Source organism: Shewanella nanhaiensis (genome assembly GCF_019457885.1).
GTDB classification, from domain to species: Bacteria; Pseudomonadota; Gammaproteobacteria; order Enterobacterales; family Shewanellaceae; genus Shewanella; species Shewanella nanhaiensis.
Genome location: NZ_JAHZST010000001.1, coordinates 403,701 through 461,371, shown reverse-complemented (window position 1 = coordinate 461,371; position 57,671 = coordinate 403,701). Strand labels below are relative to the sequence as shown.

The 57,671-nt window shown below is 44.2% G+C and carries 42 protein-coding genes (2 of these 42 cut by a window edge); 26 read left to right on the top strand and 16 right to left on the bottom strand.

Translation table 11 applies throughout. From position 1 onward, the window contains the following. Both K0625_RS01815 and K0625_RS01810 read left to right on the top strand, forming a co-directional pair. On the top strand, positions 1-432 hold the 3' portion of the coding sequence (locus K0625_RS01815; protein WP_220108089.1) for a heavy metal translocating P-type ATPase. 1,851 nt of this gene lie to the left of the window's left edge; only the last 432 of its 2,283 coding nucleotides appear in the window; its start codon lies beyond the left edge, outside the window; its stop codon occupies positions 430-432. 481 nt (positions 433-913) lie between these two features. Then, positions 914-2,509 carry an ABC-F family ATPase gene (locus K0625_RS01810; RefSeq protein ID WP_220108088.1) on the top strand — a complete coding sequence of 532 codons (1,596 nt, stop codon included), beginning with the start codon at positions 914-916 and terminating at the stop codon, positions 2,507-2,509. 72 nt (positions 2,510-2,581) lie between these two features. On the opposite strand, the gene K0625_RS01805 is transcribed toward K0625_RS01810, so the two are convergent. The 6 genes from K0625_RS01805 to K0625_RS01780 form a co-directional block, all read right to left on the bottom strand. Beyond that, the gene (locus K0625_RS01805) at positions 2,582-3,790 is read right to left on the bottom strand and encodes a NupC/NupG family nucleoside CNT transporter (protein ID WP_220108087.1); all 1,209 of its coding nucleotides are present in this window, start codon (positions 3,788-3,790) and stop codon (positions 2,582-2,584) included. Positions 3,791-4,233: 443 nt separating this feature from the next. Then, positions 4,234-5,595 carry a leucyl aminopeptidase family protein gene (locus tag K0625_RS01800; RefSeq protein ID WP_220108086.1) on the bottom strand — a complete coding sequence of 454 codons (1,362 nt, stop codon included), beginning with the start codon at positions 5,593-5,595 and terminating at the stop codon, positions 4,234-4,236. A 135-nt stretch (positions 5,596-5,730) separates the two neighbouring features. Further along, entirely contained in the window at positions 5,731-6,126 is a 396-nt protein-coding gene (locus K0625_RS01795) for a hypothetical protein (RefSeq protein WP_220108085.1), read from the bottom strand. 170 nt (positions 6,127-6,296) lie between these two features. Then, positions 6,297-7,052, bottom strand: coding sequence for a ribonuclease H family protein (locus K0625_RS01790; protein ID WP_220108084.1), 756 nt, complete (start codon positions 7,050-7,052; stop codon positions 6,297-6,299). A gap of 137 nt (positions 7,053-7,189) precedes the next feature. Continuing rightward, positions 7,190-8,626, bottom strand: coding sequence for a sensor domain-containing diguanylate cyclase (locus K0625_RS01785; RefSeq protein ID WP_220108083.1), 1,437 nt, complete (start codon positions 8,624-8,626; stop codon positions 7,190-7,192). 3 nt (positions 8,627-8,629) lie between these two features. Beyond that, a complete protein-coding gene (locus tag K0625_RS01780) occupies positions 8,630-9,763 on the bottom strand; it encodes an FIST signal transduction protein (RefSeq protein WP_220108082.1) in 1,134 nt (377 codons plus the stop codon). A gap of 375 nt (positions 9,764-10,138) precedes the next feature. On the opposite strand from K0625_RS01780, the gene K0625_RS01775 reads away from it, so the two are divergent. The 3 genes from K0625_RS01775 to K0625_RS01765 are packed head-to-tail and all read left to right on the top strand — an operon-like array spanning position 10,139 to position 14,083. Next, positions 10,139-12,310, top strand: a complete 2,172-nt coding sequence (locus K0625_RS01775) for an efflux RND transporter permease subunit (protein WP_220108081.1) — start codon at positions 10,139-10,141, stop codon at positions 12,308-12,310. Further along, positions 12,303-13,043 (top strand): hypothetical protein, encoded by a 741-nt coding sequence (locus K0625_RS01770; protein WP_220108080.1) that lies wholly within the window; start codon positions 12,303-12,305, stop codon positions 13,041-13,043. Before K0625_RS01775 ends, K0625_RS01770 begins: the two co-directional genes overlap by 8 nt. Continuing rightward, positions 13,034-14,083, top strand: coding sequence for a 3-oxoacyl-ACP synthase III family protein (locus K0625_RS01765; RefSeq protein ID WP_220108079.1), 1,050 nt, complete (start codon positions 13,034-13,036; stop codon positions 14,081-14,083). Before K0625_RS01770 ends, K0625_RS01765 begins: the two co-directional genes overlap by 10 nt. Positions 14,084-14,167: 84 nt before the next feature. Here K0625_RS01765 and K0625_RS01760 read toward each other — a convergent pair whose 3' ends face one another. Then, positions 14,168-14,743: a DUF1415 domain-containing protein gene (locus K0625_RS01760; protein ID WP_220108078.1), complete on the bottom strand. Its 576-nt coding sequence runs from the start codon at positions 14,741-14,743 to the stop codon at positions 14,168-14,170. Between the two features lie 186 nt (positions 14,744-14,929). Here K0625_RS01760 and K0625_RS01755 point away from each other — a divergent pair, with 186 nt between their 5' ends. Together K0625_RS01755 and K0625_RS01750 are read left to right on the top strand one after the other, a co-directional pair. Continuing rightward, complete coding sequence (locus K0625_RS01755; protein WP_220108077.1) at positions 14,930-15,493, top strand: DUF4136 domain-containing protein; 564 nt, start codon at positions 14,930-14,932, stop codon at positions 15,491-15,493. 17 nt (positions 15,494-15,510) lie between these two features. Beyond that, positions 15,511-15,939 carry a DUF2541 family protein gene (locus tag K0625_RS01750; protein WP_220108076.1) on the top strand — a complete coding sequence of 143 codons (429 nt, stop codon included), beginning with the start codon at positions 15,511-15,513 and terminating at the stop codon, positions 15,937-15,939. Between the two features lie 35 nt (positions 15,940-15,974). Here the strand turns inward: K0625_RS01750 and K0625_RS01745 are convergent, their stop codons facing one another. Next, complete coding sequence (locus K0625_RS01745; protein WP_220108075.1) at positions 15,975-16,943, bottom strand: lipase chaperone family protein; 969 nt, start codon at positions 16,941-16,943, stop codon at positions 15,975-15,977. 3 nt (positions 16,944-16,946) lie between these two features. Next, positions 16,947-17,864: a lipase family alpha/beta hydrolase gene (locus K0625_RS01740; RefSeq protein WP_220108074.1), complete on the bottom strand. Its 918-nt coding sequence runs from the start codon at positions 17,862-17,864 to the stop codon at positions 16,947-16,949. Positions 17,865-18,360: 496 nt separating this feature from the next. Here K0625_RS01740 and K0625_RS01735 point away from each other — a divergent pair, with 496 nt between their 5' ends. Continuing rightward, a complete protein-coding gene (locus K0625_RS01735; protein WP_220108073.1) occupies positions 18,361-18,768 on the top strand; it encodes a cupin domain-containing protein in 408 nt (135 codons plus the stop codon). A 54-nt stretch (positions 18,769-18,822) separates the two neighbouring features. Here the strand turns inward: K0625_RS01735 and K0625_RS01730 are convergent, their stop codons facing one another. Then, positions 18,823-26,961: an Ig-like domain-containing protein gene (locus K0625_RS01730; protein ID WP_220108072.1), complete on the bottom strand. Its 8,139-nt coding sequence runs from the start codon at positions 26,959-26,961 to the stop codon at positions 18,823-18,825. 66 nt (positions 26,962-27,027) lie between these two features. Beyond that, positions 27,028-27,636 carry a phage tail protein gene (locus K0625_RS01725; RefSeq protein WP_220108071.1) on the bottom strand — a complete coding sequence of 203 codons (609 nt, stop codon included), beginning with the start codon at positions 27,634-27,636 and terminating at the stop codon, positions 27,028-27,030. Between the two features lie 80 nt (positions 27,637-27,716). On the opposite strand from K0625_RS01725, the gene K0625_RS01720 reads away from it, so the two are divergent. Beyond that, positions 27,717-28,241, top strand: a complete 525-nt coding sequence (locus tag K0625_RS01720) for a GNAT family N-acetyltransferase (protein WP_220108070.1) — start codon at positions 27,717-27,719, stop codon at positions 28,239-28,241. Here the strand turns inward: K0625_RS01720 and K0625_RS01715 are convergent. From K0625_RS01715 to K0625_RS01705, 3 genes are all read right to left on the bottom strand, one after another. Beyond that, entirely contained in the window at positions 28,231-28,548 is a 318-nt protein-coding gene (locus tag K0625_RS01715) for a DUF6916 family protein (protein ID WP_220108069.1), read from the bottom strand. The genes K0625_RS01720 and K0625_RS01715 overlap by 11 nt on opposite strands. A gap of 218 nt (positions 28,549-28,766) precedes the next feature. Continuing rightward, entirely contained in the window at positions 28,767-29,582 is an 816-nt protein-coding gene (locus K0625_RS01710) for a DUF2797 domain-containing protein (RefSeq protein WP_220108068.1), read from the bottom strand. Between the two features lie 313 nt (positions 29,583-29,895). After that, a complete protein-coding gene (locus K0625_RS01705) occupies positions 29,896-30,390 on the bottom strand; it encodes a glycine cleavage system transcriptional repressor (protein ID WP_220108067.1) in 495 nt (164 codons plus the stop codon). Between the two features lie 167 nt (positions 30,391-30,557). Between K0625_RS01705 and K0625_RS01700 the strand changes: the two genes are divergently transcribed. The 6 genes from K0625_RS01700 (at position 30,558) to K0625_RS01675 (ending at position 39,213) form a co-directional block, all read left to right on the top strand. Beyond that, positions 30,558-32,816 carry an ABC transporter permease subunit gene (locus K0625_RS01700; protein ID WP_220108066.1) on the top strand — a complete coding sequence of 753 codons (2,259 nt, stop codon included), beginning with the start codon at positions 30,558-30,560 and terminating at the stop codon, positions 32,814-32,816. A gap of 74 nt (positions 32,817-32,890) precedes the next feature. Further along, a complete protein-coding gene (gene pstA / locus K0625_RS01695; RefSeq protein ID WP_220108065.1) occupies positions 32,891-34,543 on the top strand; it encodes a phosphate ABC transporter permease PstA in 1,653 nt (550 codons plus the stop codon). A gap of 73 nt (positions 34,544-34,616) precedes the next feature. After that, positions 34,617-35,435: a phosphate ABC transporter ATP-binding protein PstB gene (gene pstB, locus K0625_RS01690; protein WP_220108064.1), complete on the top strand. Its 819-nt coding sequence runs from the start codon at positions 34,617-34,619 to the stop codon at positions 35,433-35,435. Positions 35,436-35,487: 52 nt separating this feature from the next. After that, the gene (gene phoU, locus K0625_RS01685; RefSeq protein ID WP_220108063.1) at positions 35,488-36,198 is read left to right on the top strand and encodes a phosphate signaling complex protein PhoU; all 711 of its coding nucleotides are present in this window, start codon (positions 35,488-35,490) and stop codon (positions 36,196-36,198) included. Between the two features lie 509 nt (positions 36,199-36,707). Beyond that, the gene (locus K0625_RS01680) at positions 36,708-38,690 is read left to right on the top strand and encodes a BCCT family transporter (RefSeq protein ID WP_220108062.1); all 1,983 of its coding nucleotides are present in this window, start codon (positions 36,708-36,710) and stop codon (positions 38,688-38,690) included. A 160-nt stretch (positions 38,691-38,850) separates the two neighbouring features. Then, complete coding sequence (locus K0625_RS01675; protein ID WP_012325770.1) at positions 38,851-39,213, top strand: YajD family HNH nuclease; 363 nt, start codon at positions 38,851-38,853, stop codon at positions 39,211-39,213. 347 nt (positions 39,214-39,560) lie between these two features. Here K0625_RS01675 and K0625_RS01670 read toward each other — a convergent pair whose 3' ends face one another. Then, positions 39,561-39,806: a DUF1289 domain-containing protein gene (locus K0625_RS01670; protein ID WP_220108061.1), complete on the bottom strand. Its 246-nt coding sequence runs from the start codon at positions 39,804-39,806 to the stop codon at positions 39,561-39,563. Positions 39,807-40,053: 247 nt separating this feature from the next. Between K0625_RS01670 and K0625_RS01665 the strand changes: the two genes are divergently transcribed. The 8 genes from K0625_RS01665 to K0625_RS01630 all read left to right on the top strand — a co-directional run bounded on the left by K0625_RS01665 (position 40,054) and on the right by K0625_RS01630 (position 48,897). Beyond that, a complete protein-coding gene (locus K0625_RS01665) occupies positions 40,054-41,235 on the top strand; it encodes a chemotaxis protein (protein ID WP_220108060.1) in 1,182 nt (393 codons plus the stop codon). A gap of 156 nt (positions 41,236-41,391) precedes the next feature. Continuing rightward, positions 41,392-42,612, top strand: a complete 1,221-nt coding sequence (locus K0625_RS01660) for a methyltransferase (RefSeq protein ID WP_220108059.1) — start codon at positions 41,392-41,394, stop codon at positions 42,610-42,612. Positions 42,613-42,869: 257 nt separating this feature from the next. Then, a complete protein-coding gene (locus K0625_RS01655) occupies positions 42,870-43,919 on the top strand; it encodes a 3-oxoacyl-ACP synthase III (RefSeq protein ID WP_012325766.1) in 1,050 nt (349 codons plus the stop codon). Positions 43,920-44,031: 112 nt separating this feature from the next. Continuing rightward, positions 44,032-44,925 carry an alpha/beta fold hydrolase gene (locus K0625_RS01650; RefSeq protein ID WP_220108058.1) on the top strand — a complete coding sequence of 298 codons (894 nt, stop codon included), beginning with the start codon at positions 44,032-44,034 and terminating at the stop codon, positions 44,923-44,925. Positions 44,926-45,000: 75 nt separating this feature from the next. Further along, positions 45,001-46,725, top strand: coding sequence for an olefin beta-lactone synthetase (gene oleC, locus K0625_RS01645; protein ID WP_220108057.1), 1,725 nt, complete (start codon positions 45,001-45,003; stop codon positions 46,723-46,725). A 7-nt stretch (positions 46,726-46,732) separates the two neighbouring features. Further along, positions 46,733-47,818 (top strand): 2-alkyl-3-oxoalkanoate reductase, encoded by a 1,086-nt coding sequence (gene oleD / locus K0625_RS01640; protein WP_220108056.1) that lies wholly within the window; start codon positions 46,733-46,735, stop codon positions 47,816-47,818. A gap of 65 nt (positions 47,819-47,883) precedes the next feature. Continuing rightward, on the top strand, positions 47,884-48,441 hold the full coding sequence (locus K0625_RS01635; protein WP_232846870.1) for a hypothetical protein: 558 nt from the start codon (positions 47,884-47,886) through the stop codon (positions 48,439-48,441). Between the two features lie 93 nt (positions 48,442-48,534). Continuing rightward, entirely contained in the window at positions 48,535-48,897 is a 363-nt protein-coding gene (locus tag K0625_RS01630; RefSeq protein ID WP_220108055.1) for a nuclear transport factor 2 family protein, read from the top strand. Between the two features lie 25 nt (positions 48,898-48,922). Here the strand turns inward: K0625_RS01630 and K0625_RS01625 are convergent, their stop codons facing one another. Beyond that, positions 48,923-49,774: an RluA family pseudouridine synthase gene (locus K0625_RS01625; protein ID WP_220108054.1), complete on the bottom strand. Its 852-nt coding sequence runs from the start codon at positions 49,772-49,774 to the stop codon at positions 48,923-48,925. A 176-nt stretch (positions 49,775-49,950) separates the two neighbouring features. On the opposite strand from K0625_RS01625, the gene K0625_RS01620 reads away from it, so the two are divergent. The 3 genes from K0625_RS01620 to K0625_RS01610 all read left to right on the top strand — a co-directional run. Continuing rightward, positions 49,951-50,811: a transporter substrate-binding domain-containing protein gene (locus K0625_RS01620; protein WP_220108053.1), complete on the top strand. Its 861-nt coding sequence runs from the start codon at positions 49,951-49,953 to the stop codon at positions 50,809-50,811. Between the two features lie 162 nt (positions 50,812-50,973). After that, positions 50,974-52,707, top strand: a complete 1,734-nt coding sequence (locus K0625_RS01615) for a phospho-sugar mutase (protein WP_220108052.1) — start codon at positions 50,974-50,976, stop codon at positions 52,705-52,707. A gap of 156 nt (positions 52,708-52,863) precedes the next feature. Continuing rightward, positions 52,864-57,671 carry the 5' portion of a BspA family leucine-rich repeat surface protein gene (locus K0625_RS01610; protein WP_220108051.1) on the top strand. Its footprint extends 2,554 nt past the window's final position, so only the first 4,808 of its 7,362 coding nucleotides appear in the window; the start codon lies at positions 52,864-52,866; the stop codon falls past the right edge of the window.

Genomic DNA, 57,671 nt, shown 5'->3' with positions numbered 1-57,671 from the left:
TTACCTGAGCAGAAACAAGCGCATATTATTGCGCTGCAGGCTGAAGGGGAGGTGGTGGCCATGGTGGGAGATGGGATTAATGATGCCCCCGCTTTGGTGAGTGCTGATGTGGGCATTGCCATGGGTGATGGGACTCAAGTGGCCATTGAAAGCGCCGACCTTACCTTCTTATCGGGCCGTTTATCTGTACTCGCAGACACTTTTTCTCTTGCACGAGTGAGTATGCGTAATATTAAACAAAATCTATTTGGCGCGTTTATCTACAATAGTTTAGGGATCCCAATCGCTGCTGGCGTACTCTTTCCTTTTACAGGACTGTTACTCAGTCCTGTGATAGCGGGAGGAGCGATGGCGCTCTCTTCGTTAACTGTAGTGACCAATGCTAATCGTTTAAGGTATGTAAGGTTAAACTCAACTACTGCTAAAGTTTAATTGATCAAGGTAATTTTCATTTTTGCTTTGGGGTTTAAGAGGCCTAGGTTAGTTGATAATTTAGGCCTCTTCCTCTATAATTTCGCGCTTAATTTTGCCCACTTTCACGTAGGCGGCTCATATATACCCAAACTACTTCAAGGTGCAGGATTCAGCATGTCGAGAAGTGACAGAGTTCAAGGCATGAAATAGTAGGACTAGTTATTCTAATTCAATATTTCATAACACAGAAAAATGTTGCTTCTCGCCATGCCCTTCGGGAGTCCCCGTAGAACAGCTGCACTGCGTTAGTGATATCAACAAGGGAGTTACCATTATCCTCAATCACTGCCTTGTTCAGCTATCCTACGGGGGCTCTGAAACGAGCACCTTGAGGTAGCTTGGGTATAATTGTCATAGATATTATCTATGATGGCACTTAACTGAAAATGAGTACTAACGTACTGCCACGTATCGCATAACTAAATTCGGAATTTTATACTTGATTACTACAGCTAATATCACCATGCAGTTTGGCTCTAAGCCACTGTTTGAAAACATCTCAGTCAAATTTGGCGGCGGTAACCGTTACGGTCTTATCGGTGCAAACGGCTGTGGTAAGTCAACCTTTATGAAGATCCTCTCTGGCGATCTTGAGCCTACAGCGGGTAACGTTTCTCTGGATGTGAATGAGCGTCTGGGTAAACTGAGTCAGAACCAGTTTGGCTATGAAGAGTTCAACGTTGTAGACACTGTGATCATGGGTCATGCGGAGCTTTGGGAAGTTAAAAAGGAGCGTGACCGTATCTACTCTCTGCCAGAGATGACAGAGGAAGATGGGATTAAAGTTGCTGAGCTTGAGATGGAATTTGCAGAGATGGACGGTTATACCGCCGAGTCTCGTGCAGGTGAACTTCTGATGGGTGTAGGTATCGGTGTTGAAGAGCATTTCGGTCTAATGAGTGAAATCGCACCAGGCTTTAAGCTACGTGTTCTTCTTGCTCAGGCATTGTTCTCAGATCCTGACGTGCTACTTCTCGATGAGCCTACCAACAACTTGGACATCGATACTATTCGTTGGCTACAGGAGATGCTGAACCAGCGTAACAGCACCATGATCATCATCTCTCACGATAGATATTTCTTGAACTCAGTATGTACGCATATGGCTGACTTGGATTATGGTGAACTTCGCCTATTCCCTGGTAACTACGATGAGTACATGATGGCGGCGCAGCAAGCGCGTGAGCGTTTGATGTCTGATAATGCTAAGAAGAAGGCGCAGATCGCTGAACTTCAAGGCTTCGTTGCCCGTTTCTCTGCTAACGCATCGAAAGCTAAACAAGCAACATCACGTGCAAAACTTATCGATAAGATTAAGCTTGATGAAGTTAAGGCATCTAGCCGTGTGAACCCTTTCATCCGTTTCGAGCAAGAGAAGAAGTTGTTCCGTAACGCGTTAGTGGTTGAAGATTTGACTAAAGGCTTCGATGAAGGCCCACTATTCAAAGATATGAACATCATTGCTGAAGTGGGTGAGCGTATTGCGGTTTTAGGTGAGAACGGTGTGGGTAAGACAACTCTACTGCGCACGTTAGTTCATGACATTCCTCAAGACAGTGGCACGATTCAGTGGTCTGAAAACTCATCTATTGGTTACTACGCACAGGATCATGAGTCTGATTTTGCTAACGACATGACACTGTTTGAGTGGATGAGCCAGTGGCGTAAACCAGAAGACGATGACCAATCGGTACGTGGTTACTTAGGTCGTATGTTATTTGGCTCAGACGATATCAAGAAGTCTGTAAAAGTCCTGTCTGGTGGTGAGAAAGGTCGTATGCTGTTTGGTAAGCTGATTATGCAAAAGCCAAACATCTTACTACTCGATGAGCCAACCAACCACATGGATATGGAGTCGATTGAGTCTTTGAACAACGCGCTTGAGATGTATGAAGGTACCTTGATGTTTGTTAGTCATGACCGTGCATTCGTATCATCATTGGCCAACCGCATTATTGAGATCACTAAAGATGGTATTAATGATTTCAAAGGCACATATGATGAGTTTCTTGCCAGTAAAGGTGTTGAAGCTTAATCAGTGTTTTGATTAGTAACTAATACCAATCAGTATAAAAAGGCGAGCTTAATGCTCGCCTTTTTGTTGTGATTAGAGTGAGACGAATATCCCAGCAAGTACAGCGCTCATGAGGTTTGCTAAGGTCGCAGCCAATACCGCTTTAAAACCAAGGCTCGCCACATCACTGCGACGCTCAGGAGCCATGACTCCTATGCTGCCTAGCTGAATCGCGATAGAACCAATATTGGCAAAACCACACAGGGCAAAAGTGATGATCACTTGTGAATGAACCGATAGTTGCTCCTTGACCGAAGTGAAGTCCATAAATGCCACAAACTCATTGAGAATAAGCTTCTGGCCGATAAAGCCACCTGCTTGCATCATCTCGTTTGCTGGTATGCCGATCAGGAAAGCCACTGGCGCAAAGATATAACCTAGCAGGCTTTGCATGGTGACACCTTCAAAATTAAACCAAGTGCCAACCTGTTCAAGTCCCGCATTAAACATGGCGATGACACTGATAAAGGCAAGTAGCATAGTGCCGATAGCAACGGCAACGCGCATACCATTCATGGCGCCCGATGCCAGAGCATCGATGGCGTTACCGTGCTCACTCTTGCTCATATCTATCTCTTGTTGACACGCTTGTTGGCTGGTTTCTGGTACTAAAAGCTTGGCCATCATCAGGCTGCCAGGAGCGGCCATAAAGCTAGCTGCAATCAGATATTTAAGTTCAACACCTAAACCCGCATATCCACCTAATACGCTGCCAGCTACGGACGCCATTCCTCCTGTCATCACAGCGAAAAGTTCTGAGCGAGTCATCTTAGGTAGAAAGGGTTTAACCAGCAGTGGTGATTCACCTTGGCTTAGGAAGATGTTACCTGTGGTGACTAGAGACTCGGCTCGACTAATGCCTAGCAGTTTTTGAAGTGCACCACCGATGATCTTAATGACCCACTGCATAATGCCAAAATAGTAGAGCATTGAGATTATGGCGCTAATAAAGATAACCAGAGGCAGTACTCGGATAGCAAATACAAAGCTGTTGCTGGCAAGGTCGCCAAAGAGAAACTTAATCCCCTCATCGGCAAAGCCCAGTACAGAAGCGACACCTTGGCTTACAGAGCCTAGTATCTGTTGCCCCATAGGGACGTAGAGAACAAGTGCAGCTAAACCTGCTTGTAAGATCAAGGCACCTATGATGGTGCGCCATTTGATGGCGTGACGGTTTTCAGAGAATATCCAACCACAAAGAATAAGGAATGAGATCCCAGCCAAGCTAATCAACAACTGCATTATATTTCCCAAATAGAGTTACAAGAGTGCAAGTTGTAGGTGTTCTTAAACTGCATTATGGGATTGGGAAGATGCTTTGAATAAAGCGACATTTGACGACGGCTAAGTTTGTGAACTTAGTCGAGCGATTTGAGTTGCCCGGCCATGAATACAGGAGTGGAACCCCTAAAACTTAGTGTTGCCGGTCCAGCTCCGTGGGTCGATCACTTCTCCTTGTAACAGCCAGCATGGAACCTGAGGTTCGAGCCGGAAAAGGATTATACGAAAAATAGCTCAGATTAAAAGGGATTAATCTAATTTAACTACGGTTTGCACATTTATCGAACTGAAAGTGTAGTTAAATACAAAATAAACGGCGATTTGACTGTGTTTTGGTGTTTATTTACTACATTTTTAATGTGGAGTAAGGCTAAATATGCCTTACTCCAGTAATCATTGAGGGATTACTTTTCGAAGCGAGTTTCTAGATAATCGAAAACTGCGCGAATACCGAATGCTTCACCGCCGACAGGTCGACCTGGTAGCTTACGGTTATTCCAAGCCATGACGTCGAAATGTGCCCAGCTTATCTCCTTCTCGACAAAGGCTTCAAGATAAAGCGCCGCTGTAATAGCTCCTCCAAATGGGGTTTTGCCACAGTTTGCTAGATCCGCGATATCGCTGCCTGTGAGCTCCATGTATGGCTTGTGCAGTGGCATGCGCCAGATTGGGTCTTCAACCTTGAGCCCTGAGACTGTCATCTGGGCAGCTAAGGTATCATCGTTACTGAAAAAGCCGGGTAGTTCAGTGCCTAATGCGATACGCATAGCACCAGTTAAGGTGGCAAAATCGATAATCAGCTCAGGATTGTCATTGTTCGCTTCTGCAAGGGCGTCACACAGGACTAAACGACCTTCGGCATCAGTGTTATCAATCTCAACGGTGATCCCTTTACGAGTCGTGATCACATCGCCTGGACGGAAGGCATTAGCAGACACTGCGTTCTCAACGGCTGGTACAAGTACACGCAAACGGATTGGCAAGTTGCTGGCCATGATCTGATGCGCTAGACCTATCACATGGGCTGCTCCCCCCATATCTTTCTTCATCAAGCGCATACCAGCGCCAGGTTTTAGATCGAGTCCACCAGAGTCGAAACAGACTCCTTTACCTACTAGAGTCACTTGCGGCGCGGACTCATCACCCCAAGTTAGATCGATAAGGCGCGGTAGGTTTTCACTTGCTCGACCAACCATATGGATAGTGGGGTAGTTCTCTTTAAGAAGATCATCACCGACTATCTGGCTTACTTTGGCCCCAAACTCAGTGGCCAAGGCTTCCATGGTGTCACCTAAGTGTTGTGGCATCATATCGGCTGCCGGTGTATTGACGAGATCTCTAACGATAGACACTGAGCGAACTAATTTTTGCGCTTGCTCTACTATCTCTTGGTTATCAATCACAAGTGTTGGGTAAGTTTTTTCATTTTTCTTGTAACGGTCAAACTTATAAGCACCGAGGCCCCAACTGAATGCAGCTACTTTTAGCTGCTCTTCACTTGCTTTTAGCTGGTATTGGCCCGCGGGAAGTTGGTTGACTAGATCGCCACATACCCAGTAGGACTCAGGTTCGCTGCTGACAAAAATCACCTGCGTCAGTTCACCATTCGCATCGGGAATAAGGCTCATCCCTTTACCGTTAAATTGTGTTGTAGATAACCAGTTTTTAGTCTGCTGAGTTTGCTCTGTTAACCAGGCATCGAAAGAATCTGTGTGGAAAATAGAGAGTGGAGTGCCTGAAGCACCTGAAATCAATAAATCGGTCATGTGAGGCTGGTTCTCGCTGCTAGTTGTCATTATTAGAGAGGGTCACCTTAATTAAGGTCCCCTTTAGGGTAACAAGGATTGAATCTAGGTGAAAGCGGGGATGTAAAGTGTGGGGGCTTGTTTGCTTACTCTGGGTTACTGGTTTTCGTCATCATTGGCCGCTTTTCGTTGCCTCATCTTTTCCCCCATATTATTAAAGGAGCTGGGGAGCACATCTACACCAACGACTTTGCCCAATTTTACAACGAGGGGGATTGTGATTGGCGCAAAAGGCAACACGGCAAACATACCTAACCCTAATCCTTTTAGGAGGTCGCCAAACTGCTTATTTGCTTCACGTAGCTCTTCACTGCTTGCCTGTTTTTTGGTGTAGCGTTTATAGGTGACCAACATCTCTTTGGTCTCCTGTTTTTCCTGAGATAGAGCTTCTTTAAGAATAAGCAGATCACGTTTTAAACGCAGCCAAAAACGTCGCTTACTGATGCGAAAAACACGAATGGGCGCTTTATGGACGTGTGCATATACTTTCATAGCGCGGATTGTCTCATAGGCAGTTTCATAGGTATAGCCTGGATCAGGCTATTACTATCTTTATTAAGCCGTTGTTCAATTAAATTTAGAAGAGAATGCGATGAAATGGAGGAAATAAAGCACTAAAAGTTGTTTAGTGCTTAAGGGAATGTTTCTTATACTGGTTGGTATTAACCTGCTCTTAAGCTTAATATTGCAGATAGTTCGATAGGTTCTGGGTAGCGGCAAAACTTAGTATCTTGTTGATCTATAGCGTAGATTGACATTCTGTCAGCCAGTTCATTGCCCTCAATGCCTACGTGTGCGGCCACATGAGAGATTTTAAGTTGATCTTTTACCTCATCATACAGAGCGTGCGCGGCCTGAATGATATCTAAGTTTTTAATGTCACCAGCGACTTTTCGCTTCCAACCTTTCTGTTTCCAGCCGTAAGCCCAGTTGGTGATGCAGTTTATTGAGTATTGGGAGTCGCTGCGAATATGTACGGTTTTATTCTCAGTGAGTGCCTGTTTTGCAATAAGTAGCGCTTGATGCAGTGCATTTAACTCGGCGGAGTTATTGGTACCAAAGCTGTTATAGAGTCCATACCATAACTCTGCTAATACTCCTTCACGATATACGGCAACACCGGAGCCTGCTTCTCCTGGGTTAGGCTCACAGCCACCGTCGGTGAAGATTTCGACGTTATACAGAGTATCTTCTACAGGATTAGAGGGGGAGGCGGGAGCCTGAGCCGAACTAGTGGTCTTTTTGCTGTAAGACACCTGAGTCGAGCCTTTGGCATAAGCACTTTCAGCTTCAGCTTTACTCTTATATGATTTGTATTTGGCTTTAGGGTATTTATCGACCTGTTTCTTAGCTTCATCCCAACTGGTATAGATACCAGGGGCTCTTCCTGCCCAAACCACATAATATTTACTTGCCATTTTATCTCTTACCCGCTGCACTTACATAGATTCTCCATAGTTACCTAATGATATCGATTAGACAAACAGTTTGTGAGTAAAGTTAATTAACTGGTTAATCAGTGGGCTGGATTGCTTAATTGACTTAATGGCAGAGCTTACTTTTTCGAGTGATAAGCCTTGTGATCGACAACTTGGTTGCGGCCATTATCTTTGGCGTAATAGAGATAGGTATCTGCTTGGTTGATCTGTTTCTCAAGCTGGTGACTCCCACTTGTTGTTGCTAGGCCAATACTTGCGGTGAGTTTGATGTTGTATCCTTGGGTTTTGACCACCATATTCTCAATGTATAGGCGTATTCTGTTGGCGACCTCTCGGGCTTTACTATTATCTGTATTTGGCAGCGCAACCACAAACTCCTCCCCACCATATCGTCCCAAGATATCTGATTCGCGTATGCAGGTGTTGATCGCTTTTACTGTCTCTATTAAAACATCGTCACCAGCGGCGTGACCAAATTTATCATTGATACTTTTAAAAAAATCTAAATCAATCAAGAGTATTGTGAACTCTTGCTCTTGACGCTCGGAAGATGACATGGATTTTTGAGACATCTCATTGAAGCTACGTCGGTTGTATGCGCCCGTTAAGGGATCAGTTGATGCGAGAACCCTAAGTTGAGTCTCTAGGCGTTTGCGCTCAGTTATATCGGTAATGGCCGTAATGACCAGTTTTTTCTCTTCAAAAATCAGAGTACTAAAAGCCATTTCAACTTTTATTGTTTCATTACTGGGCAGGGTCATGGTGAGATCCATGCGTGAGTCTAATATTGTGTCGTCGTAGCTGATATGTTTCTGTATCTCATTGAGGTATTCCAGCCGGTATTTTTTTGCGATAAAAGTTAATGGATTTCTTCCTAATAACTCATCGGTAGTGAGGGAGAGTTTTTGGCAAATATACTCATTTACCATGACCAACTTTTTACTTTCATCTGTGATTAAAATCCCCGTTGGTGCAGCGTTTATAAGACCTTGAAGCTGTTTTTGGGTTCGCTTAATCTGGCCCATTCTTTCAGTTTGCATCTCAATCAGTTTACGTCTTAACGAGATATCTCTAATGACCAATAGCCAGCGTTGCTTACCGACAGAGGTGAGCCTTGCTTCTACATGATAGGTAAAACTGTCACAACTAAGCTCAAGTTCTCCACTCTTGCTACCGACCTGTTTATAGTCGATGAGGAAGTGCTGTAGAGGGATTGAGTTGTTGAAAAAATTTAGGCTGGAGATTGAGGAATGCTCATCCTCTTTACTTACCAGAGGCGGGTTAAATTCACCGACGCGTATATCGCGGATAACCCCCTCTTGATCTAGCCACATACTCATGTCTGGTAGGGCGTCGAGTATGCCGCTTAAAGTGTCATTACGCTGCTTTAGCTCTTCACAGCTTAAATCTAAGGAGCGCTCTATGATGCTAAGCTCCTCACTCATGGAAAAGTAAGCTTGATCGATAAGTTTTATAAATCGCTTGAACTCAATGTTATCAGGGGCTCCCTCTGGATAGGCTTTTTTAAGTTGCCGTTTAAGCATCCTATGCATAGATTAGATTTCCGCAAAGGCAGTAATGGTCATCGTTTGATTGTGGAGCTCAGCTAGACAACCTCTATCATAAGGGGCTATCTCTCCGTAGGAATAGAAACCGCAAAGTAATGCTTGTTCACCTAACTCTTCACTAATGACCTCTATCTCATCCTCTACAAGTTGTTTCAACACCAACTTTCTACCTACACAACTGATCAATATGGCCACTTGTGGACTGTTTGAGATGTTATGGCGACATATCTTTCCAGCTTCTAATGAGCCTTGGATTAAAGATTCGACATTAGAGCGCATCAGTTGCGCTGTGGCTCCGATGGGGATATTACCTGCAAAAGTGAGTGTGCCGGTTTCTTCATCGACGGCGAGTAGAGTTCTAACCACTTTGGTTATCTTATTGGGCTCACTGATCTCCAGTGGGAACCTCAAGCCACTTGCCGGTAGCTGCTCTGCGAGTTCTCCCAGATAGCTTTTATAGATAGAGAGTGCATTTTCATCGTCGAGCTCTACTAGCATGTTGTTTTCAGCTTGTGTGACTCGTCTTTCAATACCAAATGAGCACCAGCCCCCTCGAGTGCCACAGCTGACCTCAAGCTGATCACCATAGAACCCGATCGCGATAACCGCTGATGAGGTGACTTCGTCATTAAAAAGCAGGTGAGTTTTGATAAAGTTATGGCTATCACCTGCTAAGCCACCAGATACCTGTATATCTAACCCGAGTATATCTGTCATTCCCTCAATGAGGTGACTGGCATTGAATCCGAGACCGTCACTTAAAACTAATACATGGCAGAGGTCATCAGTCTCATTCAGTTGATTTGCTAGAGTTATCCCGAGCTCTTTTGAGTTGATGTCAGGCTTATCTATTCCCCGAATCATGGCGATATTGGTTTTTTCAAAAGCAATGATTGTGGCGATTAGGCTGTCATCATTAACCTGTTTTCCTTGGATCTCTCCCGCTGTGGAGCAACCTGTGATAGAGGCATTGGGAGATAAACTTTTCATCTTTGCGATGGCATCAGGCTGGAGGTGTATCTCTCCAAAAATAAGAATCAGTGTCTGCTTGCTGTCGAGATCTTCTATCTTATCGCTTTGAGCCCAGTGATTATCATGCCATTGAGTTTGAAAAGTTTTCATGGTTAGCCCATTAAGTAAATACTCTCCATTAAAATTAGTGTTAAAAGCGGGTTTATTCAAGCTAGGCCAGATAAACACTTCACTGGCTTTTTTATGAAGGCGAAAAGTTATTGGTCTGATTTTAAATGGATTTTAATTCTCATTGCGCTTCAAAGTAGGCTTGAATATGGATAGAGGGAGTAAAATAAGAGGGAGGCTTAAATTCTAGTCGCTTTAACCTGATGGTTGTCATCTCTTCGTTATGCTTAAGCTATTTGTTGTTGATGTTATGGCCGTTTGACGTTGAATTGATACCAATTTGAATATTAATTGAGATTAGGGAGGTCTAATACTCTTTATATCCATCTAATTTTTAATTTAGGGAGAGGAGTTCGCTTGCTGGCTTCGATATTAATGGCGCGAAAAACTGAGTATGTGAGTGTGGCATTTTGGATCGCCTTATGTTTACTCGCCTCAATAGGGGTCAGCAGGTTAGCCTTAGATGCTGACTATAGCGCTTATTTTGCAAAAGACGATCCCCTTTACACCGAATTTAAAGATTTTCAGCATAAGTTCTCAAGGCAAGATGAACTTATTTTGTTGTTAGAGACAGGGCCTGAAAATACGTTTCCTTTAAAAGATGACTCGATTTCTCGATTTAAGGCCGGATTGAGTGAGCTACCAGCCGTTAATAGGGTAGATGGGTACAATCCTAACGAGTTTGAATCGGCGACGTCATTGGCTCTCTCCCATAAAGCGAAATCGGTTAATATCGGTTTCATTTCACCTGATGCCAATGCAGTTATTCTCTCTGTGTCGTTTAACGTCGAAGCGGTAAAAGGTACCAAAGCACTCTTAGAGAGTGTTTCATCTGTTAATCGATATATCGAACAGTTTGATATTGATTTCGCTCCCCCATTTCAAGTGTATTACTCCGGAGCATTAGCCCTAAATTGGCAATATATCTCTGTGTTAAAACACGATTTATTCTGGTTTATTCCCGGCTTAGCAATCATGTTTAGTTTGATGTTGCTACTTGTCGTGAGGGAAAAGATGTGGCTCTTAGGGATTGCCACTTCATCTTTGATAACGATGTTTCTGACGTTAGGTTTAGCTGGGTGGGGAGGATTCATCTTAGCGGCAATTAGTGGATTTATACCTGTGGTCATAGTGAGTTTATGCGTGGCATATGCTGTTCACCTCTTTTTTGGTTGGCGTAATGCACTAGATGAAGGAGTCGATGAGCAGAAGGCGTTACAGCAATCATTAAGTATCAATATTAAGCCACTATTTTGGGGAGCATTAACCACTGCGATGGGGTTTACTCTGCTGGTATTTAGTCCATCCCCGCCGATCCAAGATTTTGGCAAGTTGGTTGCTTTTGCTGTGATGGTCAATTTTTTAGTGAATCTAACTATACTCATTCCCATAGCAAAAAGAGCTATACCCATGGCCTGTTCACAAAAAGTGAACAGAGGTTTTTTCGCGCGTATTCAGGTCGTTAGTTGGCATTATAGAACTCTTTTTTTAGGCTCTGGATTACTGCTCTCTTTACTGGCTATTTATAGTGTCTCATCCCTTAAGTTTGACGATGATGCTATGAACTATTTTCCCGATTCTAACCTATTTAGTCAGTCAAAATTAAAGATGGAGCAACACTTTAATGGCGTGAACCAGCTCTATTATGTGGTTGCGAGTCAAGAGAAAGAAACACATAAACCCTTTGATGGCGTTGGGATTGCCCAGCAGGATTATGTGAGCCGGATTAACCAATTTAGCCGATTTCTAAGAAAGCAGGAGGAGGTGTTGCAGGTTCACTCCATTGTTGATTGGATCCGGTTTTATGGTCTTGGGTCTAATCGTTTAAATCAGGTGCTCAGCGCACCTGTGCAGATCAATGCTCAAGCGAGTCGGTTGATTAATGCTGATGCCAGTGCCTCTGTGGTGACAGTGGATTTGATCCCCATGACTGCCGCTGAGCTTATCTCATTTGAGGAAAAGGTAGCTGAATGGGAGCTTCAAAATGACAGTGAAATATCGATCGGACAGGGATTAAGTCAGAGTATTATTTTTGCCCACCTTAGTCTTTCAAATGCTAAAACCATGCTCTACTCCTTTGGCTGTGCTCTGCTTTTTCTACTTTTGATTGTCACTTTGCTTAAAGGCTCCTTTAAATTAGGCGGGTTAGCACTTGCAATGAACTTACTGCCGCTTATTTGGGTTTTCGGACTATGGCAGTGGTTGGGAGGCGGCTTGAGTTTGGGCAGTGCTGTCGTGATGGGGATGATGCTGGGCATTATTATTGATGATTCACTTCACCTACTGTTAAAGGTGGATGAGAGAGAGTGTGGCAAAGGTCTCTCTAAAACATTTACTTCAGTCATGCCTGCGGTGGCGTTTACTAGCCTATTACTGTTGCTTGGTTTTGCATTGGGACTGAGTTCAGACTTTTTCCCTATCGTTGAGCTGAGTTTTCTCTCCATGCTTATTGTGGCCTTTGCTTTCTTGTTTGATCTGATCATGCTGCCAATGTTGATGATCCTTATCGCTGGAGGGGAGCATGATTGAACTTATGCATCATCGATGCTTTCCATCGCCAGCTAATCCAAGTGTAAAGGAGCTAGATGAGTGCGATTTAGCTAACAGTAAACGCATAAAACAGTGGATGGGTAATCGATACAATAGCGCCAATTACTACACAGAGGTGGAGCGAGGCGCATTAGCCCATCTACTGCCGTTATTACTTTGTGGTGAGCAGTCAGCTCAGCTTGTGTTTAATAATGAGATAAACAGGTTGTATTACTCAGAAGTGGAGGATATTCAGACTACGATTAAGATTTTAAGAGAGGTTGAAGCTGAAGAGTTTATCCATGATAACGCCCTGCAATTAGTGCAATCTGAGCTGCCTCTTGTAGCCGGTATTAGCGATATTCAGCGACAGGCTAAGCGTTTTTACCTTAAGTTGGGAAGAGTAGATACCTACTGCGAGCATTTTATTCGTATCGCTATTCTTGATACCTGTGTGACGCAAATTATGCATGAATTTGAACATTGTAAACTCGGTTCTGGTCACCCCTTTGCTAGACTTTGTGGCTTGATAAAAAAAGATGAAGCTAAGCATGTGTACGTGGCAAAGCATCATGCCGAAAGGCTTGGGGCGACGAAAGTGATGTTTATTGACGAACATAAAATGGTTGTAAATCGGCTTTATGATCTTCTTATCGGTCAAGAGGTTCACTTTACTCAGTTAGGTGTTCATCTGGATAAATTATTTGAGCGTTTGGAGGACAGATGGGCGTAAAGTTTGCCAAAAATGGATTAACTCTATTGTCATCAGCCTATGTTTTGCCCAATGAAGTTGTCTCAAATCAGGAGCTACTTGAGGCCTTAGGTCAACTTTGTGGTCCATTGGCTAAGCGTAAAGCTAAAAGCATTGCCAAGCGGTTAGGAGTTGAGAGTCGTCATCTGGTTCGGGATCTAACAAGCGCTAAAAGTCAGCCCTCGCCAAATAGCATTGCCCTTGGAGTGGATGTGTTAAATCAAGCGCTACTGCAAGCAGGCCTTGATATTAATGAGTTAGAGTATCTGCTTAGCCATACGTGTACTCCCCATACGCAAGTGCCTCCTAATGCGGCCTGGCTTGCTGATGAACTGCGTTTTCAGGGGCCTTACCTGGAGTTAAGACAAGCCTGTACTGGATTTGCCAATGCATTGCAGATAGCCTCGACATTTTGTACTACTGATGATGCGCCTGTTGCGATTGTGGGCACTGAAACAGGCTCGGTTTACTTTGAGATTGCTAAGGCATTTTTGACCACTGAGCAGTTAGTCAACTATGTCCAGATGGGAGATGGTGCTGGTGCGGTGATATTAGGTCCTGCAAAGGAGGGAGAGGGGCAGTTAACCGATATCTACTTTGGTCAGATTGGAGAGGGGAAAGCGCCTGGTTTTTACCTTGATTCAGGTTCAATGGATGTTGGCAAAGGTGAGATGACTCGTTTTCATCACAATATAGAAGCTGTACGCGCTAATGGCAGTCAGTTATTTGAACTGGGTCTGCAAGCCGTTTTGTCACGGGGCTATCAGCTAGATGACTTTCGTTATATTTTACCTCATCAAGCCAATGGTTATATTGATGTCATGTTGGCCGAGGCGTTGGGAATTGAGCCTGAACGTATTATCAATGACGCTAAGGGTTTAGGTAATTTAGGCTCTGCTGCCATCTGGGTTAGCTTTGCCAAACTGGTCAACAGTGGAAAACTCAGGAGAGGAGATAAGGTATTAATACTGGGTGCAGAGGCGACCAAGTATCTCTATGGAGGTTTTGTTTATCATCATTAACACAGCCAGTAAAGAACACTGCCCGTAAAGGTTATTGGGGCGGGCCGTGTATTTAACTTAATGTATTTAAATTGATTTAGTCTCTTAGTGAGATGTTTTTCCCATACAGCCTGCTAATATTTTCTCAAAAAAATCACTGCCTTTTTTCTGCGCAAATGCAATGTTCCGCTCAGGGATCGACTCTGGATCATTGTAGTTTGCTAACGCTAGCTCCATGCTGACTTCGCGAATAATGTGCAAAGTCGGGTAGGGAGAGCGGTTGGTATAGTTAGATGGTTCATCCATAGGCTCACCCTCGAAGCAGTAGTCTGGGTGGAAGCTAGCTAGCTGATATACACCTTCATAATCTTGATCTATTAATAGATCGTTGGCGATATCGACCAGATCTAGATAGGGATAAAACCCTTCAAATCCGCGGGGAATGATAAAGAGTGTGGTCTCGGTCTCAGGATGTTCATCCAAATACTGGCACTCTTTAATTAAGGCTTCGAGGACATTGTGCATTTTGGATTCATCGATAACGGCGTAGCGAATACTGCGACGTTCAACTTCACGTCGTGCAAAGGGGCAGATGTTGTACTTCATTATCATACGCTCGACCCAATTTTGTGTGTGTGTTGCGATCAATTGAAGTTCTGTGTCTTGCGTTTGCTGTGTCATGCTGCTTCGCCTGTTTTATATAGCCATATCAATAGGGCTGATTTTCAACCTCGGGGCGATCATAGGGGGGATAAGAGGAACAAGCAAGCCTGCTTTATCGGTTAAGAGTGTGAATGACTATTGAGTCAGCTTAGGTTAATCTGATTTGAATTAGTATGGAGTCGACTACGAAATGGAACTTTTATTATGATAAGACTAATTTGCTGCTTACTGCTGCTTTCCACGTTAACTGCCTGTACTGCCTCTGAGGTCGCCGAACCCAGCCCCCTACGTACAACGACGGTGGCCACTGGCGATCTTGACTTCTTATCTGCTCAAACTCGATATTTTGCCTGGCACCCAACATTGGCCAAAGTGGTGGCTGATGAAAGAGTGCAAAGCGATCAAGTCATCAGCAATATGCAGCATGCGTTAAAGAAAGTGTTGGAAGCTAAGGGGTACCAGCTTGTTTCAAGCCAGCAATCCCCTGATTTGCTGGTGGGATTTGGCCTGACATTGAGCTCAGACATGAGTGATAGCGAGATATTACAGAAAACGGGGCTAGTACCTGGATTATCTACTTTTGGTGTCGATATGAATAAATATGAGAAGGGGTCAGTATTAGTGGCTTTGTTTGAACCTCAATCTCAAGAGCCTGTTTGGAGAGCGTTAGGGCAAGGTTTTACCGACTTTGAGAGAGATGGTGCTAAGCGTCAGCAGGGGTTTAATGAATTTATTTCTGTGATGCTGATGGCAGTACCAGTGATTTAGTAAAAAGGAGAGAGAGTTTGAAAAACACGATATTAGGTCTATGCGCAGTTTTATTGATGGCACTCTCGTTCCAAGGAGTGGCATCGGCAGAGTGGATAAAGATTGCTGACAAGACAGTTAATTACAAAACTGAAACCGATACAGTGACGCCGAGTGGCAGTGAGAAAAATGTGACTCACATTAAGCTTAAATGCACTCAAGGAACTGTGAATCTGCATAAAATTGTCATTAACATGAGTGACGGTACGAGTAAAACGCTAGATAACCTTGGGGTATTAACCAAAGGGTTATCGAGCCGCAGTATCTCAATTCCCAAAGGCGAACTGAAAATAAAGTCTATCGATTTGACCTACGACAGCGTTGGTAGTCAAACTTTGGCGATTGCAGGTGTCTCTAAAAAAGCTAAGTTAGATATTATGGGGAAGACACCGACAAGCAAAGAGTAGTAGAGTTAGTTTATGGCTAGCCTAACTTGGTTAGGTTAGCCTGCATTTAACAGTTCAGGGTTATCGATATATACCTTAAGTCGCTTTATCTCATTTGGAGTGAAATGTTTACCTTGGTAGTGATTTAGCGCCTCTTCAATCTCTTGTTGGTTGGTTAATTCACCTCTACTTTTTATTTCAAAGGATTGGAACTCTTTAACTTTTAATTTCCAAGCCTGCTCATCCGCTTTCAATTGCTCAATTCTCTCCATCACTTGTGGTGTAAATTCATTGAGTTGATCACTATTGCCATCTAAATTATCGACGATGTTGAAAACCTGCAGCGTAGGCTCATACACCTCTCTCTCCTTCTCCTCCATCTGGCTTATTTGATGGGTGATTAACATCTGCTTCTGCTCATTGGAAAGTGAGCTGTCTTGTAAGATAGCCATTCTCTCTATTGCTTGGTTGTCGTAGCGATTTTCATGAGAGAAAAAGGCTTCTATTTCAACTGGGGTAAAATAATCAAATTGGCTTTGATGGGCGCGCTCTATAAAGCTCATTGTGTCATCAATGTTGAGTTCACTGAGCATGTTAGGTCCCGTTTGCTTTATCTCTACTAAGGCGATTTTATAATCGCGGTAGCGACTAAAAAGATCCAGCAGATATATATGAGCCTCAGGGGTTAAATCCAGTTGGGTGGAGAGCTGGTTTAATAGGTGCGTTATGGTTTGACTTGTTTCTTGATGGGTGAGAATTAACTCATCAAATTTCCATCTGAGCTCTTCGTTTAACTCAAGCTCTGATTGCCCTGTATTTTGGGAGGTGATTTTATCCTCTTTAATGAGTACTGGTTGTGTCTTGAGTTCCTCTATTTTGATGTCGTTATTGGTGATTGTTGAGGAGTAATGTTGCACATTAAAATAGATTAGCCCCCCCACGACAAAGATAAGAATTAAGCTTAAAAGCATAATACTTTTTGCCGAGAGGGGGCTGTCAGCGCTTTGCTTTACTTGCTGAGGCATAGATTAAAATCCACTGCTAGCAAGACGGTTAATATGTGCTTTATATAGGGTTTTAGGGTTTGTTTCGAACCAGCTCACTAAGCCAAACATCTGGTTAACTTCATCTAGGTGGTTCATATTATAGTTATCACGGATCACTTGACCTAAATGTGAGCTACATCTTGAGACTAAACCGTCGTTAGCTTCATTAAATACCCAGCTGGTGACACTTAAAGCGGCATCACTGGCATCCCAAAAGTTGGTGCTCTGGCTCGTGCCTGACCAAGAGTAGTAGTTAACACCGTTGCTGGCTCTGGCGGAACCATAACCACAGTAGCTGCTAGGGACACCTTCAGGATATCTCTGGTTAAACCTGATTGAACCTTGTGTAGTGAGGGATTCTGTAGACGCTAAGGTGTCAGCCGGAAAGCTGCCGCCACCGGATACGCCTGTGACGATTTGAGAGAGTGTATTAAATGCGACATTGACTGACCACTCTACCCAAGAGTTAACTGGAATCGCGCCTCGAAGGAAATCTGCAAAGCTGCTGCCCCAGTTTACTCCACCTACAGAGGTTACTGATGCGACCATCTCAGGGCTCACACTGGCAACATAACGTGCAGTGGGGCCACCATGGCTATGACCAATTAAGTTCACTTTCTGCGCGCCAGTGTAGGCCAGTACAGATTGTACGTAGAGCCTAAGCTGTTCTCCTCTGACTTCAGATGAGTTAATTGGCGATACTCTGGCAACAAAGACCTGCGAACCTTGGTTTCTTAGGGCTCTGGGAATACCGTAAAAATAGTCTATCCCAAGTGCGTCATCGAAGCCCATAAACCCATGGACAAGTACGACGGGATATTTCGTTGATGCTGCGTGAGATTGTGCCGGGTAAAGTAAGCAAAGGAAAAGGAGTGCTGTAACAGTTAGCCATGTTTTCATAGGGTTCCCCAGAGTTGTTTTATTTGTCTTGTTGGTGGTTATCTCATCTGTTGACTTGTATCAATCTTGTATAAAAAATAACCGTGTAACATTATTGTTAACTGATTAAACTGTAGGCCGCAATAGTTATTTTCTTTACAAAGCCAGTCACAATGCGTCTTTCAGACTTTTTTCAAACAAGCGTTTATAGAAAAGGTAAATGATATCTACCACTTTGCTCAATGTTTAAGACAGCAGAGGTAGGATCAGTGGATTGAGAAATGCAGCTAAAATAATTTTATTTTTATGCGATTTAATGGGGATTTACCTGTTTAACTAGCTATTTTTAGCTATAACCCTGAAACCTTGTTAGTAGACTGGAACTTTATATCGTCCATATCAATCTGTGGGGATGAAGTAACTATTTGTGATTAAGGTTAGTGTCCTTGTTGGCGATGACGCACTCCCTGTTTGCTGTACACTGTCTCCTTAATTTTAATAGTAAGGACACTTTTTAATGCTCAAACCGCTATGTTTACTGTTCTTGATAGGGGCATTTTCTGCTAATGCAGCTACCTCTAAAGATCTTATCAAGTCTACAGAGACTTGGGATGGACAAACACTACCGCAATATTCACTAACTCAACCTGAGGTGACGATTAAAGAGATAGTGATTGCGCCAGGTGAGCAGCTGCCTTGGCATCAGCACCCGGCGATAAACGCAGGCATATTGCTTAGTGGTGAGTTAATTGTGTATACGCGCGATGGTAGAGAGAAAAACCTGAAAGCTGGCGAACCGCTTATTGAGCTGTTCAACACCTCTCACTATGGTAAAAATATCAGCAGTGAGCCAGCTAAAATAGTGGTGTTTTATCTTGCAGAAAAAGATGCGCCAGTCACAGTACTGGATAAAGAGGCTGAATAATCCTTATTGAACAGAAAAGGGGCGAATGCCCCTATTTAGTTAAGATTTTTTAGGCTAAAACTGGTAGCTTAACCGCACAAAACCATTGTCTATTTTATCGTCCTCAATGACAAAGTGTTGCCAGCCAAGCGCGAGTTGCCATTGCGGGTTGATATGCCAATAAAGTGATATGTCACTGAATAAATCGGTACCGTTTTCATTACTCTCTACCAGTTCTTGATTGATTAGGCTAGTAAAGTCACTTTGCCAAAACCACACCCCTCCACCCAATTTTAATCCAACGGGTTCACTAAATTGCCACAGATAGCTTATCCCTAAATCGATACCTGTCGCTGAGCGTGGGCCTAGGCTCTCAGCTAACTTGATTGAGGGAGCAGGATCTAATGCGATACCTTTTGCTGTGAACTGATAATCGCCTAAGTGTTGATAACCCAAGTTAATGTGCCAATTAGGGTTGAATTGGTAACCAAATCCTAAGCCCCAACTCCAATCACTATTGTCACTGGAAAATTGCGATACCTGCATTCCAGCTGCTTCAAGTTTGTTGATATCGACTTCGGCAGATGTTCGGCTGTAACCTGTTTGAATATCTGCGGTCCATGATGCTTGTGCTGTGCCGCACATTAATAAGCTGGCGAGCAGTATCTGCGCAGTTTGTTTACCTCTTCTGATTAACCCAAGCAGAAGCAAGAGAGCTGCGCTTAATACACTGATTGAACCACCACTACTTTCGTTGTTTATTTTTATTTCTTGGTATGCATCTACAGTCACTGTGAGAACTCCTTCCATTTCAGCGCCTAACTGATCTTCTATACCATAGAGCACTCGGTCCTCTCCTTCAAATCCAAGCTGCGGTATATATTGGATTTTATTGTCAGAAGTGATACTGACTTGGCCAACTTTTGCAGTGACAGAGCTAAGAGTTATCTCTTGGTCATCGATGTCGTTAGCAAGTACATCCACGATTATACTGGTTTTGTCGTCGGTGGATGCGTGATCGTCATTGGTTACCGGTGCCTCATTGGCCTTTACTGTAATAAGCACCCTAGCCGTTGCACTACTACCTTGAGAGTCAACTACAGTATAGAGTACTTCGTCATCGCCTAAGTAACCGAGAGGTGCTTGATATTGCAAAAGGCCAGTATGATTAATACTTGCTGCTCCTAATCTTCCCTGTACGCTCTGCAACTCGATGGGATCGCCTTCGGGATCGCTGTCATTCAGGGTCGGATCGAGTAGAAGCAAACTGGTTTCTATAAGCTCTATGGCATCATCTTCTGCATTTGGCGATAAATTATTTGTTAAAAGTGTCGCCACTCCTCCTGGATCGCTAATGTGGAAGTTGGCTTCGCCATCGTCATCATTTGGTCCACCATCCACTATGGTGAGCTGGATACACCATGCACCCTCTATCAGACCTGCTTGCCAACTGTTTGCGCCGGGAGAGGGGCAGAATCCTGGTTCACCACTGGTACTGTGGATATGGTTGGAGTCATCTTCAACAAACTCGTACCAACCTTGAGACTCATTATATTTTCTATAGACAGCGTCTGAGGGGATAGCCTTAGTTAAAGGCAGAACTATGCGGTATTGATTGCCCTGTATTGGGAGTCCGCTGGCGATAAAGTCAAACACACCGCTGGTGAAACTAAATTCACTGTCTTGCGGCAGAGGATCCTCTTTATCAAGCAGCAGAGTGTTTCGCTCTCCTCCAACAGCCAGGCTACCTAGCTTGATACAAACACCAGCTTCTCCCTCGATAAGGTATTGAACTTGCTCATCCTCATTTTCTGGTTGAACATTACAGCTGGGCAGGGCGTCTTGGAAGTTGGCTATACCATCTAAGTCATCATCGCCAAACCCTTCAACATTATCAGGGATCATATCTCCGTCACTATCGGTATTGTCGAGTAAAGGTAAGCTGGCAACGAGTGTCAATCTACGGGTAACCTGTGTCCTTTTTTGACCATCAGAGACTTGAGCTTTTACCTTGTAGTCGCCTGGCTCAACATTACTTGGGTCGAAACGTATGATCTCCGCTGATGTGTCTAAGTCCTCTAGCTCAAGGTGAGATAATTCCCAGTTGATGGTGAGCTGGTCATTGGGGTTGCTATCTGAGTAGTTGGCTGTGATAGTAACCTCTCCGCCATCTTGCGAGAGTAGCAATCTTGGCTCTGCATCTTGGGTTATATTAAGGGATATCTCTGGGGCGATATTACGGTTGACGATATGCAGAGTGTGGCTGGGTTTATAGCCGCTATTCACCGAGTCATCAAGCACGAGTATCAACTTCTCATCTTGCTCACCTATTTCATCTTCAAGGATCTCAAGCTCCAGTGTTACATCTCGTCCTGATGTGATGACAGCTTGCTGACTGTTCAAGGAGTAATCTTCATTGAGCTTAGCATCACCAGTGACGCTAAAATCGATCACAACAGGATATTGTGGTGCGTCGCCATTAAGGGAAAGGGTAACGGATGCCGCTCCTCCCTCTACGACAAATTGATCTTTATGGAAGTTAACCAAGGGATATACGTCCACCTGTTGGCTTGCGACCTTCGTGTTTCCATTGCTGTCGGTGGTTTCCCAGTAGACAAGGTGACGGCCTGGTTGGAATAGAGGCTGACCATATTTAAGGCTGACAGGTAGAGGCTCTCCCTCACTGTCAAATGCCGTTGCAACACCTAGATCGACGCGTGTGAATAACCCTTGAGCTTGGACACTTACAGCTTCAGGAACCGTTAGTGTGGGCAGAGCCTCATTGTTAGGGGTGACTTGCAGGCTCACTTCTGCTTGGCTGCTTTCACCCTCGGGATCAACAATTAAGTAGCTTAAGTTAATATCACCAGTCATACCTGAACTTAAGGTCAGTAGTAACTGTTCATCTTCTATCTCTACCTTGCCTAAGCTCGATTCTGCACTGACGAGGGAGAGTATATCTTCATCGATATCTTTATCATTAGCTAATACAGATAAGCGGTACTCTCCGCTTGGTGTATAGTCCAGCTCAAAGGTGTCATCTTGTGCTTTGGGGGCATCGTTTACGGGAAGTATTTTGATGCTCACTTCAATGGGATTTGAACTGGATTGTTGATCGCTCACGGTGACAGTGAAGCTGTCATCGCCGTGAAAGTTTTCATCGGCTTGGTAAGTCCATCTTGTGCCACTCGTGTCAAGGGAGCCTTGTTGAGGCTGATTAACTAAGCTAATGGTTAACTCGTCGCCTTCATCATCTTTGGCGTCCAGATTAAACACCAGTTCAGTGTCCTCTAGTGCTTCAAACTGAGTACTGCTGAGAGTAGGGGCATCGTTGATATTGAGGACTTCGATACTAAATGCTGGCAAGCTTGCCGATGCGGCTGTGCTGTCGATGACACTGATAATGATATTACTGTTTATGCCCACATCGTTATTGGTAGGTGTACCAGACAAACTGCCATTGGCGCTGTTAAAACTTGCCCAGCTTGGTTTATTACTGATCGTAAAGTTGTGTGTGTCACCATTGTCGGTATCAAGCAGAGTAGGAGTGAAACTGTAAAGACTATCTTCATCGACAGAGCTGGCTGGAATACCTGTGATGACCGGAGTGAAGTTATATGCTTTATGCACACTATCTGTGGCTTCAGCACCTTGGTTTCCTGCTTCATCCGTTAACGAGAGAGTCAGAGTGAGCGTGCCTTCATTTAAGCTACTGACATTAATATCGCTCACGGTTTGAGGATCGCTGCTAATGATACCGCTGCCAGTGATTGAGTTGCTACCATCACTTATCTGATAGACATAGTTTTCTCCACTAACGCCTCCCGTGATGATAAAGCTAAGTGCAGACTCATTTTTAGCATCAATATACTCTTGTTTTATCTCTATCTCGTAGCCAACGGGGGCTGACGTATCTATGGTCACTGCGTTGGAAATGGTGATAACTTGGGTGTTACCCGCAAGATCGACTGGTGAGAGGTGGGCGTCATAATCACCTTCTGTTAAGGTGTCTGCCAGCTCATTGTCTAGCCAGTTACCGCTGTTGATATCACTGAAACTGTCGGCATCGAAAGGCCCAAGTATGGTGTTGTCTTCAGCCTCCAAAGTGAAAGATAAGCTAGCTATTCCTCCGGCATCGGTCACTGTACCTGTAAGCGATGGCGTGGTATCGACACTTGTGATCGATGTGATATCTGCACTTGGTGCAATATTGTCATGGGTTAATGTGACAAGATTGACAGCTTGAGCGCTGTTACCTGCTCTATCTTTAGCGATAACTACATAGTTAGTCTCCGTGTTATCGGCTAACGAGAGGCTGATATTCCAGCTATTTGCCGTAACAATACTCGATGTAACTGCTGTATTATTGTCGGCGATACCATTGTTATCTGCATCTAGATAGAGACCGACCAATACGCCATTTTCACTCTGACTCCCTTCAATGGTGATGGCTGTTGTGGACTGATGGAGTGGGGATGTTGGACTTAAGATGACAGCATTATCTGGCGCGATAGAATCCTCAAGAAAACTGTCAATGGCCACATCTGAAATATTGCCTGCAGTATCTTGGCTACGTAACACAAAGTGATTATCGGAATCTTGGTTAAGGTTGAGTGTCAGTGACCATGATCCTGAATTGGTGCTACTGCTGGCTAAAGGTGTATTACTGTCGGCAATGCCATTAGCATCACTATCGGATAGTGCAACAATGGTGATCCCATCTTCAGGGTAATCGGTTTGAGATAAGCTGATGTGATCGGCATTAAGTGTTTGGGATGATTGAAGTGGTGTTGCCGATGCAGGAGCTTGGGTATCGATTAACAAATTTGCTTCTGTTAATGCTGTAAAGCTAAAGTCTGCTAAGTTGCCGTTTGCATCTTGAGCTGTATCAGCATTACTTTGGACTGATGTCAGCGTGACGCCATCGTCATCGTTATCGCCACTGATCACATTATAACTAAAGGTTAAGTTGGGTGAGTTATCTCCACTGGTATAAACCGCCGTTCGACTTGTTCCACCAATTAAGAGTGTGGCGGTGGAGTTCGTACCAGACAAGATAACGCTATCATCAAGTTGCACTGAGACTGTAATGGTTTCACCCGCTTTAAAGTGGCCTGTGTTTAAGGTTACAGATTGAACGACTGGACCTATGGCGTCTTTATTGACAGTGTCTGTGACGGCAGCTGCTGCGTTGCCGTTTGTATCTGAGACAACAACAGAAAGGGTTAATGTGCCATCACTGAGTGAGGTGACATCGATATTTGAGATTGTGTCGCTGACAGATGCAATCGTGCCTGAACCATTAATACTGCCCCCACCTGATGAGATCGTGTAGCTGAAATTAGCACCGACTTCAGCCCCTGCAAACGTGAAGCTTAGTGCATTATCATTTGATTCTAAGATGATGCCTTGATCAATACTGACACTGTGGCCAGTTGGCGCAGTACTGTCCTTGATGCTGCTGTCATTAACCGCACTCGCACTGTTACCGGCAATATCGGTTAGTACCAAGCTAAGGCTGAGTGTGCCATCTTCAAGGCTGCTTACATCAATATTGTCTATGGTGTCTGTAGCCGTGGCTAAACTGCCATTGCCGGTAATTGGTGTGCCGCCACCTGAGCTACTGAGGTTATAAGCATACAGGCTAGCAACCTCACCAGCTGTGAAAGTGAAGCTGACAGCATCTTCATTGCTGCTGTTGACCGGATTTTGGGTGATTGCCACGCTATGACCTGAAGGCGCGCTGGTATCCACTTCAATACTCAAAGCTGTGCTTACCGTAGAGTTATTACCTGCGGCATCGGTTTGAAAGGCTTTAATCGAATGACTTATACTGGACAGAGTGGGCATAGATGTAGACCAGCTTCCACTGCTGACACTTGTGGTTGTTGATACTTCTCCACCATCTAAAATTCCATCGTTATCAGTGTCACTAAAGAGGGTAAGGGTTGCACCTGTTTCACCATTACCTGAAATCTCAGGGGTTTGATCTGATGTAATATCATCACTGTCACTGCTACCTGTATCTGAGCTGGTGCTCATATCTAAGGCTGTGGAGGTTGCTGGTGCACTGATATCGTACTCTATGGTGTTATCTGTACTGGTGCTGGCTTGGTTGGATGCGCCAAAAGCATCTGTTACGCCTCCTGCTAACACCTGAGCAATAATGTCACCTTCGTTGGCACTGATATTGGTTGTAACCGTAAAGCTAGTGCCTGAGCTTGCTGAAACAGAGGTGACACTGGCAGTGACATCACCGCTCAGGTTGATATCTGTTACATCAAAGCCAGAAATAGACTCATTAAAGAGCACATCGAATACCACAGTGGCATTGTTGGTTGGATCGTTTTGACCACTGCCTTGGTTAATGGTCACTGTGGGCTGGGCATTGACCGTAAGGCTGATGGTATAACTCGAAATGGAATCTGAGGCACCATCATTGACACTAAAGGTGAAGCTAGAGCTAGCGTCATCATTAGGGATGTACTTGAGCTGATTGGCATCTAGGTTAGCTTTAGTCACGGTGGCACTGTTTGTTAGTGCGGATTCTGCATTGTTGATGCTACCGCTGGCATCAATATCTAACCAGAGTGAGCCATTCACTGGGGCGGTAATGATGGTGATATGGTTAAGAGTGTCGCCTTCAGGGTCGCTAAAAGCAAAGTCACTGGTGGCAATTGTTGACACACCGCCTTCATTTGGTGTGAGTGTGTTATTGCTGCTAACGGGGAGATCATTCACTTGACTCACTACAAGGCTAGTATCAATATTACCACTGCTACCACCGTCGCCATCAGTGAGTACTGTTCTGACTGTACGAGTATTTTCTGTGGGGAATAAATTGTCACTGTTTTCATAGGTGATAGCACGAACGAGCGACTGCACAAGCGCTGGCGTGGCATTGCTATTGAAGGTAACGATAAGGTCATTACCCTCTGATATAGCGTTGGTCAGTGCCCCTATATTGGTCGCGCTAATGGTGATACTGGCACTCGCTAACCCTGTTGTGGTGACAGTGTTGTCAAAACCAAGAATATCTTCGCTAGCATCTTTATTGGTGGGGATTGTAACCGTAAGTGTTCCACTGTTGAGGTTCACTGAATCTACATCGGTAAACGTCGCATTGGCGGATATGTCGATATTTTGCTTACCATCACCTTCACTGTAATTAAGGTTATCACCAGCGAGATTGCTCAGGCTTGGACTATCATTAACAGCTGCTACTGTCACTGTGATATCTGCATTAGCTGATGTGCCGCCATCACCATCACTGATGGTCAGTCTCACATTTCTCGCCCCAGTTGTTGGGTTATCGTTATCACTGTTTTGGTAAGTTAATGCTTGAACTAAGGTTTGGGCATGAGCTGGGGTTGCTGAACCATTGAAGTTAATGACAAAGTCGTTACCCGCAGCAATATTATTACCAAGTGTTCCAATGACTCCTGGTCCTGTAATGGATACATTACTGCCAGCGGTTGTTCCTGAAAGAGACATAGTCCCGCTCGTATCGATTAAGAGAATATCTTCGGCTGCATCTTCACCTGAGGTAATGGTGAGGGTTAGGTTACCACCATCGAGATCTGTGCTATCACTATCGGTAACAGTGGCTACTGTGCCTTGATCGAGAGTTTGACTTCCGTCACCTTCACTATAGGTAAAGCTGTCACCGTTGAGGTTAGCCGTTGTAGGGGCGCTATTGGGGGTTATTGCAGGCTCAAAATCAATATCATCGAGACCAATAAGCATGTTTGGATCATCATTTGGGGTAATACGAATTTCATCAGTATTGTTAAACGCAGCATCGGTAAGAGTTATTGGGTGGTACGTGTTTACTGAAATAGCTGTTAAATCAAAGACCTCACTACCCATGAGAACACTATCTTTATAGGCTTTTACGGTATATATACTTGCCCATGCAGCAGCTCTCATTTTAAAAGAGACTAGACGAAATTCACTACCATCATCAGTTTTAAAAGTGACCATAGTTGAGTCAACACTCCCAACTTGGTCATTGATTATTTTCCCTCCGCCTAGATCGCCATGGAAAGCTTCAGTTCCTCCAGCCGTAAAAGTAATTTCACCACTATCATATGGTTCCCCCAGTACCTGAAGGGCTGCAATTGCATCAAAGTTGAGATCTGTCGCTGAGTGACTAGCGCTCGATAATAATGCCAAGCTTGTAATAGCTACTTTTATCCAGATGAACCTTTCCATGGTGAGTTCCTATTGAGACATAGATGGGCAGGCCAACTGCCCATGAGTTTTGTATTTAATATTGGCCTAGCTTCGTGAAGGAAATAGGCCTTGGAGCGCGATGATAAAGTTCACTACTTGATAAGGTGGTAAATTGTTGATTGGGGTATTACCTCCAGCATTTTGCGTATTGGCATTTAGCATTGCAGTTGTATTTAATGGCGTATCAAATGCCTTCATTACTCCATTTGCTTCTGCTGAATATAAAGCGGTAGCTCTTGTTCCTGAGATGGCCACTGCTGGTACGTTGTCCACAGGGGAGGTTTCCGTGGCATTTTCGTTAGAAGCAGGGACTTTAATACTTAATGTATCTGTAATTTTTGCTTCTACATTTGTCATTGGATGATAGTGACTGGGCATTTGGTTCATTTGCAGTGTATTGTTCTCAGAGCCTTGCTTTTGCCCCATAGACTTAGGGTTTAGCCCTGGACCATGACCTTGGTGCATTGGAGTGCGACCGCGGAGCTCGGGTAAACCAAACGTAGTACGGCCATCGCCACCAAATTGGGTGCCAAGCAGAGAAAACATGGCTTGGTTTTGTGAGATAGCGATTAATGCACCGTCGCATTTTGCATAGCCACGAGGCGCAAAGTTAAATCCCACCATCTTGATCTCGCCGATAAAAGGTTCTGACATTGTTACTCTCCTAATCTTGTTATTTTCAGATTTTTTAGTATGTTGGGTACAATCCACCGACAACATTTAGGTGACCTAACATGGATTGTTTACAACTCGCTTCACTGGAACTCAAAGCTCATAGTGAGGCTGACTTGCCCTTTTTATTGCAGCTCTATACCTCTGTTCGCCGCGATGAGTTTGCCCCGGCAAGCTGGCCTGAGCCGCAATTAAACTCTTTTTTATCTGAGCAGTTTGCCGCTCAATATCGTTACTATTGTCAGCATTACAACACTGACAAATTTGATATTATCTATTACCAGAACCAAGCTATTGGACGACTGTTTGTCGACTACTGGCTCGATGAACGTCAAGAGATCCGTATTGTCGATATCTCTTTGATGCCTGAGCATCGAGGTGTTGGAGTTGCCAGTTGTTTGCTTGAGAATTTGTTTATTGAAGCTGAAAATTTAGGCTTAACCGTGAGCATACATGTAGAGCGAAATAATCCTGCCAGAGCGCTATATGAGCGTTTAGGTTTTAAGTTAAAAACGCAGACGGACGAAGTGTATCTACTCATGGAGTGGCGAGCGGAAAATAGAGTCGTTGAGCAACTCATGCCTTAAGCTCCACTTCTCTGTTGATCACGATCTCATATTGAGTCGCTGAGATTGCTGAGCAAAATAGCCACTGTTTACCAATGATTGGGTGACTGAAGGTGTAAGATCCTTGGGGCACACGATTTGGTAAGGAGTCTTTCAGGCGTGTGGTAAAGCTTTCATAGTCTTGGCAGTGGGCAGAGCCAGTAACGATTTCATCTATGATGAGTTCAAGACGATTACCTTGGTGATCTTCAACATTGACCGTTTTACCAATAAGCTGCTTGAAGGTTTGATAAGAGGGGATAGATGAATTATTGGCTTGATCAATCACGCTACACTTCCTTGTATTTCCTATGCCAGCGCTGATAAATCAATATTTTGATCCACGCTAACATATACTTGAACATCCTTGTTGCTTAAATGTTAATTTAATGCTGATGGTTTGTCCATGGTTAAAATAGGGGAATTTGGTTAGATTGGATGTAGAAAGAATATTGATACAGAGGGAAAAGGGCCTATGGCAAGCCCTTATTGAACTGATTTTTGACGTTAACTTAGGCTTATCTCATAGGAGGTGAATTTTCTAAGGTTAATGACGCCAGTATCGAAGATTAAGTATTGCCCTTTAATGCCAAGCAATATGCCACTGACGACTGGGTTTTTATCGAAGTTGTGTGAACTGATCTTGGTTGGAAACTCAGTGACTGGAAAGTGAATCTTCTGAATATCTTCATCGAGCTTTTCAATGGCATATTCACCGTTTGCCATGCAGATTTCATGTATCTTGTTTTCAACTTCAGGCAGAAGCTCTGCGGCCTTAGCCTTGAGATCTATATCTTCGGAATTGCCTTTGAGCATAGCACGCCAATTAGTCTTGTCGGCTATCATCTTAGCCAATTCAACTTCCACAAGACCTGAGATCTGTCTCGTTGATACTTTCAAAATAGGCAAGCCTTGAGTCGCGCCTTGATCTATCCAGCGCGTAGGAAGTTGGGTATGGCGAGTGATCCCCACTTTAAGACCTGATGTGTTTGAAAGATAGACATAATGCGGCACAAAGCAGTTAACTTCCCCCCACTCAGGCTCACGGCAGGTTCCCTCGGCAAAGTGGCACGTCTCAGGTTTCATTATGCACATGTCACAGCTAGCTAACTTCTTCATACAAACGAAGCAGTGCCCTTGAGAGTAGCTTTTCTTGGTTTTCTTACCGCAGTTACTGCAGCTTATTTTGCCTGTGTGAGTTAAAGTCACACTTGTGCCAATCAGCGGGTTCATCTCTACTAATTGATCACCGATTGGCAATTGATACTGTACCTGCTGGTTATCATCCAGCGTGGCACGCATTTTTTTTATTAATCCTAGCATTAAGGGTTCCTAGCATAAATGTACTTAGGTACATGTGTAGCAGACATTGGTTTGACTTAAGTTCAAAATCTAATGTTTCGATACTGATAGCCAATCTGTATTTTTGCTAGTCTATCAGATTGTTGTTGCGATATTTGATTGATTTTTTCGATTGCAATAGAGAAGGTAAATAGATGTCTAAAAGGAGAGAGGGATTGGATAAAAAGGGAGCGTAACCTCCCTTATATCAGAGCTGTACTATTTTAAATATGCATGAACCCACTAAATGCTGTATCACACTTGGTTAAGTGATCATGTTTTTTATATTCTGGTATTACACCTTATCCAGCACAACATCATCCCCTATGGTGTAGAGCGCATCGCAGAGCTGATCCTCTTGTTCATCATTTTTCATTGCAACGTCAAAGTTTGCTCTAAAGAGGGCTACACCAGTGTGGCCAGCGCTCTCATAACGAGTGCTGAGATGTTCGATATTCATCCCCATTGAACTGATTTTATTTGAAATATCGTGGACTAAGCCAGGCCTATCATAGGCAACTAAAGAGTAGCTTTTGTGGGTAGGTAGGGACTGTTCTTTACTCGTTTTTGCATAGGTTAAGCTTAAGCCTTCGATGCACTCTAAATTTTCTACTAAAGTATCCCAATTTGAAGCGGGAACTTCTAACAGGAGTATGGCTGCAAATATGCCATCTATGTGGCGAAGCTCTGAATCTAACCAGTTTCCTCCATGACGACTCACTGCATGTGCTATCTGCTCAACTAAGCCATTTTTATCTGGGACTTGAAGGGTCACTAAGTATCGTAACATATTGATATAGCTCCTATGATTAATAATTCTCTCTCGCTTGTTGCACTGTAACACTAGTGTCATCTTTGCGTCATATAATGCTACGAAAAATAAAACACTATTGTTAGCATAGCCAATGTAACAATCCCAGTGAAAAGTCTACCGATTATTTAATAAACGAGGTTTTAATGGAAACTCAGGCGATAAAACCTGATCCTAAGGCTAACGCTCTACTGATGGGCAAAGGTTCGAGTCGCAGGTCGATCACGGACAAGATGACTCAGGTTGGTGTGACCATAGGCGGCACCATGGTTTTTGTGGCGCTTTTATTGATCTTCTTTTATCTCTTATATGTTGTTAAACCTATTTTTGATGGGGCTGACGTTACGCCTGTCGTGAGTGTTGAACTGTCGGATGATGCAAGCCCAGCTTTGATGGTGGGTAGCGACGAGCAAAATGAGCTTATCTACCGAGTTTCAAATACAGGCCAGGTAGATTTCTATAAAGCGAAAACAGGTCAGCTTCTTGAAAGGGAGCAGCTGATTTTACCTAACGGCACTCAAGTTAGCAGCAGCGCTGTTTCAGCGCCGAGCGAGCAAAGATTTGCTCTCGGACTCGATAATGGTCAGCTTTTACTCGCTGGCATTAACTTTGGGGTGACTTACCCAGATAATGAACGTCTTATTACACCCGATATCAGATTCCCTGCTGGTAAACAGGCATTAACTGTTGATGAAAACGGCTCGGCACTTCATCACCTGACTTTTGGTTATAGCAGTGAAGTGATGAGTTTTGCCTACCAAGATGATGCTAAGGTGTGGCGTTTAGCCCGTCAAGAAGGTGAAGAGAACATGATGACCGAAGAGGTTGAATGGATCTCTTCAACGGGGGTTATTCAAGAAGCTCCTTCCAATGTACAGCAAGCGCTAATGACACCCGACCAACGCCAGTTGATATTAAGAAGCAGTGATAAGCTGTTTATCTACGATATTCGTGATGTCGAAGATATTCAGTTGATGCAGGTATTAGCGCTTGATTTGGCAAATACACAAGTTAAAAGTGTCAGTTTACTCGCTGGTGCCAGCTCGCTTTTGGTGAGTTATGACTCCGGTGTTGTGTTGCAATACTTTCAGGTAAATGGCGAAAGGGGTCGTCAATATCAGGAGATTCGAGGCTTCGACAAACTCGGTGATGTTGCCAGTATTGCCAGCGAATTTTACCGTAAGAGCTTTGTGACGGTCAGTGATAAAGGCGAGCTCTCTCTACTCTATACCACTAGTCAACGTAAGCTGTTTTCTGAGAATTTTGATCTGGAGAATCCGGTTAAAATAGGGTTTAGCCCAAGATCGAATGCGCTGGTTGTTGAAGCTGGAAATAAGCTACATCTTTTCAATGTTGAGAATGAGCATCCTGAGGTCTCGTGGAGCGCCATGTGGAGCAAGGTCTGGTATGAGGGTTATCCTGAGCCTAAATATGTGTGGCAGTCGACCTCTGGCTCTGATGACTTTGAGGCAAAATTAAGCTTAATGCCTTTGGCGTTTGGTACTATGAAAGCGGCACTATATGCCATGTTGTTTGCAACGCCTTTAGCGATTGCAGGTGCGGTATACACGGCTTACTTCATGTCTCCTAAAGTCCGCTCTATTGTTAAACCAACCATTGAGATTATGGAAGCTCTGCCAACGGTTATTTTAGGCTTCTTAGCTGGTCTTTGGCTTGCTCCCTTGATTGAGGATAATCTGCCTGGGATCTTGGTTTTGCTCATCTTACTTCCGCTGTCGATCCTCTCCAGTGCATTTGCCTGGTATCACCTGCCGGGCAAGTGGAAACAGAGGTTACCTGACACTTATCAAGAGCTGATGTTAATTCCTGTCATCCTGTTTATCGGTTGGTTCTCATTTGCCATCAGCCCCGCGATTGAGATCCTCCTGTTTGATGGTGATTCACGCATGTTTATCACCAATGAGTTAGGGATCACGTTCGATCAACGAAATGCTCTTGTGGTCGGTATTGCTATGGGCTTTGCGGTTATTCCGACCATCTTCTCTATCGCTGAAGACGCGGTTTTCTCGGTTCCTCGCCACCTCTCAAATGGTAGCTTGGCTCTGGGGGCTACCAACTGGCAAACCTTGACTCGTGTGGTGTTGTTAACTGCAAGTCCTGGGATATTCTCTGCGGTAATGATGGGCCTTGGCCGCGCTGTTGGTGAGACCATGATCGTACTGATGGCTACGGGTAATACGGCCATCATGGAGTGGAGCGTATTTGAAGGTATGAGAACCCTAGCAGCCAATATCGCCGTGGAGATGCCAGAGTCGGCGATAGGGAGTTCGCACTATCGAGTGCTCTTCTTGGCCGCTTTTGTACTGTTTATCTTTACATTCTTCTTTAACACTATCGCAGAAGTCGTTAGACAACGTCTTCGTGAACGTTACAGCTCACTTTAAATATAAGAACATGATGATTAAGTATATGAAGTCGAATATGTGTGTTTTGGCGTTGAACCTAGGGAGTATTTCTCATGGGTAAGTGGTTTAAATCCGGCTCTCCTTGGATCTGGATGACTGGTGGTGCTGTTAGCATCAGCTTAATTGCTGTTCTCGGTCTACTCTTGATGATTGCATGGCGTGGCCTGAGCTACTTTTGGCCTGCTGAGATCTATCAGTGGGAGCTTAATGATCAAGATGGGCAACAATACACCTTGATTGGTGAGATCTATGACAGCGAAGAGGTGCCGACAGAGCGTTTAGTGGCTGCCGGACATCAATTTGATCAAGCGCCAGGTGATACCGTTAAGCGTTACCTTATTAAAACGGGTAACCGTGAGTTTGTCGGTCTGGATTTTCGCTGGATATTAGCAACAGATATTATCTCACGCAGTAAACCCGATGATATTGCTGTGATTGAGCGGAGTAAGAACGGTGACTTTTATGGTTATCCGGTTGCTGTGATAGAAAATGGGCAACGTCTTGAGCTTAAGGATGTTGAGTCCTCGTTGATGTCTCACATTGAGCGTGCGGTTGAACTCAATGATGAAGCGGTTAAGCTTCAGAAGAGTGAGATAGGCTCAATCAACTATGCTCTAGAGAAGTTGAGGTTAAAGGAGCGTGGTTATGAGCTGGATAACAAGTTAACCGATGCGCGTAAACTTGAGCTGGAGACAGCACGCAGCACGCTTCAGGCCGATTACTTAGTATTAGAGAAACAGTTTTTTGCACTTAGAGAGGAAGCTGGACGCGATTCTGTCATCATTAAAGATATGCGAGGGCTAGAAGTTACTTTAAAACTAGACTCAATTCTTGATGTGACCTACGCCAACCGAATGGGGCTGCTTAGCAAAGTTGGACACTGGTTTGTTGGTATGGGTCGCTTTATCAGTGACGACCCACGCGAAGCCAATACTGAAGGCGGTGTCTTCCCTGCTATTTTCGGTACTGTGTTTATGGTGATGTTGATGGCCGTTATTGTGACACCATTTGGTGTGATTGCGGCTATCTACCTTCATGAATACGCTAAAAAAGGGCCTGTGACTAAGATGATACGCATTGCGGTAATCAACTTAGCGGGTGTTCCCTCCATTGTTTATGGTGTATTTGGATTAGGTTTCTTTGTTTATATGTTTGGTGGCACACTGGATCAGCTCTTCTATCCTGAAGCTTTGCCTGCGCCAACCTTTGGCTCACCAGGGGTTATCTGGTCAGCATTGACCTTGGCAATATTAACTCTGCCTGTGGTTATTGTATCAACCGAAGAGGGACTTAGCCGTATACCCAGTGCTGTTCGTCAAGGCAGCTTAGCCTTGGGGGCAACTAAGGCTGAAACCTTATGGCGTATTGTCATTCCTATGGCAAGCCCAGCGATTATGACTGGACTTATTCTCGCGGTAGCTAGAGCGGCGGGTGAAGTTGCCCCTTTAATGCTAGTGGGGGTTGTAAAACTCGCGCCGACTCTGCCAATAGATATGAACTTTCCCTTTGTGCATCTGGAACGTAAATTTATGCACTTAGGCTTCCATATTTATGATGTTGGTTTTCAAAGCCCCAATGTTGAAGCTGCAAGACCTTTAGTATATGCGACCTCTTTCTTGCTGGTCTCCGTCATTGTGTCACTCAACCTGACGGCTATTGGCGTACGAAACCACTTACGTGAAAAGTATCGCTCACTAGAACATTAATTAACTGAATACCGCCACAAAAAGTGGCATAAATAGAGGTGCGAAGCAGCTCTATTAAGTGATAGGACATAACATGATTTCGATAGATAAGTCTGCCATGAGCACAAATGAAATAGACCTCAACAATTTGAGTCAAGAAGAAACTGCCTTGGAGATCCGTAACTTAGACCTTAAGTATGGAGACAAGCAGGCTCTATTTGATGTGTCAATGAAGATTCCTGAGAAGCAGGTTACTGCCTTTATTGGACCAAGTGGTTGTGGTAAATCGACTTTACTACGTTGTATTAATCGTATGAATGATCTGGTGGATAACTGCCACATCGGCGGCGAGATCTTACTTAATGGTCAAAATATCTATGACAAAAAAGTGGATGTAGCCGCGTTGAGGCGTAATGTGGGTATGGTATTTCAGCGTCCAAACCCGTTCCCTAAATCTATCTATGAGAATGTGGTCTATGGCCTACGTCTGCAAGGGGTAAACAACCGTCGAGCTCTTGATGAGGCGGCCGAGCGTTCACTGCGCGGCGCGGCTATCTGGGACGAGGTAAAAGACAGACTGCATGATAACGCTTTCGGTCTTTCAGGCGGACAGCAGCAGCGTTTAGTTATCGCTCGTGCGATTGCCATTGAGCCTGAAGTGTTACTGCTTGATGAGCCAACCTCTGCATTGGATCCTATCTCCACCTTGACCATTGAGGAGTTGATCACTGATCTAAAATCTAAATACACTGTAGTAATTGTTACTCACAATATGCAGCAGGCTGCAAGGGTGTCGGATCAAACCGCCTTTATGTATATGGGTGAGTTAGTTGAATATGCGGATACTAATACCATATTCACCACTCCTAAAACCCGTAAAACAGAAGATTATATTACTGGACGTTACGGTTAACGAGTGTGGCCTAAAACTCCCTTTGGTAAAGAATTAAAAGGTTTAAATCGCAATGGAAAATATGAACTTAAGTAAACATATTTCGGGCCAGTTTAATGCTGAACTTGATGATATCCGTAACCGAGTCTTGGCGATGGGGGGATTGGTTGAGCGTCAACTTGAGCAATCACTTGATGCACTGAGTGCCTTGGATGCCGATCTTGCCCAAAAGGTGATAGAGGGGGATCATAAGGTCAATGGCATGGAAGTGGCTATCGATGAGGAGTGCACGCGGATCATTGCGAAGCGTCAACCAGCGGCGAGCGATCTACGTCTTGTATTAGCTATCTCAAAAACCATTACCGATCTGGAGCGCATTGGTGATGCGTGTGTAAAAATAGCTAAGGCGGCGATGGATAAGCGTTCGAAAAATCAGCAGCCTTTACTAGTTAGTATCGAAAATATGGGTCGTCATGCGACGCGCTTGTTACATGCAACGTTAGATGCGTTAGCACGTATGGATGCAGAGGTTGCGTTAGAGCTCCATAAGGAAGATTTTAAGATAGATAAAGAGTATGAAGGGATCATTCGTCAATTGATGACCTACATGATGGCCGACCCTCGCTCTATTCCTGAAGTTCTTGATGTGCTTTGGGCGGCTCGAGCAGTTGAGCGTGTTGGAGATCGTTGTCAAAATATCTGTGAGTACATCATCTATTATGTCAAAGGGAAAGATGTTCGTCATGTCTCCTACGAAGAGATGGAGAAAGATCTCAACTTGTAAATTGATACTCACTGTTTAAGTGATCTATATCACTAATTTTTCACCTAAAAAAGCAGCATTACGCTGCTTTTTTTCTAATATGGGATATAAAGTAGTCGTTTGTTCAGAATTAACGATAATTTTCCTGTATAGTGTGTAAATCTTTGTGTATAGGCAGATTGTATTCAATAGCGCCAGCCTAGTGTTTTAGGCATATTTTTGGTCGTTATTGAATGGGATTTGCTGTTTCTAAAAGTTAACTTATTCATTTAAAATAAAAATATAGTTTAGCTTCTAGTGTAAAGCCTCAGTGAAATACTGAGTATATAGCCATAACTGGCGTTCACAAATTGTACTTCCCGGCGCAGATACAAGCATTGAGAGTTAATGCCACTTGTATGATGCCTCACCGTCCAATGTTGACCGGGATATTTGTAGTTGCGTGAGCCATACTGAATGGGTTGTAGATGTTTAGTTCATCTATCTCTCTATTTTGGTATATCAACTATTGATTAATTTGCGAGAGTGGTATGTCGATCAAATCCAGTATAAATCCTCCTGTTTTTTTCTCCTCAGTTTTTTTAATCGCGTTAATGGTGTTTGTTGGGGCTGTATGGCCTACACAGGCACAAACCATATTTAAGTCAGCTCAATCTTGGTTCGAATTGAAAGCCGGTTGGTTGTACATTCTAGGCGTTGCTGTATTTCTAATTTTTATTATCTTTGTCATGATGAGCCGATTTGGAGATATTAAGTTAGGTCCAGATCACGCTGAGCCCGATTACAGCTATAAAAGCTGGATTGCCATGCTGTTTTCAGCAGGAATGGGAATTGGTTTGATGTTCTTCGGTGTGGCAGAGCCTGTAATGCATTATCTGGCGCCACCTGATGCGACACCCGCGTCGATTCAAGCGGCAAAAGATGCCATGAAGATCACCTTCTTCCATTGGGGAGTCCATGCTTGGGCCATCTATGCTGTTGTGGCGCTCAGTTTGGCTTATTTTTCCTACCGTCATAAGCTTCCATTGCTTCCACGTAGTGCACTTTACCCATTAATTGGTGAGCGTATCTACGGCCCAATAGGCCATGCTGTCGATACTTTTGCGGTATTAGGCACCATGTTTGGTGTTGCGACCTCTTTAGGTTTTGGCGTATTGCAGGTTAACTCTGGACTTAACTATTTACTGGATGTGCCAGTGAATACCTATATTCAGGTTGGACTGATTATTGCCATCTCTTTGATCGCGACGGTTTCGGTTTTCTCCGGTTTAGATAAAGGGGTGAAGAGGCTCAGCGAGTTGAACCTTGGTTTAGCGGTTTTACTGCTTATTTTTGTGCTGATATTTGGCCCTACGGTCGAGTTACTGCAAGCCTTTGTTCAAAATACTGGTAGCTATTTAAGCGATATCGTCGGCAAGACGTTTAACTTATATGCTTACGAGCAGAAAAATGATTGGATTGGCGGGTGGACGCTACTCTATTGGGGCTGGTGGATCTCATGGTCCCCATTTGTAGGGACGTTTATTGCTCGCGTATCACGTGGACGTACAATCAGGGAGTTTCTTGTTGGGGTGCTATTTGTGCCGACTGCATTTACCTTCCTTTGGATGACGGTATTTGGTAACACGGCTATCGATGCGATTATGAATCATGGCGCGACCTATCTTTCTGATGCGGTATCTTCGGATGTGTCTGTAGCGCTGTTTGTCTTCTTTGAACATATGCCATTGTCTAGCGTGTTATCAACCATTGCGCTGTGTTTGGTGGTGACCTTCTTTGTGACATCGTCAGACTCTGGCTCACTTGTGATAGATAACCTGACATCGGGTGGCGATCATAACGCCCCAGTTTGGCAACGTGTATTTTGGGCATTACTGCAAGGTGTTGTTGCATCTGTGCTGCTGCTTGCGGGTGGGTTACAAGCATTGCAAACTGTTGCGATCGCCAGTGCATTACCTTTCCTGCTTGTGATGCTCTTAATGTGTTTTGGTCTGTATAAAGCCCTAAAAGATGATTGGCTTAAGATCAATAGTGTGCAGTCTCACAATACCAGTGTTCAGTTCACTAAAACCGATGTGAACTGGGAAGATCATATTGATGTCCTGGTCTCTCATCCGAGCCAAAAAGATGCACAAGATTTTCTTGATAATGTGGCAACTCCAGCACTAACTAAGGTGTGTGAGAGCTTTATTAGCAAAGAGATCCCAGCAGAAGTGTTGAATTTTGAGAATCGAATTCGCTTCGTTATCGCCAATGAAGAGTATGATGATTTTGCCTATGGTCTACGTATTCGTGCATTTACTATTATCAATCCTATCGAGAGTGAGCTTGATGGTGGTGAGACTGAATACTACCGTGTTGAGGTGTTCCTCGAGCATGGCGGTCAACATTACGATGTGATGGGCTTTAATCAAGATCAGATCTTAGCCGATGTCGTCACTCAGTATGAGAAGTATCTGCATTATCTGCATCTAACTAATTCTGAGTATGTGGGTGACGAGATTAACGCTTAGTTATTTCTCGGTAGACTCAGTTAATGTTAAACAGCCCTAACTAGGGCTGTTTTTTTATCTACTATTTGGGATTGTTTTTATCTATTGAGCTAATTTTGGGGTAAAATCTCAATTTGATAGTTTCCAGTAGTTTTCGTTATTTTAAGTAGAGATGATCTTTATGTCAGCAAATCAAGGGCAAAGTAAATTAGATAGAGTGTTGGCCGAAGCTAGAGAGTATAAGGCTAAACGTGAAACTGGCTATCGTGAGCAAGCGTTAAAACTCTATCCTTGGGTGTGTGGACGCTGTACCCGTGAGTTCAATAATGCGAATTTACGCGAACTTACCGTACACCATAGAGATCACAATCACGATAACAATCCATCAGATGGTTCTAACTGGGAGCTGTTGTGCCTCTACTGTCATGATAATGAGCACTCCAAATTTGAAGAGTTAATCCAATATGGTGCGACTAAAGAAGCGGTAGTAGAGTCTGCAACTTACAACCCTTTTGCAAACCTTAAAGGTATGATGAAAAAATAATTTTCAAGGCACTTTGCGATAGGTTTTATCTACGACAGTTTTAAATGGAAGAGATAGGCACTTTGCCTATCACATATACCCAAGCTACCTCACGATGCTCGTTTCAGAGCTCCCGTAGGATAGCTGAACAAGGCAGTGATTGAAGATAATGGTTATTCCCTTGTCGATATCACTAACACAGTGCAGGTATCCTACGGGAACTCCCGAAGGGCATGGCGAGAAGCAACATTTTTCTGTGTTATGAAATGATTGAATTAGAATAACTAGTCCTACTATTTCATGCCTTGAACTCTGTTACTTTTCGACATGCTGAATCCTGCATCTTGAAGTTGTTTGGGTATATAGGGTTAAGCTTCTACGGTGTCGCCCTCAAGACGTGCAGCGACCTCTTGCCACTTATCCCTGCTGATCTTTTGACTATTCTCGCCTTTACCTAAGGCGGCTTTTCGTGCAGGGATCTGTTTCCAGACCTCAGCCTTAAAAGCGTTATCAGCTTTACTCCAGCCGACGATCTCATCGATGTTTCGATAGCACCCCATGCAGATATCATCTTCATTTACGCCACACTTCGCTACACAAGGAGATTGAATCATTTTACGTCCACTTTTGATTTTTAGAATAAATTTTTATGGGGTGCGATTTTAATGCTCTTTATCACAGTATTCAATAGCTGTGAGTGTTAGGTATTAAGGGGCGTAGATCAATATATTTTATTGGCGAATAGTGATTAGCTTTTCAGGCTATAGGTTAATCCCTGCAAACTTGGTAGACTTCGCCAGAATTTTTTGTATTTTTTTACACCCACTTTTCAATGGATTATGAAGAGTCATTGGAGGCGTTATGAAAGCGTTACTGCGCTTAAGTGTTATGGCATTGCTTGGTATGTTAACAACAGCATGTTCTTTGCTAGAGGTTAAGCTAGAGAGTGGTATTGAACCTCTTCCTCAAGAGCAGCTGAATATGCGGGTGTTTAGCCGTGACTTTAGCAGCTCTTTTTACAGCAAGGTGGAGCAAACTGCGGACAAAATAGCCCTTCTTCATAAGGATGAAGCTGACGCTATCTTTATCCACTCAAATAGTTTGATGTGGAAAATCTATTCTGAGCAGGCTCTGCAACGCACGATTTTTCAAGCTTCACCCGTAGCTGCCATGGTCGATACCTGGGCGCTAACGGCTCAGATGACAGAGTTTTATGAAACAGGCGCAGGTAAAGCACTCTTTGGCTCAGAGCAAGCGTTAGCCGTTGAGGTAAGCAGGGCCCTACAGGTGCAGTTTGAAGATACCATTAAGGGGTTTGTGAAGCCGGGTGAGTTTGATAAAAACAAGGCATTCATCGAGCAATATGTAGAAAAAAATCCGCTAACTGAGATGACATTTAGCCGTCATTCAGCTTTCAATGACTGGTTAACATTTAGAGGAATTAATGAGTTTGAAGCGGTGACCACCTTCGGCTCAGTGCCTGAAGTGATGAGTGATATCTCTGATCGTATGGCGATGATTGCCGAGCAGATGCCAAAAATCTTAGGTTGGAAGGCGGAGCTATATGCACTTCACTCCAATATTAATGCTGCTGAGATCCAAGATACACTGGCTAATATCAGTGATACTTCAGCTAAGTTTCGCGAGTTAATGGCTCAAAGCCCTGAGATGATGCAGGCGTTAGCTGTGGATATGCGACGCGAATTGAGTCCGCTGTTACAGCAGTTGAGTGAATCAACCGATGACAAGTTAGCGCAACTATCGGTTGAGCGTCAGGCGTTAGAGTTGATGATAAAAAATGAGCGTCTTGCATTAGAGGAGATGGTAAGCAGAGAGCGTGTTGCAGCTGCAGCGAATCTGGATGAGATCTCTAAACATACTGTTGAAGTGGTGTTTCAGGAGTTGACCAAGACGCTTAAGAGCTTAATTCTCTACTTTGTACTTTTCCTCATTGTGGTTTTCTTTGCGCCACTTGGTTTAGGGGTTTGGTTAGGCAAGCGCATGGAGAGTAAACGCTCCGTAAAACAGGCCAAAACATCTTAGTTATTTCAACTTAGCAGCTAATGGACAGGCATTAGCTGCTCTCATCGCTATTATTTCTTCCCTTTATTATCTCACTCAGCATATTGGCACAATTATGCTGTATAATTCGCTCCCTCGGCCTTGGGCTGGAATTTCATTGGTGTAGAGTAGCTTTTCATGTCCCACAGTGCGTTATTATCTCAATTAGATTCTCTGCTGTTACAAAGTCGGCAGCTGTGGCAAGTAAAGGCATTTGACTGTGACAAACTGCCTTGGGAGGAAAACTTCCCAAATCTGGCTGCACTTGTTTGGTCGCTTGAGGATGATACTTTCGATGAGCTAGATAGAGTGCAGGCTGAGCTATTGAACTGTTTATTGCCTGCACTTAACAAAGATCTAGCCCTCTTGTCTGACAGTTGGTCTCTGGAGCTACTGAATATTAAGGCGCCACTCTGCGCAGGTTCTCAAGTCACGCAGATGGAGTTTCAAGATATTGCCCACTTTAGTGCAGGGATCAAGGGGCGAAAGTGGGCTCAAATTACCGCCTTTACTCAAGAGCTACCCATAGATAAGTGCGAAGTACTTGAATGGTGTGCTGGAAAAGGTCACTTAGGAAGATTAATTTCCAAGTCACAGGGAAGAGAGGTGGTCAGTCTTGAGTGGCAGCAATCCCTGTGTGATGCAGGAGAAAAGTTTGCTCAGCAGTGGCAACTTCCACAAAAATTTATCTGCGCTGATGCGTTTGATAATCAGCAAAGTGAGCTTAAAGTTGAGCAGCAAGCGGTTGCTTTGCACGCCTGTGGCGATCTCCATGTTCGTTTACTCTATTTGGCCGCCAAGGCTGGAACTCGTCATATTGCTATCTCTCCCTGCTGTTATCACCTTATTCAGGCGAAGGAGTATCAAGCCATGTCTAAGGTTGGTTTGCAAAGTGAGCTGAGATTGAGTCGCCATGATCTTCAGCTTCCTCTGCAGCAAAGTACAATTGCTAAAGGGAAGCTGCAAGAGTTAAGGCATAGAGAGATCGCGTGGCGTTTAGGTTTTGACTCTTTGCAGCGAGAAGTTAGAGGCGTTTCTTGCTATCTGCCTATCCCTTCGCTGAAGCAGAGTCAGTTAAATGGTGAGTTTTCCACTTTCTGTTACTGGGCTGCTGAGCAGAAGAACGTCGATTTACCAGAGAATCTTAACTTCCAGCGCTTTCTTGAATTGGGTGTGGAGCGACAACGTTTGACTCGAAGAATCGATCTGGTTGCGCATATGTTTCGCGGTGCATTTGAGCATTGGTTACTGCTCGATAGAGTCTGCTATTTAGAGGAGCAGGGTTATCAGGTTACGCTTGAACAGTTTTGTAATAATGAGATAACCCCTAGAAATTTACTGATCAAGGCTAAAAAGTAAGCAAGGTTGGCTTTGTTGTATTAATTGCTCTGTAAGTAGCTATTTATAAATGATATTTATATTTTATTGCGTTTTATAATCTTTAAAAATCTCCGGGATCTCTGTGATGATTAAGGTTTAATGATTAAATATAATGGGCCTTAGGCGGTTTTCTATTGAATCATTAGCTTTTTCTTGCTCAAATGTCGGGTTAACACTAAAAACAATAAATATTGGTTGTTTTTTCACCAATATAGTGAGCGAAATATTACTGTTGCATGAAATATTCCCAAGTATTTATTAATAGCCTGGCATATGAACTGGCACCTGAAGTCGTGTCCACTTCCGATTTAGAATCTCGATTGGCACCGCTATACAAGAAATTTCGCATTCCAATGGGGCAACTTGCCGCATTGACAGGTATTCAAGAGCGTCGCTGGTGGCCTAAGGGTCACAGATTATCTGATGGTGCCTTATCGGCTGCGCATAAAGCGATCGATGAAACAGGCATTCAGGTGAGCGATCTGGGTGCTGTTGTGTATACCGGTGTTTGCCGAGATCAACATGAACCTGCAACCGCATGTCGTATTGCTGCTGAGCTTGGTGTTTCTAAAGATACCGCTATCTACGATATCAGTAACGCCTGTTTAGGTGTGCTTTCTGGCATTTTGGATATCGCTAACCGTATTGAGTTAGGTCAGATAAAAGCAGGCTTAGTGGTTTCATGTGAATCTGCACGCCATATTGTTGATATTACAATCGATAATATGCTTGCTGAACCAACGATGCAGAACTATGCAAAGTCTTTAGCGACGTTAACTGGTGGCTCAGGTGCGGTGGCAGTACTGCTTACCGATGGCAGTTTGCCTTTAAAAAGCGATCGTCAACATCAACTGCTTGGTGCGAGTCACCTTTCAGCCCCAGAGCATCATAATCTTTGTCAGTGGGGGTTGCAGGAAGCAGGTGTGCATCTTTATCGTGAATTTATGCGTACCGATGGTGTTGCTTTACTTAAAGAGGGCGTTGAGCTCGCGCGTCATACTTGGAGCCACTTCCTTGAGCAGAGGGATTGGGTGGTTGAGCAGGTTGATAAGGTTATCTGTCATCAAGTTGGTGCATCCAACCGACGTCAGGTTCTCAACGCCTTGAATATTCCTCAAGAGAAAGAGTTTCCAACTTACCAGTTGCTTGGCAACATGGGCACAGTGTCTTTACCTGTGACCGCTGCTTTGGCGCACGATCAAGGTTTCCTTCAAAAGGGAGATCAGGTGAGCTTTCTTGGCATAGGCAGTGGCTTGAACTGCATGATGTTAGGGATTAAGTGGTAAGTAACACTCTGCATAAAGGCTGTACTCAATTGACTTGAGTGACAGCCTATTAAGCCTATAAAAACAGAGCCTGATTAATCGGGCTTTGTTGATAAAAATATTAGGAAGCGTCATGTTAGACACTCTGTTCCCCTTCAAACGTAACTATCTCGATAGAGATGGGCATAAACTGCAATATGTTAATGAGGGAGAAGGTGAGCCGGTCGTTATGGTTCATGGAAACCCAAGTTGGTCATTTTACTATCGCAATCTAGTCACTGCACTAAGCGGTAAGCATCAATGTATTGTTCCTGATCATATCGGTTGCGGTTTGTCGGATAAGCCCGATGATAGCGGCTATGATTACACCTTAAAAAACCGTATCGACGATCTCGAAGCTCTGCTCGATCATCTTAATGTCAAAGAGAATATCACCTTAGTGGTTCATGATTGGGGCGGGATGATAGGGATGGGTTATGCAGCCCGTTACCCTGAGCGCATTAAACGTCTTGTGGTGTTAAATACTGGCGCCTTTCATCTGCCAGAGTCAAAGCCATTTCCTTGGCCCCTGTGGATCTGTCGTAATACCTTGTTAGGAACGGCTCTGGTTCGTGGTTTTAACGCTTTTTCATCTATCGCCTCCTATGTTGGGGTTAAACGTAAACCTATGCCAGCAGAGATCCGTAAGGCCTATGTTGCACCATTTAACTCTTGGGCTAACCGTATTTCGACATTAAGGTTTGTGCAAGATATTCCGCTTAAGCCAGGTGACAGAAACTATGAGCTGGTATCTGAGATTGCAGCGAGTTTACCTAAGTTTGCTAACGTGCCGACACTGATCTGCTGGGGAATTAAAGATTTTGTTTTCGATAAACACTTCTTAGCTCAGTGGAAAGTGGAGATGCCTCACGCCACCGTACATGAGTTTGCTGATTGTGGTCACTATATTCTAGAAGATGCAAGTGAAGAGGTCGTTGGACATATTAGCGACTTTATCTCAAATGACTCACTTGTCGCGAATAGCTAGTATGACAGTTTGAACAGGTATTAGCGGATCACTCGATCCGCTTTTTTATTGAAAGAAACGAGTAAGGTCACGAATATGACTCTCTCTTCACAAAACCCTTCGGATGACTTTTCAGTTGCGAGAAGTGCAAATCTCTGTCGCCATTTAACCTCGGCATCTCAATCTTTTCCAGAACAGTTGGCCGTTGCTGTACAAACAGCGTCAGGCTCATTTTTCTCACCTAAAACATTAAGCTACCAAGAGCTCAACTTTGGTGAGTTAAACCGTCAAAGTGATAAATTAGCACATGGATTAAATGCTTATGGTATTAAACGCGGCATGAAAGCTGTGCTGATGGTGACCCCGAGTCTGGATTTTTTCACCCTTACATTTGCGCTGTTTAAGGCGGGAGTTATCCCTGTTTTAGTGGATCCTGGCATGGGGGTGAAAAACCTAAAGCAGTGCTTTATTGAATCAGCGCCCGATGCATTTATTGGGATCCCTAAGGCTCACTTGGCCAGAAAAATCTTTGGTTGGGGAAAGGAGAGCGTAAGGTTTCTCCTTACCGCTGGTGGCAGGTGTTTATGGGGCGGGGTGAGTATAGATACACTGCAGCAAGATGCACCAGATACACCTTATCAGATGGCCGTTCTTGATGAAGATGAGATGGCTGCCATTCTGTTTACCAGTGGCAGTACGGGAACCCCTAAAGGAGTTGTCTACTCTCATAAGATGTTTGAAGCTCAAATCACCGCCCTTAAACATGATTACGCAATTGAGCCCGGTGAGCGAGACTTAGCGACTTTTCCACTGTTTTCACTCTTTGGTCCAGCGCTGGGGATGGCCTCAATTGTGCCAGAGATGGATGCCAGTAAACCTATTACAGCTAACCCAGACTACCTGTTTGCTGCCATTGAAAAGTACCAGTGCAGCAATATGTTTGTGAATCCGGCTTTGATTGAACGCTTAGGTCAGGCTGGGGTAACAGATAGTCAGTGTCATCAGTTACCGAGTATTAAGCGCGTGATCTCAGCGGGCGCCCCTGCCACCATCTCTTCAATTAAGCGTTTTAGTCAGATGCTGGGTGAGGGGGTTGAAGTACTTAACTCCTACGGCGCGACCGAATCTCTTCCCCTGAGTAAGATGGCCAGTCAGGCTCTGTTTGCAACCACAGATATCACAGATAACGGTGGTGGGATCTGCGTGGGTGAGGCGATTGATGGTGTGGATATTGCGATTATCGAGATTAATGAGGAGCCCATTAAAACGTGGGATGAAACATTGCGCTTAGGGGCGAATGAGATAGGTGAGATCGTGGTCAAGGGGCCTATGGTGAGCCGCAGCTACTATTGCCGTGACAGTGCCACTGAACAGGCAAAAATTATCGATGGTGATGAGGTGCGTCACCGTATGGGAGATTTAGGCTACCTCGACAGTGAAGGTAAGCTATGGATGTGTGGCCGAAAAGCCCACAGGGTCGATGTAAGCACTCAGTTACCTCATCAACCACAACGTTATTTCTCTATCCCTTGTGAGCGTATTTTTAATACTCATCCTCAAGTGAAGCGTTCGGCATTGGTTGGCGTTAATGTTAACAAGGATACAGTGCCACTTTTATGTATCGAACTTGATACCTCTTTGGCTTGCTCTACTGGTGCAAGTCTCTATGCTGAGCTGAATCAAATAGCACAGAGTCACGAGCAAACTAAGGGGATCTCGCGTTTTTTAGTTCATCCTAGTTTTCCTGTTGATATTCGTCATAACGCCAAGATTTTTCGTGAAAAATTAGCTGTGTGGGCACAAAGTAAACATAAGGAGTAGCTTGAGTATGTCTGAAACGGCAGATATGAATAGACTGGAGTTGCATGACTTTGCCTTTGAGGAGCAAGTTGCGTTAACTAAGCTTAAGGCTAAGGTAGAACACGCTTTTGTGACCGGAGCTGGAGGCTTTCTAGGTAAGGCTATCTGCAAACGTTTACTCGCTGCAGGTATCCAAGTGACTGGTTTTGCAAGAGGGGATTACCCTGAGCTTAGTACCATGGGCGTTAAGATGGTTAAGGGAGATATTGCCGATCAAACAAGTGTTATCGAGGCCATGAGAGGCTGCGATCTGGTTTTTCACGTGGCTTCTAAAGCTGGGGTGTGGGGGAGTAAGTTAAGCTATTTTTCACCTAATGTGGCTGGTGCTGCCAATATCATCCAAGGCTGTAAGCAGTTAGGCATTGCAAACCTTGTTTATACCAGTACGCCAAGCGTAACATTTGCCGGAGAGGATGAAGTGGGGATTGATGAGACAGCACCCTATGCTGACACGTTTTTGAACTATTATGGCGAGTCAAAAGCGGTCGCAGAGAAGATGATGATCGATGCTAATTCAGAGGAGCTGAAAACAGTGTCGCTGAGACCGCATCTTATTTGGGGACCGGAAGACCCTCACCTCGTCCCTCGGGTGATATCTCGAGCAAGAGCTGGCAGACTCAAGCTAGTGGGGAGAGAGGATAAACTGGTTGATACCATCTATGTTGATAATGCAGCTTATGCCCATATTCTCGCGGCTATCAATCTGTCTGAGCCCGATCCTAAAGTCGCGGGAAGAGCTTACTATTTAAGTAATGATGAGCCTATTACCATGGCTGATATGCTGAATAATATTTTAGCTTGTGTCGATATGCCTAAAGTGACTCAACGAGTTCCTGCCAGCTTAGCTTATGGTGTTGGAGTGATACTTGAAGCCTTTTATAGCTTGATGAATAAGCAGGAGGAGCCTGTGATGACTCGGTTTGTGGCAAGGCAGTTATCAACCAGTCACTATTTTAATATCTCTGCTGCGAAAACAGATTTCGGCTATTCAGCTATTGTGAGCATTGACCAAGGCATGGTGAAATTGAGAGAGTATCTCACTGAAATTGAGTAAATCGCTTAGTAAAGCTAAGTCAGTATTTAAAAATGATAATTATTTCAAGGATGAAAGTATCACCTATGCCCCTTTTGAAAACGCAGTTTTTATCAGTCGCAATTTTGGCCTGCTGTGCAGCCACTGTCTCACCAAAGTTAATGGCATCGAGTGTTGAGTCCATGACATTAGCGCTGCTTGCAGATGTTGAGGTCTTGGACACCGGCTCTTCACAAGCTCTCTCCCGGAAAGAGACAAGCCCCTCGGCTCTGAGTTCAAATCCCTTTACTGGTAGTTGGCAGTTGATCTCAGGTCGATACCTAGATGAGGCTGGTATTTGGGTTGACTATCAAGGGCTACACCTTAAAGCGATTAAAGTGATCTCAGATTCACATTTCAGCTTCACCACTGTCAAAGAGACGAGTGAGCAAGGCGTTAATAAATTGGAGTTCTGGGCCGCTGGCACAGGGCGTTACGAATACAGCGACTCTCAATATATCGAGTACCCGACACTTAACTCTTTTGGGGCAAAAGAGGGAGCATCATTTGCCTTTGAATATGAAATGAAGGGGGATAAGCTACATACCAAACGCGTCGAGGCGGGCAAGCTTAAAGAGGTTGAAGTGTGGAGAAAGCTCGATTAATCCTCTTTATGAGAGCGGCAAACAGGCTCTCTTTTGTGTTGCTATACTAAAATCAGATAAGTTGTTTAATCACTTATGTGAGTGGAAAGTATTATGACTACTGATGACCTGCAAGCTTATGTTGATGCATGGAATGAGCATGACATCGAAAAAATCATGTCTTTTATGTCAAAGGATTGTGTATTTGAAACCGGTGGTGGGGCAGAAGTGTATGGCACTCGCCACTCAGGCTTTGAAGCTGTAAAGGCAAGGTTTATCTCTGTGCTTGAAACCATGCCTGATGTTAGCTTTAATCAGGCTAAACATTTTGTACAGGCTGATAGAGGCTGTTCAGAATGGATATTTACCGCCACTAAACCTGACGGCACAAAAATAGAGTTAGAAGGGTGCGATATTTTCACTTTTGACAAGGGTAAGATAAAAGTGAAAAGCTCATTTATGAAGCATCGCCACTAGCAACAAAACCGCTCTCGTGTTTTGATTATAACTTAGGACGTAATCGCTCTGGCAGCTCAAATTCGTTGATTTCGCCTGTGGCAGGACAGGGAAATTTGAGATAGCAAGATGTCAGCTGCAGATTGATATCAGAGTCGCTGGCTATGCCGTGTAACCTGTCACCAACGACAGGATGACCAAGAGAAGCCATATGGATACGAATTTGGTGTTTTCGTCCTGAGTCGATCTTGACCTGCACCAGAGAGCGGTTCTGTTTAGCGTCATATTCAAGTAATTTGGCGTGTGAACAGGCGGTTTTATTGTCTACATCACTATCTACAGTGACCACCTCCTCTCTACCTGAATTGAACTGACCTTCAACAATTACCTGATAATACTTATCTAACTCTCTGAGTTCGAAAAGCTTAGCTAATGCTGCCGTTATGCTTTTACTATGCCCGATCAGAACAAGCCCTGTTGCGGCTCTATCTAAACGATGCACAATGAAAGCGGGTCTATCTGGAGTTAAGTGAGTCTCTGCATAGCGGTTGATGGTAGTGTGGTCGCCCCATTTTGAACCTTGGCATAGCATGCCGTAAGGTTTGTACCAGAGGCTGTATTGGCCCATATCTGCAATAAGTTCGGCATCAGCAACCTGATGCTCAAGCACCTCTTGGTTATAGTAGAGGTGGAGCTCATCACCCACTTTAAGTGATCTCTTGCCACGTCTAAGGCGGGATGTATTGTGCTTGCGGGAGTGCCACACCGCCCCTTTTGTCATGGCTTGCTTTATCTGCTGCTTAGATAACCCACTCTTATCTGCAAGTAAGGAAGCGGCATTGGCCTCACATGAGTCGACATTAATGTGGCATTCAATTTTTGAAAGAGTTGGACTCATAGACTAAGTAGCGTATTTAGGCGATAGTAAGCTGGCAAGTTTACACTATTACAAGTGAGATGTGCTATTGCTTCACTAGCCATTATTATTGCGTTTTAAGTGAAATTGCTGCTTTATTCAGTTTGGTTCCATATTCAAATATTTAAACCTTGTGGGTAGTCTAAAGAGGGGAGTGAGTGCGGATTTTAACTTTTTGTAGCCTATATGTTTTACTGCTTTGTGCATTACCAGTTAACGCCGATCCTCAGGTTATTCGTTACAATATTTCTGATCAATTTGTGGATCCGAAACAGAGCTACTATATCGACTTGCTGCGCTTATCGCTGGACAAGAGTCGTGAACGTTATGGTGATTACCAACTTCAAGCTGTGGTTAGTGAGATGGCTCAGGCCCGTACCGTTCAACTGGTGCAAAAGGGGGAGTTAGACCTAGTGTGGACCATGACCAGTATCGATAGAGAGCGCAGGCTTACTCCAGTTTATTTCCCATTACTTAAGGGCTTAATGGGCTATAGAATTGCGATAATTCGGCGTCAAGATAAGCAGAGGTTCGTCGACATTAAAAGTGTTGAGGAGCTTCAGGTTATTCCTGTTGGTCAAGGAAGTGACTGGCCTGATAGCGATATTTTGCAAAACCAAGGTTTTACCTTAGTAAGGGGGGCGGCTCACAGTTTACTCTCTATGTTGGATATGAATCGATTTGATTACTTTTTACGTGCTCTTCATGAGCCATGGGATGAAGTGCTAGGGCATCCCAGTTTGATGATTGATTCCTCCTTTGTGATCATCTATCCCTCTCCTATCTATTTTTTCGTTAATCCAGACGACAAACTGCTTGCTGAGCGGGTGGAGTATGGTTTGAGGAACGCGTTATTAGATGGAAGTTTCGAAGCACTATTTAATAATCATGCTATTACTTCCCAAGTGATTGAGCGTGCGAATTTACCGCAAAGGCGTATATTTACTCTAGATAATCCGCTACTGTCTCAAGAGAGTAAAAACCTACTGAGTGAAAAGGAACTTTGGTTTAATTTTTGAGTTTAGCTTTCTCTTTTTAGTAGATTCATCATAAGTGAGCCATGACAGAGATTTAATGCAAATTAACTTGTTCTCAGATGAGACGAGGATTAATGTCAATGCTAATGATTTTCAACTCGCCTAACATTCTTACAAGTTTATTAGGCCGCATTGGAGTAGAGCATGAATACACAATTAGCATTGAGAGTAAAAAATTGGATAGAAGCTGATCCAGATCCGCGTTCGAAGAGAGAGCTTCAGCAGTTAGTCGATAACAATGATGACACTGAGCTTGGGAAACGTTTTGCTGGCAGATTGGCTTTTGGTACTGCTGGGTTAAGGGGCGTGGTTGGGGCTGGTCCCATGGGCATGAATCGATTTGTCGTGCAGCAAACCACATCTGGGTTGGGGAGCTATCTGAAAACTCAGGTGAGTGACCTTGACTCACGTGGTGTAGTGATAGGTTATGACGGTCGGCATGATTCCAAGCAGTTTGCCCATGATGCAGCGGGTGTGTTGACGGCGATGGGCATCAAGGTGTATTTGACCAGTAAAGTTGCCGCAACGCCACTCGTTGCTTTTGGTGTACTGCATTTTGGGGCCGCGGCAGGCATAGTGGTGACGGCCAGTCATAATCCCCCACAATATAACGGTTATAAAGTTTACTGGAGTAATGGCGCGCAAATTATCCCACCTCACGACTCAGGTATTGCAGCCTGTGTGCATCAAGCTGCCGATCAATCTATCAGCAAAACTATTGAGTTACTTAGCCTAGAAAAAGCTCGGCTTTCAGGCACCTTAATGATGTTGGAAGATGATTTCTATCAGACCTATCGACAAGGGGTTAAAGGTGCCGAGGTGTTACAAAATCATACTCGGCCAGAGTTAGTGAGCTTAGCTTATACGGCGATGCATGGTGTCGGCGCTGAGATGGCCGAAACATTGCTTAAGGATGTAGGTGTTACTCAGGTGTACTCAGTGGCTGCTCAACGAGAGCCTGATGGGGATTTCCCAACGGTGAATTTCCCTAATCCAGAGGAGAAGGGAGCAATGGATTTAGTGATTGCAGAGGCTGCAAAACATGACGCCATGTTAGCTTGTGCCAACGATCCTGATGCTGATCGCTTTGCTGTTGCGGTTCGAAAATCACCAGGTGATTATCAGATGTTGACAGGTGATCAAGTAGGAGTACTTTTTGGTCATTACTTACTGGAACACGCGCCTAAGGAGCAAGGCCTGACCTGTACGACGATTGTGTCATCAAGCTTATTATCGAAAGTTGCGGCGAGCATGGGGGCAAGGTGTATCACGACACTGACGGGCTTTAAATGGCTTATGAACGTGGCGATAGCAGAACAAACTTCTGATAACCGTTTTTTGTTTGCCTATGAAGAGGCGTTAGGTTATACCGTTGGGGATATGGTGTGGGACAAAGATGGGCTATCTGCGCTCGTGGCTTTCTCACAATTAACCGCTGAACTTGCAAGCAAAGGCGAGACGATTTGGGATAGATTAGCGGATATCTACCAAGAACATGGCTTCCATCTTAACGCTCAGGTGAGTATTGCATTAAAACCCGATACGCCAAATATAGGTGCTTACCTTCGTGAACACCCACCAGTGACTGTGGCTGGACGTAGTGTGATATCTATTGATGATATCAGTTGTGGCGAGCGCAGATTTGCAGACGGCCGACTCGAAACCATAGCGCTACCAGCGAGTGACGTGCTTATTTACAGCTTAGAGGGGGGGGCTAGAGTGATTGTAAGGCCCTCAGGAACTGAGCCTAAAATAAAATGTTATTACGAAGTTGTTGAAATTATGAGATTAGATGATAGTTTAGAAAAAGCTCAATTAAGAGCACGCGCTCAAATGGATAAATTTATTGAAGCTCACCAAGCTTCATTACCTAAGTAGTTTTGACAAGGGAGGGTCAGTGAACTTGTGATATTTTTTAATCGATGTTTGCAAGTTCATTTTACATTTATAGGATCACGCTGAGGAAATAAATTAGACGTACCAATTTAGGGCTAAACTAGAAGAACTCATCTAATTTTTAGTGAGGATTGGCTCATGAGAGTTTGGTTCGTCTCTTTAAGCGTGATTGTCTCCAATTCAGTGTCTAGTGTACTGGCACTCATTTTATATCTGCTTCCTTTAGTTTGTCTCGCTGCGACAACGGATGATTTTGTGATAACCATAAAATCTGATAATGCCGGCACCTCTTCTGATGTTCAGTTCACCCTCCCAACCACAGGTAGCGGATATAATTACAATATCGATTGTGATGATGACGGTACCGATGAAGCTACCGCTCAAACTGCTGATTACACTTGTGATTACACCTCCTTGGGCGGTGCAGGGACTTATACAGTCAGAGTTGAAGATAACTCTGGTGCCAGTACAGGGTTTCCCCGAATATATTTTAATAATGGAGGAGACAAGGAGAAGATACTTACCGTTCAACAGTGGGGAACGGGAAAGTGGACTAGCATGCAAAGTGCTTTTCAGGGAGCTGTCAATCTCACAGTGCCGGCCACCGACGTACCAGATTTAGCTTTGGTAACCTCTACGAGATCTATGTTTGATGGGGCTACTCTAGCTAATCCAAATACCAGTAGTTGGAATACCTCTGCGGTGACTAGCATGAGGTCGATGTTTTTAAATGCAACTTCAGCTACCCCAGACACCAGCAGCTGGGATACCTCCTCTGTTACCAATATGAGATCCATTTTTAATGGTGCAACATCTGCTAATCCAGATGTGAGTAGTTGGGATACCTCATCTGCAACTAGCATGTATGCTATGTTTTTTGGCGCGACATCGGCTACGCCTGATACCAGTAGTTGGGATACCTCTTCGGTGACCACAATGCGATCTATGTTTAGTGGTGCAACGGCTGCAAACCCGGACACTAGTGGATGGAATATGTCTGCGGTGACTTCAATTAAACTTATGTTTTTTAACGCAGAAGTTGCAACCCCTAATACAAGTAGTTGGAATACATCAGCCGTAATTGATATGTCATCAGCATTTTCGGGAGCTACAAATGCCAATCCAAATGTCAGCTCTTGGGATACAAGTAATGTCACAACGATGGAGGGAATGTTTTGGGATGCGACTAATGCCAATCCAGATGTGAGCTCGTGGAATACGGCTAGTGTAACCCAAATGAGCAACATGTTTAATGGTGCGACTGTGGCGGAGCCTGACACATCATTGTGGGATACGGCAGCTGTTACCAATATGAGTTATATGTTCCTCGACGCTATCAATGCCAATCCGAATGTGAGTGCTTGGAATACGGGCAGTGTGACTAATATGGAGGGAATGTTTAGAGCGGCTACCAGTGCGATACCTGATGTCAGTGGATGGAATACTAACAGTGTGACGAATATGAGTTACTTGTTCCTCGATGCGACAAGTGCTACTCCCAATACTACCGCTTGGAACACAAGTAATGTTGTCACTTTAGAAGGGATGTTTTGGGATGCGACTAATGCCAATCCAGATGTAAGTTCATGGAATACAGCTAATGTTACCAATATGAACTTCGTATTTCTCGACGCAAGCAGTGCCAATCCTGATGTCAGCGCTTGGAATACCAGCTCAGTCATCACAATGAACAATATGTTTCAGCGGGCTTTATCTGCTAACCCCGACGTCAGTAATTGGGATGTCTCGAACGTCACCCAAATGAGTTCAATGTTTTCAGAGGTCACACTTACCACAGCTAACTATGATGCGCTGCTTACTGCTTGGAATGGGCAAACCCTACAAAATGGGGTTAGCTTTGACGGAGGGAACTCCAAGTATTGTAGTGGTGAGTCTGCTAGAGACAATTTGATCGCCAGCGATAGCTGGGTGATTACTGATGGAGGAAAAAGTTGCCCTGATATGCATTTTGTGACCACATGGAAAACAGATAATAGTGGCAGTTCAAACAGTACATCAATAACCATTCCTACTACCGGAACGGGATACTCATATGATGTAGATTGGGATAATGATGGTACTTTTGATGAGTTTGGATTAACAGGCTCGGTGACTCATGATTTTGGCGCTGCTGGTAATCGAACGGTACGAATACGGGGGGAATTTCCTAGGATCTACTTCAGCAATGCTGGAGATAAGGAGAAAATACTCTCGGTAGACCAGTGGGGAGCAGGTGTCTGGACCAGTATGCAAGATGCATTTTATGGTGCAAGTAATCTCACCGTGCCAGCAACAGATGCACCAGTTTTGACCAGTGTTACGAGCTTAAGGGCGATGTTTCGTGATGCGACAACCATGGATGATGATATTAATCACTGGGACACCTCAAATATCACTAACATGTTGGATACGTTTAGAGGTGCTTCAGCGTTCAATCAAAACATCAGTAGCTGGGATACTTCCAAGGTGTTCACTATGCAGGCCATGTTCGAAGGAGCCAGTGCTTTTAACCAGAACATTTCGACCTGGGACACTTCAGCATTGATCACCATGTTAACCATGTTTCAGGATGCCAATGATTTCAATCAACCTATTGGTACGTGGAATACATCTAAAGTCACCAATATGTCTTTTCTGTTTGATGGTGCGACCGCCTTTAATCAGGACATCAGTAGCTGGGATACATCCAAAGTGACCGTTATGGTCTCTATGTTTCAAGATGCCACCAACTTTGACCAAAACCTAGCTAACTGGGATATCCCCAATGTTAACAATATGAACCTGATGTTTTCTGGGGTGACCTTATCAAAATCAAACTATGATGCACTTTTGATTGGTTTTAACGCTCAGGTTCTACAAAGTGGCGTTTCATTTGATGGGGGCAACTCAGTGTATTGCGCCGGAGAAGGTGCGCGGGCAAATATGATTGCTAGTGATAGTTGGGTCATTACAGACGGTGGAAAAGAGTGTACACCAGTAACGCCATCGCAGACACCCGATCTGCTTGTTACATCGGACTCTGGAGTGGTGAGCAGTGACAATATTACATTAGACAACACGCCAAGCCTTGATATTAATTGTAGCAATATTGGTAATACAATTACGCTTTACTCCGACAACCCTACTACAAATACTAATCTTGCTACCCAGATCTGCACTAGCGTGGGAACAGAATCTATTACAGCAAGTGTATTGTCTGATGGTGATCATAATATCAGTTATACCGATACTTTATCAGGGGATGAATCAGCCCATTCTCCAACGTTATTAGTGAAGATTGATACTGCAGAACCAGCTGTACCAAGTTGTAGCAGTAGCCCTAGTACGGCTAATGATTCCACCAATATCTCCACTACTTGTACAGGAGTAGAGACGGGGTCAAGCTTGACCATTGTAAATATGAGTTGTTCACCAACGCCTGCTACAACAAGTAATACAGTTTTATGTAGCGGCACTATCGGCTCTGGTGGAGGAGAGATATCGACCAGTAATGATACCGTTTCAGTCACCGATCTGGCAGGTAACAGTCAAACGGGTGAGACAACTGGGCTGGTGATCGATAATAGTGCCCCTGCTATAACTGAGAGCCTTGTTATTTCTACGCCTACATCAGACAGTACGCCAAGTTACAGTTTCAGCAGCACAGAAGCTGGCAGTATCAGTTACTTAGGTAGCTGTAGTTCAGCGACCTCGGTGGCAGTCAGTGGCAGTAATACCATTACCTTTAATGCATTAGCTGATGGCAACTACAGCGATTGTCAGCTGCGGGTGACAGATTCAGCAGGTAATCTTTCGAACCTCTTAAGTGTCAGCAGTTTTGTAGTGGATAGCGCAGGGGCTAGTTTGAGTGAGGTCACCCCTGTCGCTACGCCCACATCAGACAGTACGCCGAGTTACAGCTTCAGCAGCACAGAAGCGGGCAGTATCAGTTACTTAGGCAGCTGTAGTTCAGCAACCTCGGTGGCAGTCAGTGGCAGTAATACCATCACCTTTAATGCATTAGCTGATGGCAACTACAGCGATTGTCAGCTGCGGGTGACAGATTCAGCAGGCAATCTTTCGAGCTTACTCAGTGTCAGCAGTTTTGTGGTGGACAGCGCAGGGGCTAGTTTGAGTGAGGTCACCCCTGTCGCTACGCCCACATCAGACAGCACGCCAAGTTACAGTTTTAGCAGTACAGAAGCGGGCAGTATCAGTTACTTAGGCAGCTGTAGTTCAGCGACCTCGGTGGCAGTCAGTGGCAGTAATATCATCACCTTTAATGCATTAGCTGATGGTAACTACAGCGATTGTCAGCTGCGGGTGACCGATCCTGCAGGTAATCTTTCGAACTTACTCAGTGTCAGTAGTTTTGTGGTGGACAGTGCAGGGGCTAGTTTGAGTGAGGTCACCCCTGTCGCTACGCCCACATCAGACAGCACGCCAAGTTACAGTTTTAGCAGCACAGAAGCGGGGAGTATCAGTTACTTAGGCAGCTGTAGTTCAGCGACCTCGGTGGCAGTCAGTGGCAGTAATACCATCACCTTTAATGTATTAGCTGATGGCAACTACAGTGATTGTCAGCTGCGGGTGACCGATCCTGCAGGTAATCTTTCGAACTTACTCAGTGTCAGCAGTTTTGTGGTGGACAGCGCAGGGGCTAGTTTGAGTGAGGTCACCCCTGTCGCTACGCCCACATCAGACAATAAGCCAAGTTACAGTTTCAGCAGCACAGAAGCGGGCAGTATCAGCTACTTAGGCAGTTGTAGCTCAAGCACTGTTATCGCAGCAGAAGGTGAAAATACGATCACCTTTAATGAGCTTGAAGATGGCTACTATAGTGATTGTCAGCTGCGCGTTACTGATATTGCTGGAAATGCCTCTAATCTATTAAGTGTAACTGCATTCGTTGTTGATAAATTACTGCTTAGTTTAGAAACACAGTTACCAGATACCTTGTTGCAAGA

Excerpts from the sequence above, each read along its gene's own strand:
- K0625_RS01805 (WP_220108087.1), bottom strand. The coding sequence starts at position 3,790 with ATGCAGTTGTTGATTAGCTTGGCTGGGATCTCATTCCTTATTCTTTGT.
- K0625_RS01800 (WP_220108086.1), bottom strand. The coding sequence starts at position 5,595 with ATGACCGATTTATTGATTTCAGGTGCTTCAGGCACTCCACTCTCTATT.
- K0625_RS01795 (WP_220108085.1), bottom strand. The coding sequence starts at position 6,126 with ATGAAAGTATATGCACACGTCCATAAAGCGCCCATTCGTGTTTTTCGC.
- K0625_RS01790 (WP_220108084.1), bottom strand. The coding sequence starts at position 7,052 with ATGGCAAGTAAATATTATGTGGTTTGGGCAGGAAGAGCCCCTGGTATC.
- K0625_RS01785 (WP_220108083.1), bottom strand. The coding sequence starts at position 8,626 with ATGCATAGGATGCTTAAACGGCAACTTAAAAAAGCCTATCCAGAGGGA.
- K0625_RS01780 (WP_220108082.1), bottom strand. The coding sequence starts at position 9,763 with ATGAAAACTTTTCAAACTCAATGGCATGATAATCACTGGGCTCAAAGC.
- K0625_RS01770 (WP_220108080.1), top strand. The coding sequence starts at position 12,303 with ATGATTGAACTTATGCATCATCGATGCTTTCCATCGCCAGCTAATCCA.
- K0625_RS01765 (WP_220108079.1), top strand. The coding sequence starts at position 13,034 with ATGGGCGTAAAGTTTGCCAAAAATGGATTAACTCTATTGTCATCAGCC.
- K0625_RS01760 (WP_220108078.1), bottom strand. The coding sequence starts at position 14,743 with ATGACACAGCAAACGCAAGACACAGAACTTCAATTGATCGCAACACAC.
- K0625_RS01755 (WP_220108077.1), top strand. The coding sequence starts at position 14,930 with ATGATAAGACTAATTTGCTGCTTACTGCTGCTTTCCACGTTAACTGCC.
- K0625_RS01745 (WP_220108075.1), bottom strand. The coding sequence starts at position 16,943 with ATGCCTCAGCAAGTAAAGCAAAGCGCTGACAGCCCCCTCTCGGCAAAA.
- K0625_RS01740 (WP_220108074.1), bottom strand. The coding sequence starts at position 17,864 with ATGAAAACATGGCTAACTGTTACAGCACTCCTTTTCCTTTGCTTACTT.
- K0625_RS01735 (WP_220108073.1), top strand. The coding sequence starts at position 18,361 with ATGCTCAAACCGCTATGTTTACTGTTCTTGATAGGGGCATTTTCTGCT.
- K0625_RS01730 (WP_220108072.1), bottom strand. The coding sequence starts at position 26,961 with ATGGAAAGGTTCATCTGGATAAAAGTAGCTATTACAAGCTTGGCATTA.
- K0625_RS01725 (WP_220108071.1), bottom strand. The coding sequence starts at position 27,636 with ATGTCAGAACCTTTTATCGGCGAGATCAAGATGGTGGGATTTAACTTT.
- K0625_RS01720 (WP_220108070.1), top strand. The coding sequence starts at position 27,717 with ATGGATTGTTTACAACTCGCTTCACTGGAACTCAAAGCTCATAGTGAG.
- K0625_RS01710 (WP_220108068.1), bottom strand. The coding sequence starts at position 29,582 with ATGCTAGGATTAATAAAAAAAATGCGTGCCACGCTGGATGATAACCAG.
- K0625_RS01705 (WP_220108067.1), bottom strand. The coding sequence starts at position 30,390 with ATGTTACGATACTTAGTGACCCTTCAAGTCCCAGATAAAAATGGCTTA.
- K0625_RS01700 (WP_220108066.1), top strand. The coding sequence starts at position 30,558 with ATGGAAACTCAGGCGATAAAACCTGATCCTAAGGCTAACGCTCTACTG.
- pstA (WP_220108065.1), top strand. The coding sequence starts at position 32,891 with ATGGGTAAGTGGTTTAAATCCGGCTCTCCTTGGATCTGGATGACTGGT.
- pstB (WP_220108064.1), top strand. The coding sequence starts at position 34,617 with ATGATTTCGATAGATAAGTCTGCCATGAGCACAAATGAAATAGACCTC.
- phoU (WP_220108063.1), top strand. The coding sequence starts at position 35,488 with ATGGAAAATATGAACTTAAGTAAACATATTTCGGGCCAGTTTAATGCT.
- K0625_RS01680 (WP_220108062.1), top strand. The coding sequence starts at position 36,708 with ATGTCGATCAAATCCAGTATAAATCCTCCTGTTTTTTTCTCCTCAGTT.
- K0625_RS01675 (WP_012325770.1), top strand. The coding sequence starts at position 38,851 with ATGTCAGCAAATCAAGGGCAAAGTAAATTAGATAGAGTGTTGGCCGAA.
- K0625_RS01670 (WP_220108061.1), bottom strand. The coding sequence starts at position 39,806 with ATGATTCAATCTCCTTGTGTAGCGAAGTGTGGCGTAAATGAAGATGAT.
- K0625_RS01665 (WP_220108060.1), top strand. The coding sequence starts at position 40,054 with ATGAAAGCGTTACTGCGCTTAAGTGTTATGGCATTGCTTGGTATGTTA.
- K0625_RS01660 (WP_220108059.1), top strand. The coding sequence starts at position 41,392 with ATGTCCCACAGTGCGTTATTATCTCAATTAGATTCTCTGCTGTTACAA.
- K0625_RS01655 (WP_012325766.1), top strand. The coding sequence starts at position 42,870 with ATGAAATATTCCCAAGTATTTATTAATAGCCTGGCATATGAACTGGCA.
- K0625_RS01650 (WP_220108058.1), top strand. The coding sequence starts at position 44,032 with ATGTTAGACACTCTGTTCCCCTTCAAACGTAACTATCTCGATAGAGAT.
- oleC (WP_220108057.1), top strand. The coding sequence starts at position 45,001 with ATGACTCTCTCTTCACAAAACCCTTCGGATGACTTTTCAGTTGCGAGA.
- oleD (WP_220108056.1), top strand. The coding sequence starts at position 46,733 with ATGTCTGAAACGGCAGATATGAATAGACTGGAGTTGCATGACTTTGCC.
- K0625_RS01635 (WP_232846870.1), top strand. The coding sequence starts at position 47,884 with ATGCCCCTTTTGAAAACGCAGTTTTTATCAGTCGCAATTTTGGCCTGC.
- K0625_RS01630 (WP_220108055.1), top strand. The coding sequence starts at position 48,535 with ATGACTACTGATGACCTGCAAGCTTATGTTGATGCATGGAATGAGCAT.
- K0625_RS01625 (WP_220108054.1), bottom strand. The coding sequence starts at position 49,774 with ATGAGTCCAACTCTTTCAAAAATTGAATGCCACATTAATGTCGACTCA.
- K0625_RS01615 (WP_220108052.1), top strand. The coding sequence starts at position 50,974 with ATGAATACACAATTAGCATTGAGAGTAAAAAATTGGATAGAAGCTGAT.